The 57,202-nt window shown below is 60.6% G+C and carries 53 protein-coding genes, 1 tRNA gene and 1 pseudogene (1 of these 55 cut by a window edge); 17 read left to right on the forward strand and 38 right to left on the reverse strand.

The features are described from left to right. Positions 1–155: 155 nt before the first annotated feature. The 6 genes from CSE6_RS18330 to cysS form a co-directional block, all read right to left on the reverse strand. Positions 156–248 (reverse strand) — tRNA-Ser (locus CSE6_RS18330). 54 nt (positions 249–302) lie between these two features. Then, positions 303–1,568 carry an aspartate kinase gene (locus tag CSE6_RS18335; protein WP_003057587.1) on the reverse strand — a complete coding sequence of 422 codons (1,266 nt, stop codon included), beginning with the start codon at positions 1,566–1,568 and terminating at the stop codon, positions 303–305. Positions 1,569–1,661: 93 nt separating this feature from the next. Then, a complete protein-coding gene (tilS, locus tag CSE6_RS18340) occupies positions 1,662–2,672 on the reverse strand; it encodes a tRNA lysidine(34) synthetase TilS (RefSeq protein WP_083994765.1) in 1,011 nt (336 codons plus the stop codon). 140 nt (positions 2,673–2,812) lie between these two features. Continuing rightward, complete coding sequence (locus CSE6_RS18345) at positions 2,813–3,790, reverse strand: acetyl-CoA carboxylase carboxyltransferase subunit alpha (protein ID WP_003057594.1); 978 nt, start codon at positions 3,788–3,790, stop codon at positions 2,813–2,815. Positions 3,791–3,850: 60 nt separating this feature from the next. Further along, the gene (locus tag CSE6_RS18350) at positions 3,851–4,675 is read right to left on the reverse strand and encodes a DNA-3-methyladenine glycosylase (RefSeq protein WP_034360037.1); all 825 of its coding nucleotides are present in this window, start codon (positions 4,673–4,675) and stop codon (positions 3,851–3,853) included. A 50-nt stretch (positions 4,676–4,725) separates the two neighbouring features. Further along, entirely contained in the window at positions 4,726–6,111 is a 1,386-nt protein-coding gene (gene cysS / locus CSE6_RS18355; RefSeq protein ID WP_059441186.1) for a cysteine--tRNA ligase, read from the reverse strand. Positions 6,112–6,332: 221 nt separating this feature from the next. On the opposite strand from cysS, the gene CSE6_RS18360 reads away from it, so the two are divergent. The 4 genes from CSE6_RS18360 to CSE6_RS18375 all read left to right on the forward strand — a co-directional run bounded on the left by CSE6_RS18360 (position 6,333) and on the right by CSE6_RS18375 (position 9,143). Continuing rightward, positions 6,333–6,896: a tetratricopeptide repeat protein gene (locus CSE6_RS18360; RefSeq protein WP_003070694.1), complete on the forward strand. Its 564-nt coding sequence runs from the start codon at positions 6,333–6,335 to the stop codon at positions 6,894–6,896. Between the two features lie 132 nt (positions 6,897–7,028). Continuing rightward, entirely contained in the window at positions 7,029–7,613 is a 585-nt protein-coding gene (locus tag CSE6_RS18365; protein ID WP_034360075.1) for a peptidylprolyl isomerase, read from the forward strand. Between the two features lie 69 nt (positions 7,614–7,682). After that, on the forward strand, positions 7,683–8,210 hold the full coding sequence (locus tag CSE6_RS18370) for a peptidylprolyl isomerase (RefSeq protein ID WP_034360031.1): 528 nt from the start codon (positions 7,683–7,685) through the stop codon (positions 8,208–8,210). A 135-nt stretch (positions 8,211–8,345) separates the two neighbouring features. Beyond that, on the forward strand, positions 8,346–9,143 hold the full coding sequence (locus CSE6_RS18375; protein WP_059441187.1) for a UDP-2,3-diacylglucosamine diphosphatase: 798 nt from the start codon (positions 8,346–8,348) through the stop codon (positions 9,141–9,143). Positions 9,144–9,335: 192 nt separating this feature from the next. Here the strand turns inward: CSE6_RS18375 and CSE6_RS18380 are convergent, their stop codons facing one another. Next, complete coding sequence (locus CSE6_RS18380) at positions 9,336–10,982, reverse strand: acyl-CoA synthetase (RefSeq protein ID WP_059441188.1); 1,647 nt, start codon at positions 10,980–10,982, stop codon at positions 9,336–9,338. Positions 10,983–11,582: 600 nt separating this feature from the next. On the opposite strand from CSE6_RS18380, the gene dnaG reads away from it, so the two are divergent. The 6 genes from dnaG (at position 11,583) to CSE6_RS18410 (ending at position 19,552) form a co-directional block, all read left to right on the forward strand. After that, positions 11,583–13,577, forward strand: coding sequence for a DNA primase (gene dnaG / locus CSE6_RS18385; protein WP_034392107.1), 1,995 nt, complete (start codon positions 11,583–11,585; stop codon positions 13,575–13,577). 275 nt (positions 13,578–13,852) lie between these two features. Continuing rightward, the gene (gene rpoD / locus CSE6_RS18390; protein ID WP_003076272.1) at positions 13,853–16,300 is read left to right on the forward strand and encodes an RNA polymerase sigma factor RpoD; all 2,448 of its coding nucleotides are present in this window, start codon (positions 13,853–13,855) and stop codon (positions 16,298–16,300) included. A 147-nt stretch (positions 16,301–16,447) separates the two neighbouring features. Next, positions 16,448–17,440 (forward strand): tripartite tricarboxylate transporter substrate binding protein, encoded by a 993-nt coding sequence (locus CSE6_RS18395; protein WP_059441189.1) that lies wholly within the window; start codon positions 16,448–16,450, stop codon positions 17,438–17,440. Between the two features lie 21 nt (positions 17,441–17,461). Further along, positions 17,462–18,406, forward strand: a complete 945-nt coding sequence (locus CSE6_RS18400) for a ketopantoate reductase family protein (protein ID WP_059441190.1) — start codon at positions 17,462–17,464, stop codon at positions 18,404–18,406. 356 nt (positions 18,407–18,762) lie between these two features. Further along, positions 18,763–19,068, forward strand: a complete 306-nt coding sequence (locus CSE6_RS18405; RefSeq protein ID WP_003057624.1) for a helix-turn-helix domain-containing protein — start codon at positions 18,763–18,765, stop codon at positions 19,066–19,068. 130 nt (positions 19,069–19,198) lie between these two features. Then, complete coding sequence (locus CSE6_RS18410) at positions 19,199–19,552, forward strand: FKBP-type peptidyl-prolyl cis-trans isomerase (protein ID WP_003070674.1); 354 nt, start codon at positions 19,199–19,201, stop codon at positions 19,550–19,552. A gap of 78 nt (positions 19,553–19,630) precedes the next feature. On the opposite strand, the gene CSE6_RS18415 is transcribed toward CSE6_RS18410, so the two are convergent. The 4 genes from CSE6_RS18415 to ppsA form a co-directional block, all read right to left on the reverse strand. Next, the gene (locus CSE6_RS18415) at positions 19,631–20,137 is read right to left on the reverse strand and encodes a hypothetical protein (protein ID WP_059441191.1); all 507 of its coding nucleotides are present in this window, start codon (positions 20,135–20,137) and stop codon (positions 19,631–19,633) included. Positions 20,138–20,326: 189 nt separating this feature from the next. Continuing rightward, entirely contained in the window at positions 20,327–22,411 is a 2,085-nt protein-coding gene (locus tag CSE6_RS18420) for a VC_2705 family sodium/solute symporter (RefSeq protein ID WP_059441192.1), read from the reverse strand. Continuing rightward, positions 22,404–22,793 (reverse strand): DUF4212 domain-containing protein, encoded by a 390-nt coding sequence (locus tag CSE6_RS18425; protein ID WP_034378961.1) that lies wholly within the window; start codon positions 22,791–22,793, stop codon positions 22,404–22,406. The genes CSE6_RS18420 and CSE6_RS18425 overlap by 8 nt, the downstream gene beginning before the upstream one ends. A gap of 15 nt (positions 22,794–22,808) precedes the next feature. Then, positions 22,809–25,199 carry a phosphoenolpyruvate synthase gene (gene ppsA, locus CSE6_RS18430; RefSeq protein ID WP_034378888.1) on the reverse strand — a complete coding sequence of 797 codons (2,391 nt, stop codon included), beginning with the start codon at positions 25,197–25,199 and terminating at the stop codon, positions 22,809–22,811. Between the two features lie 250 nt (positions 25,200–25,449). On the opposite strand from ppsA, the gene CSE6_RS18435 reads away from it, so the two are divergent. Continuing rightward, the gene (locus CSE6_RS18435) at positions 25,450–26,271 is read left to right on the forward strand and encodes a pyruvate, water dikinase regulatory protein (RefSeq protein ID WP_003057637.1); all 822 of its coding nucleotides are present in this window, start codon (positions 25,450–25,452) and stop codon (positions 26,269–26,271) included. Positions 26,272–26,420: 149 nt separating this feature from the next. On the opposite strand, the gene CSE6_RS18440 is transcribed toward CSE6_RS18435, so the two are convergent. Beyond that, complete coding sequence (locus CSE6_RS18440) at positions 26,421–27,350, reverse strand: LysR family transcriptional regulator (RefSeq protein WP_034360015.1); 930 nt, start codon at positions 27,348–27,350, stop codon at positions 26,421–26,423. A 189-nt stretch (positions 27,351–27,539) separates the two neighbouring features. On the opposite strand from CSE6_RS18440, the gene CSE6_RS18445 reads away from it, so the two are divergent. Then, on the forward strand, positions 27,540–27,812 hold the full coding sequence (locus CSE6_RS18445; RefSeq protein WP_059441193.1) for a DUF2798 domain-containing protein: 273 nt from the start codon (positions 27,540–27,542) through the stop codon (positions 27,810–27,812). Positions 27,813–27,890: 78 nt separating this feature from the next. Here the strand turns inward: CSE6_RS18445 and CSE6_RS18450 are convergent, their stop codons facing one another. The 8 genes from CSE6_RS18450 to ahpC form a co-directional block, all read right to left on the reverse strand. Next, positions 27,891–28,715, reverse strand: coding sequence for a heme ABC transporter ATP-binding protein (locus CSE6_RS18450; protein ID WP_059441194.1), 825 nt, complete (start codon positions 28,713–28,715; stop codon positions 27,891–27,893). After that, entirely contained in the window at positions 28,712–29,821 is a 1,110-nt protein-coding gene (locus tag CSE6_RS18455; protein WP_174446997.1) for an iron ABC transporter permease, read from the reverse strand. The genes CSE6_RS18450 and CSE6_RS18455 overlap by 4 nt, the downstream gene beginning before the upstream one ends. A gap of 14 nt (positions 29,822–29,835) precedes the next feature. Then, the gene (locus CSE6_RS18460; protein ID WP_059441195.1) at positions 29,836–30,720 is read right to left on the reverse strand and encodes a hemin ABC transporter substrate-binding protein; all 885 of its coding nucleotides are present in this window, start codon (positions 30,718–30,720) and stop codon (positions 29,836–29,838) included. Then, a complete protein-coding gene (locus CSE6_RS18465; protein ID WP_045838278.1) occupies positions 30,717–31,829 on the reverse strand; it encodes a hemin-degrading factor in 1,113 nt (370 codons plus the stop codon). The genes CSE6_RS18460 and CSE6_RS18465 overlap by 4 nt, the downstream gene beginning before the upstream one ends. Further along, positions 31,826–32,215, reverse strand: a complete 390-nt coding sequence (locus tag CSE6_RS18470; RefSeq protein WP_059441196.1) for a hypothetical protein — start codon at positions 32,213–32,215, stop codon at positions 31,826–31,828. The genes CSE6_RS18465 and CSE6_RS18470 overlap by 4 nt, the downstream gene beginning before the upstream one ends. A 70-nt stretch (positions 32,216–32,285) precedes the next feature. Beyond that, positions 32,286–34,550: a TonB-dependent hemoglobin/transferrin/lactoferrin family receptor gene (locus tag CSE6_RS18475; protein WP_059441197.1), complete on the reverse strand. Its 2,265-nt coding sequence runs from the start codon at positions 34,548–34,550 to the stop codon at positions 32,286–32,288. 387 nt (positions 34,551–34,937) lie between these two features. Further along, positions 34,938–36,494 (reverse strand): alkyl hydroperoxide reductase subunit F, encoded by a 1,557-nt coding sequence (ahpF, locus tag CSE6_RS18480; protein ID WP_059441198.1) that lies wholly within the window; start codon positions 36,492–36,494, stop codon positions 34,938–34,940. Positions 36,495–36,669: 175 nt separating this feature from the next. After that, positions 36,670–37,245 (reverse strand): alkyl hydroperoxide reductase subunit C, encoded by a 576-nt coding sequence (gene ahpC, locus CSE6_RS18485; RefSeq protein ID WP_003057651.1) that lies wholly within the window; start codon positions 37,243–37,245, stop codon positions 36,670–36,672. Positions 37,246–37,638: 393 nt separating this feature from the next. Between ahpC and bfr the strand changes: the two genes are divergently transcribed. Beyond that, entirely contained in the window at positions 37,639–38,115 is a 477-nt protein-coding gene (bfr, locus tag CSE6_RS18490; RefSeq protein WP_003057652.1) for a bacterioferritin, read from the forward strand. A gap of 65 nt (positions 38,116–38,180) precedes the next feature. On the opposite strand, the gene CSE6_RS18495 is transcribed toward bfr, so the two are convergent. The 14 genes and pseudogenes from CSE6_RS18495 to CSE6_RS18560 all read right to left on the reverse strand — a co-directional run bounded on the left by CSE6_RS18495 (position 38,181) and on the right by CSE6_RS18560 (position 48,831). Then, a complete protein-coding gene (locus CSE6_RS18495; protein ID WP_003057653.1) occupies positions 38,181–39,137 on the reverse strand; it encodes an alpha-E domain-containing protein in 957 nt (318 codons plus the stop codon). After that, positions 39,131–39,277, reverse strand: coding sequence for an alpha-E domain-containing protein (locus CSE6_RS26825; protein ID WP_003070632.1), 147 nt, complete (start codon positions 39,275–39,277; stop codon positions 39,131–39,133). The genes CSE6_RS18495 and CSE6_RS26825 overlap by 7 nt, the downstream gene beginning before the upstream one ends. After that, positions 39,271–39,417 carry an alpha-E domain-containing protein gene (locus CSE6_RS26830; RefSeq protein ID WP_122974736.1) on the reverse strand — a complete coding sequence of 49 codons (147 nt, stop codon included), beginning with the start codon at positions 39,415–39,417 and terminating at the stop codon, positions 39,271–39,273. Before CSE6_RS26830 ends, CSE6_RS26825 begins: the two co-directional genes overlap by 7 nt. Continuing rightward, the gene (locus CSE6_RS18510) at positions 39,417–40,877 is read right to left on the reverse strand and encodes a circularly permuted type 2 ATP-grasp protein (protein ID WP_059441236.1); all 1,461 of its coding nucleotides are present in this window, start codon (positions 40,875–40,877) and stop codon (positions 39,417–39,419) included. The genes CSE6_RS26830 and CSE6_RS18510 overlap by 1 nt, the downstream gene beginning before the upstream one ends. 160 nt (positions 40,878–41,037) lie before the next feature. Next, positions 41,038–42,654 (reverse strand): annotated as a pseudogene (locus CSE6_RS18515) (DNA internalization-related competence protein ComEC/Rec2); the annotation flags it as partial. Then, complete coding sequence (locus tag CSE6_RS18520; protein ID WP_059441200.1) at positions 42,642–43,253, reverse strand: recombinase family protein; 612 nt, start codon at positions 43,251–43,253, stop codon at positions 42,642–42,644. The pseudogene CSE6_RS18515 and the gene CSE6_RS18520, both read right to left, overlap by 13 nt. A 130-nt stretch (positions 43,254–43,383) precedes the next feature. Continuing rightward, a complete protein-coding gene (locus CSE6_RS18525; protein ID WP_238585739.1) occupies positions 43,384–44,241 on the reverse strand; it encodes a hypothetical protein in 858 nt (285 codons plus the stop codon). 511 nt (positions 44,242–44,752) lie between these two features. Continuing rightward, on the reverse strand, positions 44,753–45,901 hold the full coding sequence (locus CSE6_RS18530; protein ID WP_059441202.1) for a zonular occludens toxin domain-containing protein: 1,149 nt from the start codon (positions 45,899–45,901) through the stop codon (positions 44,753–44,755). A 1-nt stretch (position 45,902) separates the two neighbouring features. Continuing rightward, entirely contained in the window at positions 45,903–46,199 is a 297-nt protein-coding gene (locus CSE6_RS18535) for a DUF2523 domain-containing protein (protein WP_059441203.1), read from the reverse strand. Between the two features lie 3 nt (positions 46,200–46,202). Further along, entirely contained in the window at positions 46,203–47,363 is a 1,161-nt protein-coding gene (locus CSE6_RS18540) for a hypothetical protein (protein WP_152668608.1), read from the reverse strand. Between the two features lie 385 nt (positions 47,364–47,748). Continuing rightward, positions 47,749–47,976, reverse strand: a complete 228-nt coding sequence (locus CSE6_RS18545) for a major capsid protein (protein ID WP_059441237.1) — start codon at positions 47,974–47,976, stop codon at positions 47,749–47,751. A 5-nt stretch (positions 47,977–47,981) separates the two neighbouring features. Next, a complete protein-coding gene (locus CSE6_RS18550; protein WP_059441205.1) occupies positions 47,982–48,185 on the reverse strand; it encodes a hypothetical protein in 204 nt (67 codons plus the stop codon). Next, positions 48,182–48,523, reverse strand: a complete 342-nt coding sequence (locus tag CSE6_RS18555) for a hypothetical protein (RefSeq protein ID WP_059441206.1) — start codon at positions 48,521–48,523, stop codon at positions 48,182–48,184. The genes CSE6_RS18550 and CSE6_RS18555 overlap by 4 nt, the downstream gene beginning before the upstream one ends. A gap of 2 nt (positions 48,524–48,525) precedes the next feature. Further along, positions 48,526–48,831 carry a hypothetical protein gene (locus CSE6_RS18560; RefSeq protein WP_059441207.1) on the reverse strand — a complete coding sequence of 102 codons (306 nt, stop codon included), beginning with the start codon at positions 48,829–48,831 and terminating at the stop codon, positions 48,526–48,528. 123 nt (positions 48,832–48,954) lie between these two features. Between CSE6_RS18560 and CSE6_RS18565 the strand changes: the two genes are divergently transcribed. Beyond that, a complete protein-coding gene (locus CSE6_RS18565; protein WP_059441208.1) occupies positions 48,955–49,251 on the forward strand; it encodes a hypothetical protein in 297 nt (98 codons plus the stop codon). Here the strand turns inward: CSE6_RS18565 and CSE6_RS18570 are convergent. Next, the gene (locus tag CSE6_RS18570; RefSeq protein ID WP_238585740.1) at positions 49,202–50,134 is read right to left on the reverse strand and encodes a ComEC/Rec2 family competence protein; all 933 of its coding nucleotides are present in this window, start codon (positions 50,132–50,134) and stop codon (positions 49,202–49,204) included. The genes CSE6_RS18565 and CSE6_RS18570 overlap by 50 nt on opposite strands. A gap of 208 nt (positions 50,135–50,342) precedes the next feature. On the opposite strand from CSE6_RS18570, the gene CSE6_RS18575 reads away from it, so the two are divergent. Continuing rightward, complete coding sequence (locus CSE6_RS18575) at positions 50,343–50,801, forward strand: RidA family protein (RefSeq protein ID WP_003064600.1); 459 nt, start codon at positions 50,343–50,345, stop codon at positions 50,799–50,801. Between the two features lie 163 nt (positions 50,802–50,964). After that, the gene (gene pdxY, locus CSE6_RS18580) at positions 50,965–51,861 is read left to right on the forward strand and encodes a pyridoxal kinase PdxY (protein ID WP_059441238.1); all 897 of its coding nucleotides are present in this window, start codon (positions 50,965–50,967) and stop codon (positions 51,859–51,861) included. Positions 51,862–52,149: 288 nt separating this feature from the next. Here pdxY and CSE6_RS18585 read toward each other — a convergent pair whose 3' ends face one another. Further along, the gene (locus CSE6_RS18585; RefSeq protein ID WP_059441209.1) at positions 52,150–53,631 is read right to left on the reverse strand and encodes an MFS transporter; all 1,482 of its coding nucleotides are present in this window, start codon (positions 53,629–53,631) and stop codon (positions 52,150–52,152) included. 227 nt (positions 53,632–53,858) lie between these two features. Next, on the reverse strand, positions 53,859–54,323 hold the full coding sequence (locus tag CSE6_RS18590; RefSeq protein WP_238585741.1) for a PACE efflux transporter: 465 nt from the start codon (positions 54,321–54,323) through the stop codon (positions 53,859–53,861). A gap of 83 nt (positions 54,324–54,406) precedes the next feature. On the opposite strand from CSE6_RS18590, the gene CSE6_RS18595 reads away from it, so the two are divergent. Then, a complete protein-coding gene (locus CSE6_RS18595; RefSeq protein WP_034359992.1) occupies positions 54,407–55,291 on the forward strand; it encodes a LysR family transcriptional regulator in 885 nt (294 codons plus the stop codon). 150 nt (positions 55,292–55,441) lie between these two features. Here the strand turns inward: CSE6_RS18595 and parC are convergent, their stop codons facing one another. Further along, positions 55,442–57,202, reverse strand: the 3' portion of a protein-coding gene (gene parC, locus CSE6_RS18600) for a DNA topoisomerase IV subunit A (protein ID WP_034359990.1). The gene runs 630 nt beyond the window's last position; the window shows 1,761 of its 2,391 coding nt (coding positions 631–2,391); its start codon lies off the right edge, out of view; its stop codon occupies positions 55,442–55,444.

Raw genomic sequence — 57,202 nt, forward strand, 5'->3', positions numbered from 1 at the left:
GGAAAATCCGATCTTGAATCTCGTTACTTGCTGCGATCAGCGAAGCTTTGCATTGTAGCCTGTTTTTACCAGACTCAAATCAAAGTTTGAAACTTTTTGTCAAGACCCAGAGGGTCTTGACAAAAAGAAAAAGCCTTGCGGCTTTTTCTTTGATTTGGCGGAAACGGAGGGATTCGAACCCTCGATGAGGCTCTACACCCCATACTCCCTTAGCAGGGGAGCACCTTCGGCCACTCGGTCACGTTTCCGGAATGACGCTATTGTAAACAGCTTTTTTGTTCGTTTTTGGAAAGTTGCGAAAATTATTCGCTTTTGTCCAAACCGAAGGCGGTGTGCAGGGAACGCACGGCCAGCTCCAGGTACTTCTCGTCGATCACGACCGAAGTCTTGATCTCGGAAGTCGAGATCATCTGGATGTTCACACCTTCCTTGCTCAGAGCACGGAACATGGTGGAGGCCACGCCCACATGGCTGCGCATGCCGATACCGACAATGCTGACCTTGGCGATATTGGGATTGCCCACCACTTCGGAAGCACCCAGCGCAGGAACAACGCTTTCACGCAGCAGCTCCATGGCACGCTGGTAGTCGCCCTGGCTCACGGTGAAGCTGAAGTCGGTCTTGCCGTCCTTGGAGATGTTCTGGATGATCACATCGACTTCGATGTTGGCATCAGCCACGGGACCCAGGATGGCAGCAGCCACGCCGGGGGTATCAGGCACGCCCAGCACGGAGATCTTGGCCTCGCCACGGTTGAAAGCGATGCCGGATACGACAGCCTTTTCCATTTTTTCGTCTTCCTCAAAAGTAATCAGCGTGCCGGACTTGGCTTCTTCTTCCAGATCGATATCCCAGGGCGTGAAGCTCGACAGCACGCGCATGGGCACCTTGTACTTGCCTGCAAACTCCACGGAACGGATTTGCAGCACCTTGGAGCCCAGGCTGGCCATTTCCAGCATTTCCTCAAAGCTCACCGTACCCAGGCGCTTGGCAGCAGGCACCACACGGGGATCGGTGGTGTAGACGCCATCCACATCGGTATAGATCAGGCATTCGGCCGCCTTCAGGGCGGCAGCCACGGCCACGGCCGAAGTATCGGAGCCGCCACGCCCCAGCGTGGTGATATTGCCTTCGGGATCGATACCCTGGAAGCCGGTCACGATCACGACACGACCTGCCTCGAGGTCGGCACGCACGCGCTTGTCGTCGATGGACTCGATGCGAGCCTTGGTGTAGCTGCTATCGGTGCGCACGGGCACTTGCCAGCCCGCATAGCTGACCGATTCCATGCCTTCGGCCTGCAGCGCAATGGCCAGCAGCGCCGAGGATGCCTGCTCGCCAGTGGCGGCCAGCATATCAAGCTCACGATAGTACGAACTCTTGGCGTGGCTGGGAGCCAGTTCGCTGGCCAGACCCAGCAAACGGTTGGTTTCGCCACTCATGGCGCTGGGCACAACCACCAACTGGTGACCTGCCCGAGCCCATTTGGCCACACGCTTGGCGACGTTGCGGATGCGCTCTGTCGAGCCCATCGAGGTGCCGCCGTATTTATGAACGATCAGTGCCATTGGATACTAAAGGGTGACGAAACAGCAGCCACGGCGCAGATCACAAAGGTTTTGGCGCGCCGGCGGTTTTCGTACAGGTAAAAAAACCAAAACCTAGGAATTGTACCAACCGAGACTTGCCCCCTGGCGCTCTACAAAACCTCGCCCCACCTTGATGTGGATGCGGTGCCCTCGCGTAGTGCAAACGCCGAGCTGTGCCATGAGCTGCGCAAGCTGTGCCGCCGTCGGCGTGGTGCCATGCTCGGTGCGCAACCAATAACGCAGGACATTGCCCATACGCAGCTCGCTCAAACTCTGCAGCGCCTTGATGGCGGGCGGCACCCCCACCAGTTGCAGATCTGCCGCCGCCTGCTGGTCCAGCAACTGCGACGCTTGGGCGCAATGGGCGCTGCTGCGTGCAAACGTGCTGCGAAACTGCGGAAAGACCTGCTCCAGTACCGGCAGCAACTGAGCCCGGATGCGATTGCGCGTGTAGCCTGGATCGGCATTCGTCGGATCCTCGACCCAGCTCAAATTCCTGAGCCGCAACCAGTCGCGCAGCGCCTGCCCCGGCACCTCCAGCAAGGGCCTGAACCATTCCAGCCCTGCTCTTTGCCAATGCCCAGGCATGGCCGCCAGACCGGCCACACCGGCACCGCGCGAGAGCGCCAACAGCAAGGTCTCGACCTGATCGTCGGCATGCTGGGCCAGCGCCATGGAGCGCACCGCATCCAGCGCAGCACCCTGCGCATCGAGCCAAGGCTGCCGAGCCTCCTGAATCAAGGCCGCATAACGCCCCTGCCGCGCCGCATCTTCGGGGCTTTGTCCCTGCACATTGCGCGCATTGATGGCGCAGACCTTGAGGGCAATGCCGTGCCGGGCGCACAGCTGCTCGCAGTGCCGCTGAAATTCATCAGCTGCAACCTGCAAACCATGGTGCACATGAATCGCCCGCACCTGCCCCGGCCAACGCGCATGGCAGGCCAGCAGCAGAGCTGACGAATCGGCTCCGCCACTGAAGGCCACAACCAGCGGCAGCGCTGGATTGAATGCAGCCACTGCGGCATCCACCCGGCCGGCCGAAGCCGCCAACAAGTCAGCATCTGACTGGGCTTGCATGAACAACAGACTCTCTCTTTCAAATTCAATAGCAGCCAACGCCTACCCAGCAAGGGATTAAGGCGTATTTCGCTCATAAACTCTCGACAAAAAACAAATGGCTCCCGAAGGAGCCATTGTGCGCAAGCGGCATCAAGCCCGCTGGATCAGCGGTTGTCGGCCTTGGTGTCGGCAAACTTGCCATAGCTCTGAATGCGGTCGTAGCGACGATCCTGCAGCTCCTTGGGCTTGAGATCGGTCAGCTGGCGATAGGCATCGCCCAGCGCACGCTTGAGGAAGGCACCCATTTGCTTGTGATCGCGGTGAGCACCGCCCACAGGCTCGTTGACGATCTTGTCCACCAGACCCAGCGCCTTGAGGCGGTGAGCAGTGATGCCCATGGCGTCTGCTGCTTCCTGGGCCTTTTCGCCGGTCTTCCACAGAATGGAAGCGCAGCCTTCGGGACTGATCACCGAGTACACGGAGTACTGCAGCATCAGCACCTGGTCTGCCACGGCAATGGCCAGCGCACCGCCCGAGCCACCTTCACCGATGATGGTGGTGATGATGGGGGTCTGCAGCTGAGCCATTTCGTAGATGTTGCGACCGATGGCTTCGGACTGGCCACGCTCCTCGGCATCGATGCCAGGGAAGGCGCCGGGCGTGTCCACGAAAGTGAACACAGGCAGCTTGAACTTCTCGGCCGTCTTCATCAGACGCAAGGCCTTGCGATAGCCCTCGGGACGCGTCATGCCGAAGTTGCGCAGCGTACGCTCCTTGGTATCGCGGCCCTTTTGATGACCGATCACCATGCAGGGCTGACCATTGAAGCGCGCCAGGCCGCCGATGATGGACTGGTCATCGGCAAAGTGGCGGTCGCCGTGCATTTCGACAAAGTCGGTAAAGCACTCGCGCACATAGTCGAGCGTATAGGGGCGCTCGGTATGGCGTGCGATCTTGGTGATCTGCCAGGGGGTCAGGTCGCTGTAGATGTCCTTGGTCAGCTGCAGGCTTTTCTTGCTGAGCTGATCGATCTCTTCCGAGATATCTACTGCGCTTTCAGTCTGCACATAGCGCAGTTCTTCGATTTTGGATTCGAGTTCGGCAATGGGCTGCTCAAAATCCAGAAAGTTCTTTTTCGCCAACGTATTTCTCCTTGTGCCAGCCTGTTGCAATCCTTGCAATCGGCCAGTGGACAGATGTCATCAAGCCACAGGCTGCGCCTCGAGCGAGCGCCAAATATACCAAGTTGCAACCGTACACCACGGTTTCCAAGCCTCGGCAACTTCACGGGCATCGCTGCGACTGACAGGATCGCCCGAAAAATGATTGAGAGAGATGCCCTGTATCAAACCGGCATCGTCCAGAGGCAGCACATTGGGCCGCCCCAGACAGTAAATCAGAAAATTCTCGGCCGTCCAGCGGCTGAGGCCGCGTATGGACATCAGCTCGGCAATGATGACTTCATCGCTCATCTGAGCCCATTCATCCATGTGCAGACGGTTCTCGGTGAAGTGCAGAGCCAGATCGACCAGATAGTCCACCTTGCGGGCCGACAACCCCACCGCACGCATATCGTCCACCTTGAGCCTGAGCACCTGCTCGGGCTGCATGGCAGCGGGCAGCCTGGCGAACTTGTTCCACAAGGTCTTGGCGGACTTCGCCGAAATCTGCTGCCCGATGATGGACCGGGCCAACGTGGCAAAGGCCTGCTCCTGCCCGCAAGGCAACAAAGCCTGGCTGCCGAGTTGCGGAATCAGGCGCTTGAGCACACGATCGCGGCGCATGAGTTGACGACAGGCCTCAGCCCAATAGGCGGGCACACCATCAGGCAAATCCAGATGGATCTTTGGAGCGGCCGCTTTGGACGCAACTGCCTGCTTTGCAGATGTACCCGCAGGCTGAGCAATGGCTGCGGCCCCCAAAGGCGCTACAGGCAAAGGCGCAGCCGGCCCCATGGGCACGGGCAGATCAGCCACCAGCGGCAGCTGTTCAAACTCCATGGTGTCCAGATGCTTGGCCGCACTCATGCACGACTCTCCGCACTGCTCACACAGTTGATGGAATATTGCATGCAGCCTCAGCCCTTGGCGGCCGCTTCCCAGGTCGTGCCCGCAGCCGAGTCCTTGAGGACGATGCCCTGATCGAGCAACTCCTTGCGGATGCGGTCGGCCTCGGCCCAGTTCTTGGCAGCCTTGGCCTCTGCGCGTGCGGCAATCTGCGCCTCGATCGCTGCCGCGTCCGCCCCTTCGGCACCGGCCTGCAGAAACTTTTGCGGCTCGGCCTGCAGCAGGCCCAGGCAGGCCCCCAAGGCCTTGAGCAAGCCAGCCACTTCGGGCGACTTGCTGCGATTGACCTCGGCGGCCAGCTCGAAGAGCACGGCCACGGCCTCGGGCGTGCCGAAGTCTTCGTCCATCGCCGCCTTGAAGCGGGCGGCATAGGGATTGCTCCAGTCGATCTGCACCTCGGCAGGCGTCACCAGGTCCAGCGCGGTATAGAGGCGCTTGAGCGCACCGCGCGCATCATCGAGATGCACATTGGAATAGTTCAGCGGGCTGCGGTAGTGACTGCGCACGACGAAGAAACGGATGGTCTCGGCGTCGTACTCCTTGAGCACGTCGCGGATGGTGAAGAAGTTGCCCAGCGACTTGGACATCTTCTCGTTGTCCACGTTGATGAAGCCGTTGTGCATCCAGGTCCGTGCGAACGGCTTGCCGGTCGCACCTTCGCTCTGGGCGATCTCATTCTCGTGGTGGGGGAACTGCAGATCCGCACCGCCGCCATGGATGTCGAAGCTCTCTCCCAGCAACTCGCAACCCATGGCCGAGCACTCGATATGCCAGCCGGGGCGACCTTCGCCAAAGGGGCTGGCCCACTTCACGTCGGCGGGCTCGTCCACCTTGGCCGACTTCCACAGCACAAAGTCCAGCGGGTCGTGCTTGCCGTCGGCCACGGCCACACGCTCGCCGGCGTTGAGCTCGTCCAGCGACTTGCCCGAGAGCTTGCCGTAGCCTGGAAACTTGCGCACGGCGTAGTTCACATCGCCGTTGCCGGCCTGATAGGCCAGGCCTTTGCCCTGCAAGCGGGCAATCATGCTCAGCATCTGCGGCACATACTCGGTGGCGCGCGGCTCCAGCGTGGGGCGCTCGATGCCCAGCGCATCCGCGTCCTGGTGCAGCGCATCGATCATGCGGTCGGTCAGGCTGCGTATGGTCTCGCCGTTTTCCACCGCGCGCTTGATGATCTTGTCATCGATGTCGGTGATGTTGCGCACATAGGTCACCTTGTAGCCGCTGGCGCGCAGCCAGCGCTGCACCACGTCGAAAGCCACCATGGAGCGTGCATGGCCCAGGTGGCAGAGGTCATAGACCGTCATGCCACAGACGTACATACGCACATGGCCCGGCTCAAGCGGCGAAAACGATTCCAGTGCACGCGACAGCGTGTTGTAGATACGCAAACTCATGAATCTTGAAATAGGGAGAGAGGGTGGCGAGCAGCAGCACTGGTCATGCCTGCGATGCATAAACCATGCCTGCCATTCCCTGAGGCTGAAAAATGCGCACTAGCATCCAGACACATCCCGGTCCGGCCAGACGCCTAAGCGCCGCACACCCCTCAGCTACAATTCCCCGCAGTATAAGCTCCCGCCGCAGCGCAGTTTTGCGGCGCCATGAAAGCACCTACATGCCTGTACGCAACTTGTTCAGTACCGCAGCGCGTGCGGCAGCCCTGGCTGCCTTGCTCGCTGCAGGTAGCGCCTACGCCGACGATTACACGGATGTTGCCCAGTTGCTCAAGAGCGGCAAGACACAGCAGGCGCTGCAAAAAGCAGACACCTATCTGGCCAAGAATTCACGCGACCCGCAGATGCGTTTTCTGCGCGGCATCGCGCTGAGCAATGACGGCAAGACCGAGGACGCGATTGCAGCGTTTCGCCAGCTGACCGAGGACTATCCCGAGCTGCCCGAGCCCTATAACAACCTGGCCGTGATCTATGCACGCCAGGGTGACCTGGATCGCGCCCGAGCAGCGCTCGAAGCCGCCGTGCGCAACAATCCGAACTATGCCGTGGCGCACGAGAACCTGGGCGATATCTATGCCCGCCTGGCCTATCAGTCCTATGCGCAGTCCCTGGCCAAGGGCGGCCGCCCAGCAGCCCTGAACCCCAAGCTCAAGCAGCTCAAGGACTTGCTGCAGCCTGCGGCCTCTCTCGCAACGCCTGCCCCGGCCCAGCCTGCACAGCGCTGAACCCGTTTTTTGCCATCGCCGCCCTTCTCCCTCTTGTGAAGCAGGCCGGCGCCCTCAGCTGCCTCAAGCCTGTTTTTCGCAGCCGCCATCCCTGCGGCCCTGCCCAAGGCCCACTTACCCAGGAATATGACCATGCTGAATTTCCGTCGAAACAGCCTCAAGGCCCTGTCCGCGATTGCGCTGACAGCCACTGTTTTTGCAACCCCCGGCCTGGCCCAGGCGCAATCCAAGGTGCAGCTCAAGACCAGCATGGGCGATATCGTGGTCGAGCTCAACGATGCCAAGGCCCCCAAGAGCGCCGCCAATTTTCTGCAGTATGTGCGTGACAAGCACTATGACGGCACGGTGTTCCACCGCGTCATCGACGGCTTCATGATCCAGGGTGGCGGCATGGACGCCAATCTGAACGAAAAGCCCACACGCGCCCCGATTCCGCTGGAAGCCAGCAACGGTCTCAAGAACGACCGCGGCACGATTGCCATGGCACGCACCGGCAACCCCAATTCCGCCACCTCGCAGTTCTTCATCAATGTGGTGAACAACGACATGCTCAATGCCCCCAAGCCCGACGGCCATGGCTATACCGTCTTCGGCAAGGTCGTCAAGGGCATGGATGTGGTGGACAAAATCCGCGCCGTGGCTACGGGCAACCGTGGCATGCACCAGAATGTGCCCACGACGCCGGTAACAATCCTCTCCGCCACCGAAATCAAGTAAACACCCCGGCGGCGCTGCACCTGCCGGGCCGCGCCCGCCTCTTTACTCCATCCTCTAGAAAGCACAGACATGAGCAATCCCCAAGTCGAACTGCACGTGACCATCAACGTGGCTGACACCGCAACCCAGGGCGTGATCACCCTGGAACTGGACGCCGTGAATGCGCCCAAGTCCACAGAGAACTTCCTGAACTACGTGAATCAGGGCTTCTACAACGGCACCATCTTCCACCGCGTGATCAAGAACTTCATGATCCAGGGCGGCGGTTTCGCAGCCGACATGAAGCAGAAGGAAACCGCTGCTCCCATCGAGAACGAAGCCAAGAACGGCCTGAAGAACGACAAGTACACGATTGCCATGGCTCGCACCAGCGATCCTCACAGCGCAACCGCCCAGTTCTTCATCAACACCGTGGACAACGGCTTCCTGAACCACACCGCTCCCACCGGCCAGGGCTGGGGCTATGCCGTGTTCGGCAAGGTGGTCAAGGGTGAAGAAGTCGTGGACGCCATCAAGAAGGTGCGCACCACTCGCAAGGGCTTCCACGACGACGTGCCTTTCGACGCCGTGGTGATCGACAAGGCCGTGGCACTGTAATCTCCCCCTGAGGCGCTAACGCGCCTTCCCCCTCTCTGCTTCGCGGAGGGGGACGACGGCCTCGCTGCGGGGCGGCCCTTGCTTGCCGTCTCTTTGTGAGGCCGTTATTGTTTTCAGGCTGCGCACTTTTCATTCATGGCTGAATCTTCTGATCCACGCACTGCCGCTCCTCAAGTCGCGCAGCTCCAGGCTGAGCCCCACTGGCGCACGCTTGATTTCATTTCCGATCTGCATCTGCAGCCGTCCGAGCCGCAGACGGTTGAAGCCTGGCGCAGCTATCTGGCACGCAGCACGGCCGACGCCATCTTTATCCTCGGCGATCTGTTTGAAGTCTGGGTGGGTGACGATGCACTCGATGAAACCGGCAGCTTCGAAGCCGAATGCGCTGCCGTGCTGCGCGAGGCGGCGCAGCAGCGCCCGCTGTTCTTCATGGTCGGCAACCGCGACTTTCTGGCCGGTGACGAATTTCTGCGCCGCAGCGGCATGACCGGCCTTTGCGACCCCACGGTGCTGCGGTGGGCAGGCACCAGCATCCTGCTCAGCCATGGCGATGCGCTGTGCCTTGACGATGTGGATTACCAGCAATTCCGCGCTGTTTCGCGCTCCGCCGCCTGGCAACAGCAACTGCTGGCCCAGCCCCTGGCCGTGCGCCGCGCGATCGGCAGATCGGCACGCAGCGAAAGCGAGCAACGCAAGCAAAGCGGCGCGCCCTACGCAGATGCCGACGCGCAGATGAGTGCCACCTGGATGCAGGCCGCGCAAGCGCCCTGGCTGATTCACGGCCACACTCATCAGCCCGCCGATCACGCACTGGGCAGGCAGCAGTGGCGCATCGTGCTCAGCGACTGGCATATCGATGCCGATACGCGTCGCGCCGAGGTGCTGCGTGTGACGCCCGAAGGCTGGCAGCGCATGCCGCCCGAGCTGGCCTGACGCGCCGCCCCAGTTGGCGCTATCCAATTCAGAGCTTCTTGCGCGTGCTATTCATAGATTTCAGATTGAAAGCCATCAAAGCTCTATGAATAGCAGGCGCTAGCAGCTATCAAATTTACTGAACTGACAGACACGGAAAAGCCCGCTGCCCACAGAGCTGGAGCACCGGGCTTTTTTGTTTACGGCCAGATCTCAAACCGAGATAGCTGAAGCCGAGCCTACTTGCTTGCGCAGCTCGAACTTCTGGATCTTGCCCGTGCTGGTCTTGGGCAGCTCGCCAAACACCACGGCGCGCGGCACCTTGTAGCCGGCCAGATGCTTTTTGCAGTGGGCAATGATGTCTTCGGCCGTGGTCTCGGCTCCGGCCTTGAGCTCGATGAAGGCGCAGGGCGTCTCGCCCCATTTGGGGTCGGGCTTGGCCACCACGGCCGCAGCCAGCACGGCGGGGTGGCGGTAGAGCACATCCTCCACTTCGATGGACGAGATGTTCTCGCCTCCCGAGATGATGATGTCCTTGCTGCGGTCCTTGATCTGGATATAGCCGTCGGGATGCTGAACGGCCAGGTCACCGCTATGGAACCAGCCGCCGCGGAAAGCCTCCTGCGTCGCCTGCGGGTTCTTGAGATAACCCTTCATGGCGATATTGCCCTGGAACATGATCTCGCCCATGGTCTGGCCGTCGCGCGGCACGGGCTGCATGGTTTCGGGGTCCAGCACTGCGGCAGAGCGTTGCAGGTGGTAGCGCACGCCCTGGCGCGAGTTCAGACGGGCGCGCTCGCCGATATCGAGCGCATTCCAGCTTTCATGCTTGGCGCAGACCGTGGCTGGGCCATAGGTTTCGGTCAGGCCATAGACATGGGTGATGTCAAAGCCCATGGCCTCCATGCCCTCGATCATCGATGCGGGTGGCGCGGCCCCTGCCACCATAGCCTTGACGCCTGCGGGCACGCCCTGCTTCATGGCAGCCGGCGCATTCACCAGCAGGCTGTGCACAATGGGCGCGCCGCAGTAATGGCTCACGCCATGGTTGCGAATGGCGTCAAAAATCGCCTGCGCATCCACCCGGCGCAGGCAGACATTGACCGCAGCGCGTGCGGCCACCGTCCAGGGGAAGCACCAGCCGTTGCAGTGGAACATGGGCAGCGTCCACAGATAGACGGCGTGCTTGGGCATGTCCCACTCCAGCACATTGCTGATGGCATTGTTGTGCGCGCCGCGATGGTGATAGACCACACCCTTGGGATTGCCCGTGGTTCCGCTGGTGTAGTTCAGTGCAATCGCATCCCATTCGTCGCCGGGCCATTGCCAGTCGAAACCCGCATCGCCCTGGGCCAAAAAGCTCTCGTAGTCGGTGGCACCGATTTGCTCGGCCGCCTCGCCATAGACGCTGTCCTCGACCTGGATCACATGGATGGGCGCGGTGCTCTGGCGCAGCTTGAGCGCCCTGGCCATCAGAGGCGCGAACTCGGGGTCCACGATCAAGGCCTTGGCTTCGCCGTGATCCAGCATGAATGCCAGGGTCTCGGCATCGAGCCGGGTATTGAGCGTGTTGAGCACGGCACCGGCCATGGGCACGCCAAAGTGCGCCTCCACCATGGGTGGCGTATTGGGCAGCATTACGGCCACGGTGTCGTTCTTGCCGATGCCGATTTTCTGCAGGCTGCTGGCCAGCTGACGGCAGCGCGCATAGGTTTGCGCCCAGCTCTGGCGCAAGTCGCCGTGAACAATGGCCAGGCGCTCGGGGTAGACCTCGGCCGTGCGGGCAATAAAGCTCAGCGGCGTCAGCGCGGCATGGTTGGCGGTATTTGGGGCGAGGTTCAGATCGAAAGAACTTGTCATGTTTGTCTCCTGAGCGTTTTGTACTCCAGCATCCGTCACGCCAGGCTTACAACCGAGCGCCATGCAGGCCTGTTGTGATCGTGATCAAGCAGTTGCGCCCGAAATGGCCGCACCGCGCCAGCAAACCGGTATGTGGCATGTGACATGCGCAGATAAACCAGAGCAATGCAAAAGGTCATTCAGCGAGACAGTACTTTCAACAGCTTCTGAAAATCGATAAATTCATTTGAAATCAACCACATGGGATTCCATTGAAAAATCCCCTCATTCCCCAGGCAGGGCCAACTCATGCAAGTCATCTACAAGACATCATTTATCTGACAGACCAATCACCAGGACTTCGAATCGCTTTTAGAATGCGCACATGTTTTGAGTACATGACTGCCTGCACTGGCAGTGCAAGACCGGCATCTCTGCCCGCACGGAGCCGGTCGCAAGCCTCAAGACTGAGTGGCGGAGGAGACGTTTTAGAGGAGAGCCTGGCAATGACCCAGGCATCAGGAGACCTGAGCCTGCACCCATGGGTGCAGGCTTTTTTTTGCCCGCCTGCTCCATTCCTGCCGCGCCCTCGGCCATTGCCGAAAAAGGCAGAATACGCGGGTGGCCATTCCCCAATCATTTATCCAAGAGTTGCTATCCCGCGTCGACGTCGTCGACATCGTGGGCCGCTATGTACAGCTCAAAAAGGGCGGCGCCAACTTCATGGGCTTATGCCCGTTCCATAGCGAGAAGTCGCCCTCTTTCACCGTCAGCCCCAGCAAGCAGTTCTTTCACTGCTTTGGCTGCGGCAAGAATGGCAATGCCATCGGCTTTCTGATGGAGCATGCCGGCATGGGCTTTGTCGAAGCCGTGCAGGAGCTTGCCAACCAATGCGGTCTGCAAGTGCCGCAGGACGACATCAGTCCCGCCGAGCGCCAGCGCCAGGCTCAGCAAAAGCAAAAGGCGGAAACACTGAGTGATCTGCTGGAAAAAGCCGGCGAGTCCTATCGCAAGCAGCTCAAGGCAGCTCCGAAAGCCATCGAGTATCTGAAAAAGCGCGGCGTCTCTGGCGAAGTTTCCAAGCGCTTTGGCCTGGGCTATGCCCCTGCAGGCTGGCATGGTCTGGCCAGCGTATTTGCCGAGTACGACAACCCGCAGCTCGAAGAATGCGGGCTGGTCATCGTCGGCGAGGACGACAGCCGCCGCTACGACCGCTTTCGCGACCGGCTGATGTTCCCGATTCGCAATGTCAAAGGCGAGTGCATAGGCTTTGGCGGGCGGGTGTTCGGCGATGAAAAGCCCAAGTACCTGAACTCGCCCGAAACCCCGGTCTTCCACAAGGGCCGCGAACTCTACGGCCTTTACGAGGCCCGCCAGGCCCTGCGCGACATGGGCTACGCCCTGGTCACCGAAGGCTATATGGACGTGGTGGCGCTGGCCCAGCTCGGCTTTGCCAATGCCGTGGCCACGCTTGGAACGGCCTGCACGCCCGAGCATGTGCAAAAGCTGTTTCGATTCACCGATGCCGTGGTCTTCAGCTTCGACGGCGACGGCGCGGGCCGGCGCGCCGCGCGCAAGGCTCTGGATGCAGCCCTGCCGCTGGCAACCGACACGCGCTCCATCAAATTCCTGTTCCTGCCTTCGGAGCACGACCCCGACAGCTTCATCCGCGAATTCGGCCCCGAGGCCTTCTCGCGCTATGTAGGCGATGCAACGCCACTGAGCCGCTTTCTCATCGAATCGGCCAGCGAAGGCTGCGATCTGGGACAGACAGAAGGCCGTGCCCACATGGCCAGCAACGCCCGGCCGCTGTGGTCGCTGCTGCCCGACGGCGCGCTCAAGCGCCAGTTGCTCTCCGAAATCGCAGCCCTGGCCCAGCTGGACTCGCGCGACCTCTCCGATATCTGGGCGCAGGAGGCGGCACGCACCGCCCCCATTGCCCGCCGCGCGCCTGCGCCCCCCGGCCCTCAGGCACCGGAATGGGATGCTCCTGCGGGCAACTGGGAAAGCGCTCCCGACTGGACTGACGCAGGTGCACCCAGCCCCTCCTACCCAAGCCAGAGCGGAGGCAGCGATGGTGGCAACTGGTCGGGCCGCAAGGAATTCGGCCGCCAGCGCAAGCCCTGGGGCAAGAAGGGCGAGGACTGGAACCCGCCACAACTGGGCCCGCGCCCCACGCCGGTCAGCCGCGAAGACCAGGCCGCACGCCTGCTGATGTGTCACATGGAGTTCATGGAAGAGATGACCCATGAGGATTTCGATGCCCTGGCTCGCTGCAACCAAAGCCATGCCCCCTTGTTCCGTTGGCTGGAGGCCCAGTTCACCGAATCCGGGCCGCGCTCCTGGGCAGTGCTGCGCGAGCAATTGCAAGGCTCACCCTGCGAGCCGCTGGCCCACAAGCTGATGAGCGGCGCCCATGCCAACCCTGAAGGCGAAGTGGACGAGTTGCGCAAGGAGTTACGCGGCACGCTCAATCTGATCCTGGTGGATCACCTCAAGCGCGAAGAAGCCAAGGCTCTCAAGGAAATTGCTACAGACCCCACAGCCGCAAGACGTTACATTGAGTTTCAACAGCGGCGAAAAAATTTATCTGTAATTATTAGCTCCACCTCTTGACATCTTTAAAAAAGGTATAATTTAGCGGATATAGGCAAGAGCGACAGCAACACCTCCGACCCGGGCACCGTGAAGAAATCACGTGATGGCAGCAACTGCATGGCCCATTTCTCGCAAGGATTGCATACCAAATGATCGCCCCAACATCTTGCCATGGAGTCTTTGTGCTCCACCGGACAGGCTAGACCTGTTCTTGCGCCAGCTTTCATGGCGTTTGTTTGCATTTTCCGTTTTCCTTTGTGTGTTTGTGTGTGTTCGTACCGTGAGAGGTGTTCATGCCCGTTTCAAAGTCCGTGAAGTCCAAGCAGGCCCCAGAAGCTTCAGCAAAGCCCAAGACCTCTAAAACTTCCACTTCCGCAGCAGAGCCCGCGAAAAAGGCCAGTGCCAGCAAGCCTGCTGTGAAGAAGAGTGCTGCATCTGCAGCCGAAGCAAAGAAAGACACCACCGTGGTTACCAAGTCACAAGCCGAACTCAAAGCCATGGCCGATGCGCTGCTGGCGCAGGCAACTCCCAAGCGCGGCCGCAAGAAGGCCGAAGAAGACGACGACACAGCTGCCGCTCCTGCCGCCAAGAAGACTGTCGCCAAAAAGGCCCCTGCTGCCAAGAAGGCAGCCGCCGTCAAGGCCCCTGCTGCCAGTGCCGATGCCGACAAGGCTCCCGCCAAGCGCGGTCGCAAGCCCAAGGCCAAGGAGGCCGACGAGGACATGGATGATGCAGACCTGTCGGATATCGACAGCGATCTGGAAGGCGAAGTCGAAGAGGAGGCATCAACCGAAGCGTCTGCTGCTCCTGCCGAAAAGGCCAAGCCTCTGCGCATGAAGATCAGCAAGGCGAAGGAACGCGCCTTGATGAAGGAATTCGGCCTGGACGAGACTGTTCTGACCGAAGAGGAAATGAACACCCGCCGTCAGCGTCTGAAGATGCTGATCAAGCTGGGCAAGACCCGCGGCTACCTGACCCACGCCGAAATCAACGACCACCTGCCCGACAAGCTGGTCGATGCCGAAACGCTGGAAGTCGTGATCTCCATGTTGAACGACATGGGCGTGGCCGTGTACGAGCAGACTCCCGATGCGGAAACCCTGCTGCTGAACAACACCGGCCAGTCGGCCACCACCGAAGAAGAAGCGGAAGAAGAGGCCGAAGCGGCTCTGTCCACCGTGGACTCAGAATTCGGTCGCACCACCGACCCCGTGCGCATGTACATGCGTGAAATGGGTACCGTCGAACTGCTGACACGCGAAGGCGAAATCGAAATCGCCAAGCGCATCGAAGGCGGTCTGATGGACATGATGGAAGCCATCTCGGCCTCCCCTGCGACCATCGCCGAAATCCTCAACATGGCCGAGGAAATCCGCGAAGGCAAGGTTGTCATCTCCACCGTGGTGGACGGCTTCGTCAATGCCAACGAGAACGACGACTATGTGGCCGAAGAAGACTTCGACGAATACGACGAAGAAGACGACGATGACGGCAAGGGCGGCTCCAAGGCTCTGACCAAGAAGCTCGAAGAGCTGAAGAACGAAGCCCTGGGTCGCTTTGACTCCATGCGTGAGCTCTTCGACAAGATGCACAAGGTGTATGACAAGGAAGGCTACGGCACCGAGGCATACATGAAGGTGCAGAAGGCCATCACCGAAGAGCTGATGACCATTCGCTTCACAGCCAAGACGATTGAAAAGCTCTGCGATCTGGTGCGCGCCCAGGTGGACGACGTGCGCAAGAAGGAACGCGAGCTGCGCAAGATCATCGTTGACAAGTGCGGCATGCCCCAGGAGCAGTTCATCAAGGACTTCCCGCCCAACCTGCTGAACCTGGACTGGGTCATCAAGCAAGTGGCGGCAGGCAAGAACTACAGCGCCGTGCTGGAGCGCAATATTCCGCCCGTGCAGGAGCTGCAGCAGAACCTGATCGACCTGCAGGCCCGCGTGGTCGTGCCTCTGGAAGAGCTCAAGCACATCAACAAGCGCATGAACAGCGGCGAGCGCGCCAGCCGCGATGCCAAGAAGGAAATGATCGAGGCCAACCTGCGTCTCGTGATCTCCATCGCCAAGAAGTACACCAACCGCGGTCTGCAATTCCTGGATCTAATCCAGGAAGGCAATATCGGCCTGATGAAGGCCGTGGACAAGTTCGAATATCGTCGCGGCTACAAGTTCTCGACCTATGCAACCTGGTGGATTCGTCAGGCCATCACGCGCTCCATCGCCGACCAGGCCCGCACGATCCGTATCCCCGTGCACATGATCGAGACCATCAACAAGATGAACCGCATCTCGCGCCAGCACTTGCAAGAGTTTGGTTTCGAGCCCGATGCGTCCATCCTGGCAGCCAAGATGGAGATCCCCGAGGACAAGATCCGCAAGATCATGAAGATCGCCAAGGAGCCGATCTCGATGGAAACCCCCATCGGCGACGACGACGATTCCCACCTGGGCGATTTCATCGAGGACGGCAACAACACGGCGCCTATCGACGCCGCCATGCAGGCCGGTCTGCGCGATGTGGTCAAGGACATTCTCGACGGCCTGACGCCTCGCGAAGCCAAGGTGCTGCGCATGCGCTTCGGTATTGAAATGTCCACTGACCATACGCTGGAAGAAGTCGGCAAGCAGTTTGACGTGACGCGCGAGCGCATCCGTCAGATCGAAGCCAAGGCGCTGCGCAAGCTCAAGCACCCCTCGCGCTCCGACAAGCTGCGCAGCTTCATCGACTCGCTGTAAAGTCAGTCCGAGGAACCGGCGCGCCGGTTCCCTGCTACTCAAAGCCCCGACCTGCCCCAGGTCGGGGCTTTTTCGCATGCAGCCCAGGTCAGCAAGCCTTCGCTTGCGGCCAAACTCACCAAAAGACACATAACAACGGAGACAGACATGAATACCCCCCACGCGAACAATGCCCTGACACGTCGCCACTGGCTAAGCTATTCCGCTGCCTTGCTGTCTACACCTTTTGCTGCCATCGCCAATCCGCCTCAGCGCCTTGGCACGCAGTTGCGTATCGTGATCCCCGCCAACCCCGGCGGCGGCTGGGACCAGACCGGCCGCGCCCTGGGCACCGCGCTGACCAGCAGCGGCACGGTGGACAAGGTCGTTTATGAAAACATCGGCGGCAAGGGCGGCACCATAGGCTTGGCCGAGTACACCAAACGCTATGGCAGCGACCCCAACTGCCTGCTGATCGGCGGCATGGTCATGGTCGGCGCCCTGGCGCTGAACAAGAATTCGGCCGCGCTGCAGCAGGTACAGCCCCTTGCGCGCCTGACCAGCGACTATCTGGTAGTGGCCGTGCCCACCGACTCGCCGCTTGCCAACCCCAAGGCACTGGCCAAGGCCATGCGCGAGAACCTGCCGGCACTGACCATTGCCGGAGGCTCTGCAGGCGGTGTGGACCATATGTACGCAGGCATGCTGGCCCGCCTGGCCAAGGCCAATGCGGAGCAACTGCAATACAAACCCTTTGCCGGCGGTAACGATGTGCTCCAGGCCCTGCTGCAAAAGCAGGTGCAGGTGGGAATCTCTGGTTACAGCGAGTTCAGAGAAGCCTTGCAGGCGGGCAAACTGCGCGCCCTCGGTGTTTCGTCACGCCGTGCCATGTTCGGCATTGCCTCCATGCGCGACCAGGGTCTGGATGCTGAAATGTCCAACTGGCGTGCCATCTTTACAGGCAAGAATCTGCCGGCAGAACGCGCCCAGCAACTGCTGGCCGCTATCGACCATGCAAGCAACCAGGACAGCTGGAAGCAAGCCCTGGTCAGCAATAATTGGAACTCTTCCTGGCAAACCGGCAAGGCACTGCATGAATTTCTGGAGGTCGAAACCTCCACTGCCCAGCTGATGACCTATCTGCTCAAGCTCAAGAGCTGAGCCTCTTTGCGAGATAGCCGCATGAACATGGTCAACCACACCGCCGCCTCCCCTCGTCTGTCCATTGCCGTCATGGGTGCGGGCTCGGTGGGCTGCTACTTTGGTGCTCTGCTGGCACGCGCCGGCCACCCGGTCACGCTGATCGGTAGAGCATCGCATATGCAGGCCATCAGCCAGCACGGGCTGCGACTGCAGACGGCGACAGAAGATCTGAACATCCCCATCACCACCAGCACCGAAGCCAGTGCCGTGGCAGGCGCCGATGTGGTGCTGTTCTGCGTGAAATCCACCGACACCGAAGCAGCGGCTACACAGATCAAACCCCACCTGGCAGCGCACACCCAGGTACTGAGCTTGCAAAACGGTGTGGACAACGACCGGCGCCTGCGCCTGGTACTGGGTCAGCAGCCGGTGGCTGCTGCCGTGGTTTATGTCGCCACCGCCATGGCCGGCCCAGGCCATGTGCGTCACTTCGGCCGGGGCGAGTTGCTTATCGCGCCCTGTCCGCAGGGTGACGAGATTGCACTCCAGTTCAGCGCAGCAAACATCCCCACCCAGACCTCGGACGGCGTGCTGACCGCACTCTGGCAAAAACTCATCATCAACTGCGTGTACAACGCACTCTCCGCCCTCACCCAGCAGCCCTATGGCTGGCTGATCGCGCAGCAGGGCGTACCCGCCGTCATGCAGGATATTGCCGCCGAATGCAAGGCCGTAGCTCTGGCCGACGGCGTGCTGCTGCCGGCCTCCGTGGACGAGGCTGTAGCAGCCATAGCGCGCACCATGCCCCGGCAGCTCTCTTCCACGGCCCAGGATCTGGCGCGGGGCAAGACCACGGAAATCGACCATCTCAACGGCTATGTGGTGCGACGCGGTCAGGCCCTGGGCATTGCCACGCCGATCAACCGTCTGCTGCAGGTGCTGGTGCAACTCAAGCAAATGCCGGCACAAAAGCAGGAACTATGATTTCCATAGCTGCTTGCTCTGACAAATCAATGGTCAGAGTCAATTTTTACACCCAGAAACACCTAAGCCAGTACTAACACTTCCGGCATGGCTCGCCACCCTGTCCCCAGGGCTGCTTCAGCCCTGCCCCTATTGCTACAAACCCTGAAGCAAGCGAGTCTTCTCCCTGATTCGTGGCTGACCCGCAACACTTGCGCGCTGTTTGTGGCCTTTATCACTTCAAGGCGTTGCAGTCGAAGATTTGAAGCTACTAAACTTGTAGCAAAATAAATTAACCGCTATAGTCCATTGGACATGGCACTGAAAGCGCCTAGTGCGCCCAGCTCGACAACATCATTGCGCAAGGAGAAGCGTCCATGAGCTCCAAGGAAAACGCCGCCATCAACCAGCTGTTCGAGAAGCTCGAATGCCGCTATGCGCTGCGCGTGCTGTGGGCTTTGCGGGATGGTCATCCCCAGACCTTCCGACTGCTGCAAGACAGTGTGGGCGGCATCACCCCCAACACCTTGAACACCCGTATCAAGGAGCTGCGCGAGTGCGGCCTGCTCGAGCATGGCAGCGACGGCTACACCGTCACCCTGACCGGGCAGGATCTGCTCAAGCGCCTGTCCGATGTACAAGCCTTTGCCAACCGCTGGGTTGCCGCGCGCGCCAAGAAGTAAACCTTGCCGCTGTTGCGGCCGGGGGACTGGCAGCAAGCGGGTGCACCACTATCATCCAAGGGCCCCAAGCGTGCTTGGCGGGCCCTTTTTTCCATCGCCTTTTTCTGCTTTGCGCTGAAAGGAAATCATCATGGCATTCAACACTACTGCCTCCGGCCTGCAATACGAAGACACCGTCGTGGGCGAAGGCGCCGAAGCCAAGGCCGGTCAGAACGTGACCGTGCACTACACCGGCTGGCTCTACAACAATGGCGTGCAAGGCGCCAAGTTCGACTCCAGCAAGGACCGCAACGATCCTTTCGTCTTTCCCCTGGGCGCCGGCATGGTCATCAAGGGCTGGGACGAAGGCGTGCAAGGCATGAAGGTGGGCGGCCAGCGCACGCTGCTGATCCCCGCTGCCCTGGGCTATGGTGCGCGCGGCGCCGGTGGCGTGATCCCGCCCAACGCCACACTGAAGTTTGACGTGGAACTGCTGGCTGTCTAAAAACAGGCTGGTTCATCAAAAAAGCGGCTCTCTCTGAGGCCGCTTTTTTCTTTGCGAGAGGCTCGGCACAGATGGTGCTTATGTCTCTTCCGCCTCAAACAGCGCCCTGTGCAACGACATATAGGCCTTGTCACCCGCAGCATCACGTATGCGCGGAGCCAGCGCTGCCAGTTGCTCATAACCCATGGCCGCCTCCACTGCCAGATTCAGCCTGAAGCCCTTGAGCCCCAGAGCCCCCGTGATGGACACCGCTATCGGATAGGCTCTCTGGTAACGCCTCTGGGCGCTGCCAGGGTCGACGTCAGCAGCTGCCAACGATGCCGAACTGCTCTTTGAGAGCGAAGATGCATGGGCCTGTGCTGCTGCATCGGTCGCGACGGACGACTCTCTTGTGGCCAGCCAGCCCTTGCCGACCAGCGCCAGAATATCGTCCTTGTTCACTCCCAGCGCCGAGGTCGCCTCCAGCACCTGCATGAGACTGCGACGACCGTCAAACAGCAAAAAGGCCGAGCGCAGCCGCTGGCTCAGATCGGCATGGCGCTCCTTGAAGGCCAGCTGGCCCTCGGGTGTTTTGACTAGATACATCGACCCCGCCCTCTGTGCATTGAATTGCTTTCCGCCCTGCAGGGTGGCAGCTATGGCTGCAGCTGAAAAGCGGGTTTTCCTGCAAGCCTGGTCCGCGCATGCTCCAGATCAGTTCGCGGCGGATATTCAGCAGAAAACTGCCTTGAACCTGATTCAAAAGATCGCTGAAGGCCATCCAATCAAGAGTTTTCAAGCTCTCGCCCGTCGCTGCTCCCACCAGCTGACGAGCAATGTGGAGGCCAAGCCCACCGGCACACCGAACACTCCGGCCGAGATGGGCTGAATACCCCACCAGAGTGCCTCGCCACGGAGGATCGACGGCAGCACCCCTTGCAGACCCGGAACGTGCGAGGCCATGTAGTAAAGCGTCACGGCCAGGCCCAGCAGCATGCCGGCCACCGCGCCACGACGCGTGGTGCCACGCCAGAAGATGCCCAGCACCATGGCCGGCACCAAAGCCGAGCCCGCCAAAGAAAAGGAGGCAGAGACCATGGGAAGAATGTCCGAAGAGCGACGCGCCGCGACAAACGCCGCCGACAGGGCCACCAGCAGCAATGCGAATTTGGAAAGAATCACGCGCTGTTCAGGGGAGATGCGGCGCTTGCGCGTATCCAGGCGCTGGCGCTCCTGGAAATAGAGATCCCGCACCAGGGCATTGCTGATGGTCAGCAGCAGGCCGTCGGCCGTGGACAGAGCCGCCGCCAGTCCGCCCGCAGCCACCAGCCCCGAGAGCACATAAGGCATGCCGCCTAGTTCTGGAGTGGCCAGCATGATGAGGTCAGCCCCCATGCGGATTTCGGCAAACTGCAAAATGCCATCGCCGTTGATGTCCTCCACCGACAGCAGCGAGGCGTCCACCCTTGACCACTGCGCTATCCAGTTCGGCAAGGCATCGAAATGCGTGCCAACGAGATTGCTCATGACCTCGTACTTCACAAGTACAGCCAAGGCTGGCGCCCCCAGATACAGCAACCCGATGAAGAACAGCGACCAGGCCACGGAGGTACGTGCGGCAGACACCGAGGGAACCGTGAAATAGCGCGTGAGCAAGTGCGGCAGCCCGGCCGTGCCGACCATCAGGCAGAACATCAGTGCCAGAAAATTGCGCCGACTTTCCTCATAGGCCTGCTGCTCGGCCGGCGAGCCATCCGGATCCCCCGCGAAAGGCTGGCTTTGCAGCGGCATGCCGCCCAGCGGCTTGGCCCGCTCATAGGCCTCGTGCAATTCATGGCTCCAGAGCTCGCGCGCCGCCGCCTCGTCCTTGGGCATGGCGGCCAGCTCCCGGCTGGCGGCCATGATGGCGCCGATATTGCCACTGCTGGTGCGCAGCTCGCGGATATGCTCGCTCAGTGCCTGGCGTTCGGCCGCCAGCACATTGGGCACATCGCGCAGCTTGGCCTGCAGCACCTGAGCGCGGGTGCGATAGGCCTCCAGCACCGACTGCTCGGCCTCTGAGGAAAGCAACTGCTGCTCCATGGCGCCGATCTTGCCCAGTTGCTGGCTATAGGCCAGCTGCGCCCAGGGGTTGCCCAGCTGTTTGTAGGCCAGCCAGGAGACAGGCAGCATGAAGGCCAGCAGGATCACCACATATTGCGCCACCTGGGTCCAGGTGATCGCCCGCATGCCGCCGAGGAACGAGCACAGCAGCACGCCGCCCAGCCCCAGCATGATGCCGATCTCGAACTGCACGCCGGTCAGCCGCGCGGCAATCAGGCCCACGCCATAGATCTGCGCTACCACATAGGTGAAGGAACAGGTGATGGCCGCCAGCGCAGCAATGATGCGCGGCCAACGTCCGCCATAGCGCGCCTGAAAGAAATCCGGCACGGTATAGAGATTCATGGCCCGCAGATAGGGGGCAATCAGCATACCGACCAGACAGAACCCGCCCGTCCATCCCAGGACATAGGCCAGTCCGCCGGGCTGCGTGCCGGTTCCCGAAAAGCCTTGCAGATAAAGCGCACCGGAGAGGCTGATGAAGGAGGCTGCGCTCATCCAGTCTGCAGCAGCCGCCATGCCGTTGTAGAAAGGCGGAATGCGCCGGCCGGCGACGAAATACTCCTCGGCATCGCTGGTGCGCGAATACACGCCGATGGCCGCGTACACCATCACCGTGGAGAACAGGAAGATGGGCCCGATCCAGTGGCGAGAGAGCCCGCGCTCCTCGGCCCAGAGCATGGTCAGCAGAAAGCCTGCCGTTCCCAGCACATAGAGAAACAGGATGCGATGCAGCCGCCAGTGATAGGCACGGCTCAGAACTGGCCGCTCAGGCATGAAGATCGGAAGTGGCAGAGGAGGCGTCGTGAGCCTCAGCCGCTTTGCGCGCCTCGTCACGCGCCTGCTGGCGTTCGAAATAATCCATGGCCACACAATAGACCACGATGATGAGCAGGAACATCAGGACCGCCCCTTGGGCCGCCATCCAGTAGGCCACGGGCCAGTCGGGCACCAGCGCCTGGATATCGCGCGCAAAGTAGCAGATGCCAAATGAAAATACCACCCAGACCGTCAGCAGCAAGGCCTTGAGTCTCAGGTGGTAGGTATCGTGCAGATCCGGCGGGAAGGTGACTTCCACCGGATTGCCCAAAGCATCGAATGCCTGTCGCGGAGCATCCGACACAGCATCGTCATGCACGGGCGCGTGATGCGTCTGCATGCCGATGCGCAAGGCTTATTCAGCCAGCTTCTGCCAGGTGGAGACCACGCTGTCAGGGTTCAGAGAGATCGACGAGATGCCTTCGTCGGCCAGCCACTTGGCAAAGTCGGGGTGGTCCGAAGGGCCTTGGCCGCAGATGCCTACATACTTGTTCTGGTCGCGGCAGGCCTTGATGGCACGAGCCAGCAGCTTCTTGACGGCAGGATCGCGCTCGTCGAAGTCGGCGGCCAGCAGCTCCAGGCCCGAGTCGCGGTCCAGGCCCAGGGTCAGCTGGGTCAGGTCGTTGGAGCCCACGGAGAAGCCGTCGAAGTACTCGAGGAACTCCTCGGCAAGGACTGCGTTGGAGGGCACTTCGCACATCATGATCAGCTGCAGGCCGTTCTCGCCGCGCTTGAGACCGTTCTCTGCCAGCAGCTCGGTCACGCGCTTGGCCTGGCCCAGCGTGCGCACGAAGGGGATCATGATCTTGACGTTGGTCAGACCCATGTCCTCACGCACGCGGCGCAGGGCTTCGCATTCCATCTTGAAGGCTTCACCGAACTCGGCCGAGATGTAGCGCGCTGCACCGCGGAAGCCCAGCATGGGGTTCTCTTCCTCGGGCTCGTAACGGCTGCCGCCGATCAGCTTGCGGTATTCGTTGGACTTGAAGTCGGACATGCGCACGATCACGGGCTTGGGCCAGAAAGCGGCGGCAATCGTTGCCACGCCTTCAGTCACCTTGTCCACGTAGAACGCGCGGGGAGATGCATGGCCGCGGGCCACGGACTCGACAGCCTTCTTCAGATCCGCGTCAACGGCGGGGTAGTCCAGGATGGCCTTGGGGTGCACGCCGATGTTGTTGTTGATGATGAATTCCAGGCGGGCCAGACCCACGCCTTCGTTGGGCAGCTGGGCAAAGTCGAAAGCCAGCTGGGGGTTGCCCACGTTCATCATGATCTTGGTGGAGATGCTGGGCATCTCGCCACGCTTGACCTCGGTCACTTCGGTTTCCAGCAAGCCATCATAGATCTTGCCGGTATCGCCTTCCGCGCAGGACACGGTGACCAGTGTTTCGGCCTTGAGCAGATCGGTCGCATTGCCGCAGCCCACGACGGCAGGGATGCCCAGCTCGCGAGCAATGATGGCTGCGTGGCAGGTACGGCCACCGCGGTTGGTGACGATGGCCGAAGCCTTCTTCATGACGGGCTCCCAGTTGGGGTCGGTCATGTCGGTCACCAGCACGTCGCCGGCCTGCACCTGGTCCATCTGCGAGATGTCGGACACCAGACGCACGGGGCCGGTGCCGATCTTCTGGCCGATGGCGCGGCCTTCGGCCAGCACGGTGCCCGTGCCCTTGAGCTTGTAGCGCAGCTCGGCCTGGCCCTTGGCCTGGCTCTTCACGGTTTCGGGGCGCGCCTGCAGGATGTAGAGCTGGCCGTCGGTGCCGTCCTTGCCCCATTCGATATCCATGGGGCGGCCGTAATGCTGCTCGATCACCAGAGCGTAATGCGCCAGCTGCTGCACTTCCTCGTCGGTCAGCGAATAGCGGTTGCGCAACTCGTGAGCCACATCGGTGGTCTTGACCAGCTTGCCGTCTGCAGCCTTTTCCTCGGGCGTGGCAAAAATCATCTGGATCAGCTTGGAGCCCAGATTGCGGCGGATCAGCGCCTTGTTGCCAGCCTTGAGCATGGGCTTATGCACATAGAACTCGTCGGGGTTCACGGCACCCTGCACCACGGTCTCGCCCAGGCCATAGCTGGAGGTGATGAAGACCACTTCCTCGAAACCGGATTCGGTGTCGATGGTGAACATCACGCCGGCAGCGCCCTTGTCGGAGCGCACCATGCGCTGCACGCCGGCGGACAGGGCCACCACATCGTGCTCGAAGCCCTTGTGCACGCGGTAGGAGATGGCGCGGTCGTTGTACAGCGACGCGAACACTTCCTTCATCTTGTGCAGCACGTCTTCGATGCCCACCACGTTCAGGAAGGTTTCCTGCTGGCCGGCAAACGATGCATCGGGCAGGTCTTCTGCCGTGGCGGAAGAACGCACGGCAAACGATGCCTCGGCATTGCCGCCTTGCAGGCGAACAAATTCCTCACGGATGGCCTGCTCCAGATCGGCAGGGAAAGGCTGGTTTTCCACCATGGCGCGGATTTCCGCGCCCACAGCGGCCAGAGCGCGGACATCGTCCACGTCCAGGGCAGCCAGCTTGGCCGAGATCTTGCCGGCCAGACCTTCAAATGCCAGGAACTCGCGGAATGCATGAGCCGTGGTGGCAAAGCCGGTAGGCACGCGTACGCCCTGGGGCAGTTGCGAGATCATTTCGCCGAGCGAGGCGTTCTTGCCGCCTACGGACTCGACATCAGACATTCTCAGTTTTTCAAACGGAACGACCAGAGCGGTCGCTTCGAACAGTTGAGACATGGGAAGCTCCAAAGTTAAAAACCGGTACGCAGGCGGCTCTGGGCTGAATGGCCAGGGCACGCGAACCCATGCTGCTTGAATGCAGTGCTTTGCTGTTCTGGATGTTGACCGTCAACGAGCATGGGCTTGAATTTGGGAATAATGGGCGCCATTGTAGGCTGAGCCGGCGAGCGTCGCGTGGCTCAAACCAGATTCAGAGTCCGGGACATGGCATTGCCTGCTCAGGTCCCACCTAATCACTGCGCGCACCATGCATACCCATACGATTTTTGTCATTTCTGACGGCACAGGCATCACGGCCGAGACCTTCGGCACGGCCATCATGGCCCAGTTCGAGAGCAAGCCGAGGCTGATTCGCATCCCCTTTGTGGACTCCATGGACAAGATTCATCAGGCCGTGCGCCAGATCAACCATGTGGCCGAGGTGGAGAAGAGAAAGCCCATCATCTTCACCACCCTGGTCAATCAGGAGATGCTGGAATTCCTTGAAGCCAACTGCAAGGGCAAGCTGTTCGACATGTTCGGCACCTTTGTGCGCCCGCTGGAGGTGGAGCTGGGCCAGAAGTCGCTGCACCGCGTGGGCCGCTTTGCCGACATCAGCGAGAGCAAGGAATATCTGGAGCGCATGGAGGCCATCAACTACACGCTGGCTCACGATGATGGCCAGACTCATGCCGACCTGAGCGGCGCCGACGTGATTCTGGTGGGCGTGAGCCGCTCGGGCAAGACTCCCACCAGCCTGTACCTGGCCATGCAGTTTGGCCTCAAGGTGGCCAACTACCCGCTGATTCCCGAAGACTTCGAGCGCAAGCAGTTGCCGCCCGCGCTGGAGCCCTATCGCAAAAAGCTGTTTGGCCTGACGATTCAGCCCGAGCGCCTGTCCAGCATCCGCAACGAACGCCGCCCCGACTCCAAGTACGCCAGCCTGCCCAACTGCCGCTACGAGGTGGCCGAGGCCGAGGCCATGATGCGCAGAAGCGGCATCGAGTGGCTGTCCAGCACCACCAAGTCGATCGAAGAGATTGCCACTACCATCTTGCAGGAAGTGCTGCCGCAGCATCTGGGACATTAAGCCTCCCCCTGAGCGGCTTCGCCGCTTCCCCCAAGGGGACGCAGCCCTCGCTGCGAGGCGGCTCTCGGCCGCCCTTACTTAGCCCGTGCCTTTAGCCCGCGCCGGCGTCAAGAACTACGGGTAATGCAGGCGCCACGCACTGTCCTCGCTCAACGCAGGACGGGCTGCTGCGGCAGCTCCTGCAGCAGATAGTCCACCAGGGCGCGGACCTTGGCCGGCACATATTTACGGTCTTTGAAGCAGGCGAAGAAGTCCAGCGGAGCATCCTCGAACTGCAACTGGCCCTTGCGCGCCGGCTTGAGTGCCAGAGGCACCAGCCGCCCCTTGCGCATCTCCTCATGGACGATGAAGCTGCCGGCCCAGGCGATGCCGCCACCGGCAGCGGCGAACTCCACCAGGGCATCGATATCGCTGCCTATGGCCGCAATCCTCTGCTGCGGATCGGTGCGCTGGCCATCGCGCAGAAAGGGCCAGCGCATGAGCCTGCCGTCGCGCTCGCGCCGATACAGCAGACAGGCATGCTCAAGCAGATCCTGTGCCGTCTGCGGGCAGCCATGCTGTTGCAGATACTGCGGCGATGCACACAGAATGCGCGGCACCGAGGCCAGCAGCCGCACCGACATGCCGGGCTCCAGCACATCGCGGTAGCGCACGCTGATGTCCACATCCTCCTTGAGCACATCCACATGCCGGTCCGTGATCAAGAGCTCCAGCTCCAGTCGCGGATGCAGCGCGCTAAACGCCGGCAGCAGCGGCGCCAGCACATGGCGGCCGAAGGCTGCCATGCAGGCAATGCGCAAGCGGCCTTGCAGCTCTCCATGAATCAACGAGAGATCGGACTGGGCTTTTTCGAGCTCGTCGAGCACCGGAGCGACGCGCGCCAGATAGCTCTCGCCGGCCTCGGTCAAGGCCATGGACCGGGTGGTGCGGGTGATCAGGCGCGTGCCCAGCTCGCGCTCCAGCCGCGCGATGTTCTGGCTGGCAGCGGCGGGCGAAATGCCCAGCTGGCGCGCAGCCGAGGCGATGGAGCCGCCCTCCAGCGCTTTGACAAAGGTTTCTATGGCTCGCAGATTCGGCATGACTGCGAATGTATCTCCAATTGAATTCGAAAGTTCTGCTTACGAGTACAACAAGCCCCGGACCTCTACCGCCGGCCGCTGCTGATGCTTACAGTGCAACCCTGTTTCCCATCCATGCATTCGGCCTCAAGCCTTTGACACAGCAACGCAAGCCGCCATGACGCCGAATGCATTTTCAGCATCGTTCCCATGAATTCATACTCCAGTTCCTTCTCCTCCAGACTTTCCGCACTGAAGCTGCACAGACGTTACACGCCGTTTGTTTTCGCGTTTTTCATGGCCGGCATCATGGCGTTCCTCATGTGCTGCACCATCGTGGCGGCCAATACCGGCTTTGACAGCGGCTATGTGCGGCGCGTGTTCAGCGCCTATGCGATGGCCATGCCGGTGGCGTTCTTCTGCGTGATGATGGTGCGGCCGCTGGTGCTCAAACTGGTTGCGCTGACGGTGCATACGCATTGACAGCCAGGTCATTAGCTATTAAATCTGAAGCAGCCTGCGCATGAATGGCTTCAAAATTCAATTCAATATGCTTAAATTTCAAGCAGGTAAAGCGGTATCAGCTACAAAAATATACTGCAGCGCGCCGTCGCTGCTGCGCACCGGGTCGCACTGCATGCCCCAGACCTGGCGCACCAGCGCAGGCTGCAGCACATCCAGCACCGCACCGTGATGCACTCCGGCATCACCGCCCAGTACCAGCACATCATCGGCATAGCGCAAGGCCAGGTTCAGATCGTGAATCACCGCCACCACCCCTGTGCCCTGCTGTCCGGCCCACTGGCGCAGCAGGCGCATGGCATGGTGCTGATGGGCCAGGTCGAGAGCAGCGGTGGGCTCGTCCAGCAGAAGCCAGCGCGCCGCGCCGTCGGCGGGCGGCTGCCAGATCTGTGCCAGCGCCCTGGCCAGATGGGTGCGCGCCCGCTCGCCGCCCGACAGCGTGTTGATGCTGCGCTGCGCCAGATGATCGACCCCGGTCAGCGCCATGGCCTGCGCCGGAATCTGCGCCTCCCCGTTGCTGGGCTGATGACGATGCGGATAACGCCCCAGCTCCACCACCTCCTGGGCCGTGAAGTCAAAGGCCACGCTGCAATCCTGGGGCATGACGGAGCGACGCCGCGCCAGGCCCTCCACAGCGTGCGCGGACAGCGCCTGCCCGTCGAGCAGGACCTGCCCCGACTGCGGCGCGCGCTCGCCCACCAGCATGGACATCAGCGTGGACTTGCCGGCGCCGTTGGGGCCGAGGATGGCGGTAAAGCGCCCGGCCGGAATCCGCACATCCACCGTCGCCAGGCGCGGCCCCTTGAGCATGCCAACGCCCAGATTGCGGCATTCGAGGCTGGACAGCCTGTGGTGCGCACTCATACCTTGCTCCTGAACTGGCGCAGCATGGCCAGGAAAAGCGGCACACCGATAAACGCGGTGAGCACGCCCAACGGCAGCTCTGCCGGCTTGACGATGGTGCGCGCCACGGCATCGGCGCTGACCACCAGAGCCGCCCCCAGCAGAGCCGACCCCGGCAGCACCACGCGATGATCCGGACCGGCAATCAGCCGCACCCAGTGCGGCGCGACCAGGCCGATGAAGCCGATGATGCCGGTGGTCGCGGTCACGGCGCCCACGGCCAGCGCAGCCACCATCACGGCGCGGCGCTTGGTTTTCTCCACGGCCACACCCAGCAGATTGGCCTGGGCTTCGCCCAGTGCAATCGCATTCAGCGGCCTGGCCAGCGCCAGCGCCGCCGCTGCGCTGACGGCGACGGCCGCCGACACCAGGGCCACCGCACTCCAGCGCGAGGCGCCCAGGCTGCCCAGCAGCCACATCTGCAGATTGCGCAGCTGCTCGTCCGTCGATACAAAGCTCAGAAAGCCCAGTCCGGCGCCGGCCAGCGCATTGATGGCAATGCCGGCCAGCAGCATCAGGCCGATGCGGGTCGTGCCCTGGACCTGACCCAGCACATAGACCACGGCGGTCACGGCCAGACCGCCGCCAAAAGCCATGGCCACCAGAGCCCAGCTGCCCAGATGACGCGGCAGCCAGGGCAGATACAGGCCGCCCAGCACGATGGTGATGCCGGCAGCCAGGGCCGCGCCGCTGCTCACGCCGATGAGGCCGGGGTCGGCCAGCGGATTGCGAAACAGCCCCTGCATCAATGCGCCGGCCAGCCCCAGTCCTGCACCCGCAGCCACGCCCATGAGCAGGCGCGGCAGGCGGATATTGAGAAAGACCAGATGCTCGGGGCCGCTGTCCACGGCACCGCCAAAAAAACTGCGAAGCCCGTCCCAGGCAATCCCGGGCAGTTGCCCCGGTGCAATGGCATAGGCCCCGCTGGCCGCACCCCACACCATGGCCAGCAATACCAGCGCCGCACCCAGCAGCAGGGCTGCGCTGCGGCTGAGCCGGCCGGCCGGCGTGCGCCAGCGCGATGCGACGGGCAGCTCAGCTGCTGGCTTTGATGCCACGCTCCCCATGCTTGCGCTCATGCTCAGGCCACCCACTGCAGTGCGCGCATATGCAGCGCCTGCACAGCGCTGGGCAGGCGCGGGCCGAAGCCCAGCAAATGGCTGGCTTCCAGCGTCACCAGCGCCTTCTTGGCATAGGCGGGAGTCAGTGCCAGCTCGGGCCGCTTCCAGAAGGCGGCCTCGCCGCCCAGTGCTTCAATGCCCTGCGTGGTGTTGATGATGACCTCGGGCGCAGCGCTGGCCATGGCTTCGGCAGTCAAGGGCTTGTAGCCGTCGAACTGGTCGATGACATTGACACAGCCCGCGTACTGGATCAGTGCATTGGCTGCCGTGCCCTTGCCTGCCACCTGCGGACTGCCGCTGTGCGAGAGCACAAACAGCACGCGCGGCTTGCGCTGGGCCTTGGCCACCTGCGCTTGGACGCTGCTCCACTGCGCATCGAGCTGGGCCAGCAGTTTGTCGGCCTCGCTGGAACGACCTGTCTCGCGCCCCACAACCTTGACCTTTTCCTGGACCTCGGCCCAGTTGTGCCTGGCCGCAACCAGCGATACACGCACGCCAGCCTGACGGATCTGATCGAGCACCACGGGAGGCCCGGCCTCGCTGGTTGCGATCACCGCATCGGGCTTGAGCGAGAGCAGGCCTTCGGCCGAGAGCTGGCGCACATAGCCGACCTTGGCGGTTTTTTGCGCCGCTTCGGGAAACAGGCTGGTGGTGTCCGTGCCCACCAGCAGGCTCTGGGCATTGAGCAGATAGACCACCTCGGTCAGTGCGCCGCTGAGCGACACCAGCCGCTTCGCTCCTGGCGCGGCAGCGGCAGTCTGTGCCAGGGCCGGCAGGGCCGTGCCCGCCACGGCAGCGCCCAGCCAGTGCAGACCCTGACGTCGGGAAATGTCTGGCGTGCTCATACGGCCTCCGCCACTTCAGTCTTGCGCGGCAGGCCGGCCACCAGATCGCGCCAGCCTTGCAGCTCGGGCTGGCCTGGCTTGCGCTCACCGAAGAACATGGCCATGTTGTTGCCTTCGGCATCAAAGGCCTCGACCGAGGTCACCACGCCATCGCTGGTGGGTTTCTGCACCACCCAGACATTGGCTATCAGGTCGGTGCGCAGATGGAGGTTGAAGCCCTTGTCCAGCACATTGATCCAGCGCACGCCGTCCTTGCCGTCCATGGGCTGGATATTGCTCACGGGGCCGGTGTGGATCTGGATGCAGCCGCTGCTGCCCACAAACACCATGATGGAGACACCGTCCACCGCCGCATCGCCCAGCAACTGCGCGACCGCGTCGGTGCTCAGGCGCTCGCAGTACTGAGGCACCAGACGGAAGGCCTGCTGGCGCTCGACTCCGAACCTGCGCAGCATCTCGAAGAACTCATGCGTGTCCTTCATATCGGTCCAGGCCTGAGTCAGCGCGGGCACGTCGATCTCGGCATCGGCCTTGACGGCCGGCTTGGCCGCAGGCTCGCGGAACACATAGCCTGCAGAGGGCTCGGCAAAGCGCTCCACCAGTGCATTCCAGGCTGCCATGTCCGTGGCCTCCCGCGCAAACACCTTGTGCATGGCACGGCCAGCGGCGTCATAGAACTGCAGGCTGCGCATGGCAGGACGGTTGCCGTTGGCGGACTCCTCGGTCACGGCAAAGCCGACATGCCAGTGCATGAAGAACAGGCGCAAATCGATCTCCCGGCTCAGCGCCAGACCGACCGGTCCCTGGGCCGAGAGGTTCTGGTAGATGCCGTCTTTTTCATGCACGGTGGATTCGTTGCGCGTGAGCGCCATCACGGTGCCGCAGGCTTCCAGGGCTTTAAGAATGTCCAGCCATTCGGCGCGCAGCGGCAAAGCCTTGAGCGTGCGTTCATGTTCGCCGCCATGGGCCGCGATGACCGCGCCTTCGCTCAGCTGCAGCGCCTCGGCCGCATCCTTGGCGCGCAGGCCTTGCTCGCGCTTTTGCGCGAATTGCTCACGGATCTGCACCGCAGTCATGGTCTGGATTTCAGGGGATGTGATGGCGTTCATTGCAGGGTCTCCGGGCTGTGATGCCAGTGTGGTTGTGGGTTGGAAAATTCGTCGTCAAAGCGGGGAGCGGAAGCCTGGGCTTCGGGCTCTTGTTCAGGCTGGGCCAGCACCCGGGCCACCGTGGCCCAGCGCTGCTCCAGCTTTTGCAGAAAGTGGCGCATGTCCTCAGAGCGCTCACAGCCGTCCAGGCCTTCGGCCATGCGCGCCAGTTGCGTCGAGACCCTCTGAGCCATGGGCGCGCGGTGCGCCGCACAGCAGCCCTGGCTGAAACCGGTCATCAGCGCCAGCACCGTGGCCAGCTGGGCTTCGCCCTCGGTGAGCAGATATTCCTCATCGCGACTGCCAAAAGCACTCTGGGCATTGGCGGCGTTCTCGAAAACAGACATGGCACACTCCCGCAGTTTTGAGTCAAAAAGACCTACAGCGCTTATCAGTCAAGCGCTTTCAGCTACAAAATCAGAAGTCCTGAACCAGGGACACGCGCACATTGCGGCCCGGCTGGGTATAGGCATCGGCAATCTGCGTCGTGCGGCTCAAGCCACGAACATCCGCCCAGCGCGAATACTTTTTGTCGGTCAGGTTGTAGATGCCCACATTCAGGCGCGTACCCGGACGGATACGCCATTGCGCACTCAAATCCAGCACCGTCGCGGATGGGCTGAGCAAGGGGCGGCCAGTGGAAAGATCAGGCGCATCCTTGTCTTTTTTGCCTGCCCAGTGCGAGGCGCTGAGCTGCACGCCCACATTCGAGCGGTCATAGCGCACGCCCAGCACCAGTTGCTGAGGCGAGATGGTGTCCACCGGCTTGTTGGTGCTCTTGTCCGTACCCTTGGTGTAGCCATAGGCGGCATTGGTACGCCAGTTGCCGCCCGCAAACCGGCCCCAGTCATAGTCGGCCTTGAGCTCGAAGCCGCTGATATGCACGCGGTTCAGATTGACGGACTGGAACGTGGCCGGGTTGTTGCGATCACCGTATTCGCCCGCAACCTGCACCTGATCCTGAATGAAGTCCTTGTAGCGGCCCGTGAAGACTGCAGCATCGAGGCGCAGCGCACTCATGCGGCCGCGCAGGCCCAGCTCGAAGGTATTGCTTTTTTCCGCCTTGAGATCGGGGTTGGGAATGCTCTTGTAGAACATGAACGGGTTCTCGAAGAAGGCATTGATCTGCCCTGCATTCGGCGCTCTGAAACCGGCGGCATAGTTGCCGTAGACCGACCAGGCATCGTTCATCTGGAACATGGCACCCAGCTTGGGGGAGACGGCGGAGTCCGAATTGCTGACCGCCGTGCCGCCAAAGCCCTGCTGCTTGGGCTTGATGCTGTAGTGCTCGGCCCGCAATCCGGGCGTCAGGCTGAAAGCACCATAGTGCAGCTCGGCCTGGGCAAACAGCGCGGTCGAGGTTTCCGTGGTGTCGGGGAAGCGCTTGAGCGGAAAGCTCTCGCCTGCCGGCGGCGTGATGCCATTCTGCTCGTTGACCACCTTGCCGCGCAGATAGTCGATGCCATAGCTGAACTTGCCGCTGAGGCCATTTTCCCAGCGCAGCGTCTTGCCGGCCTGGGCATGCAGTTGCAGCGCATCCTCGTCATAGCTCACATCGCGCTCGCGATAGGCCAGAGGCGGGGTGCGGGTTTCGGTCACGAACTCGCGCGAGCTCGAGCTTTGATAGCTGGCCATCAGCTTGAGCTCGTCGGCCAGTGCCGTATCCAGCTGCTGCCACTGCCCCTGCCAGGTAGCGCGCCAGCGCTTCATGGTGGTCTCGGCACGCGAATCGGTGACGGTGGCGCTGCGAGCGCTCAACAGGTCGTAGTCGGCACGCTTGTCCACGTTTTCCAGCGTGAAGACATGTTTTTGCACGGCCGAAGGCGTGTAGACCAGGCGCCCCAGCAGCGAATGGCTCTTGTCCTTTTCGGGATTGGGCGTGGTGCGCAGAGCACCCACGGTGTTATTGCTGCCCATATTCTCCAGCGCGCTGGAGCGGCCCACACCGGCCGAAAGCAGCCAACTCCATTCATCGCTGGCCTTGCCCGCGAGGGTTGCGCCCAGGCGCTTGCCGTTGTCCGAGCCGTCATAGCTGGCCGAGACGCGGCCGCCAATGGTCTTGCCGTCCTTGAGCAGATCGTCGGGCTGCACGGTGATGAAATTGACCAGGCCGCCCATGCCGTCCGAGCCATAGAGCGCAGGCACGGCACCGCGCAGAATTTCCACGCGTTGCACCAGACCCAGATCCAGATAGTCGCGGCCAAAGGCATTGGCGCTGAAGGTATAGCTGCGCGGCAGGCGCACGCCATCGACCAGCATCAGCACGCGGTTACCTTCGAGGCCACGGATATTGAAGCCGCTGTTCTGGTCGCGCCCGGTAGGAGAGCCGGCCAACGTGAAACGCGCAGGACTGCGCGGCACGGTCACATTGGGCAGCTTGGCTGCAAGCTCGCGGATATCGCCGATCTGCTCCTCTTCCATCTGCCTGGCGTCGATGACGTCCACCGTCATGGGCAGGCTGTCGGCATCCTGCTCGTCGCGCGAGGCACTGATGACCACATCGCGCAAAACAGGAGTGTTGCGGTCGGCGCGGGCCGCTGCGACCTGCATGGACTCGGAGGATTGCTGCTGGGCCTGGGCCGAAATGGCGGCGCAGGCCAGTGCGCAGGCCAGCGCCAGCGGACGGAGATTGGAGCGTGGCGCCGGCATGGCGCGGGCGTGCAAAGCGGTGGCGGAAGCCATACCAGAAACCCTCTTTATTCATAGAAATGGAAAAGAGCTGGCTTCTGATAGGTACGTCAATGGCCACAGGTCGAAACGTCAGAGGCTTCGCGGCCTGTAGCTGGCACGGCATTGGCTGGCTGAATGGAAGAAGTATATGCGAATAATTCTCAACCGCAAATAAACTCGTTACAAAACCGGGAATTGAGTCTTGCGCAAGGCTACGACTTGCAGTGCCGCCTGTTTTCACGGGCTGCTTATGTCCTCAACCCGCCCCGAGGAACGCTGCCGCCCTGACGACCCCGGCGGCCATGCCCTCTCTTCGCGGCCGTTCAAAAGCAAAAGGACTGCCTAGGCAGTCCTTTTTTAATAGCTACCATCGCTTACCTTGCAAGCGATGAAGGCCGTTTAGTTGCGGATCAGATGATCGAAGGCCGACAGTGCCACCGTGGCACCGGCGCCGGCGGCGATCACGATCTGCTTGTAAGGCACCGTGGTGCAGTCACCGGCGGCGAACACGCCGGACAGACTGGTCTGCCCCTTGGCATCCACAATGATTTCACCGAACTTGCTCAGCTCCAGTGTGCCCTTGAGCCATTCGGTGTTCGGCACCAGGCCGATCTGCACAAACACACCTTCGAGCTCCACATGGTGCTCGGCACCGCTCGTACGGTCCTTGTAGCTCAGGCCGTTGACCTTGCCGTTGGCACCCGTGATCTCCGTAGTCTGGGCGTTGGTGATGACGGTCACATTGGGCAGGCTGTGCAGCTTCTTGACCAGCACGGCATCGGCCTTGAGCTGATCGGCAAATTCCACCACCGTCACATGGGCCACCAGACCCGCCAGGTCAATCGCAGCTTCGATGCCGGAGTTGCCACCGCCGATCACCGAGACACGCTTGCCCTTGAACAGCGGACCGTCGCAGTGCGGGCAGTAGGCCACGCCCTTGTTCTTGTACTCGGCCTCGCCAGGCACGTTCACATTGCGCCAGCGCGCACCGGTGGACAGGATCACGGTCTTGGCCTTGAGCGAGCCGCCATTGGCCAGCTGCACTTCCACCAGACCGCCAGGGTGCGCAGCAGGAATAAGCTTCTCGGCGCGCTGCAGGTTCATGATGTCCACGTCATAGGCGCGAGTGTGAGCTTCCAATGCAGCGGCGAACTTGGGTCCGTCGGTTTCCAGCACGGAGATGTAGTTCTCGATCGCCAGCGTGTCGTTGACCTGGCCACCAAAGCGCTCGGCCGCCACGCCGGTGCGAATGCCCTTGCGAGCCGCATACACAGCGGCTGCCGCGCCGGCAGGGCCACCGCCGATGATCAGCACGTCGAAGGCTTCCTTGGCCGACAGCTTGGCTGCGTCACGCAAGGCTGCACCGGTGTCCAGCTTGGCCACGATTTCTTCGATGGTCATGCGACCGGAGCCGAACACGCTGCCGTTCATGAACACCATGGGCACGGCCATGATTTCGCGCTCGGTCACTTCCTTCTGGAAGGCACCGCCTTCGATCACCGTGGTCTTGACCTTGGGGTTGAGAATGGCCATCAGCGACAGCGCCTGAACCACGTCGGGGCAGTTGTGGCAGCTCAGGCTCATATAGACCTCGAAGTTGAAGTCGCCGTCCAGAGCCTTGATCTGGTCGATCACATCCTGCTCCACCTTGGGAGGATGGCCGCCCGTCCACAGCAGGGCCAGCACCAGCGAGGTGAATTCATGGCCCAGGGGCAGGCCGGCAAAACGCAGCTGGGTGGCCGTGCCCTGGCGCTGCAGCGTGAACGAGGGCTTGCGGGCATCGCTCCCGTCGGTGCGCAGCGAAATCTTGTCGCTGCGCAGGGACTGGATGGTCTTCAGCAGATCGTGCATCTGTGCACTGGTCTCGCTGTCATCCAGAGAAGCCACCAGCTCAAACGGCTGCTGCACGCGTTCCAGGTAGGCGGCGAGTTGGGCTTTGAGTTGATCGTCAAGCATGGTGGATTCCTTTGAATTTAGAGTTGTTGATGCAATGCAGCAAAGTGCTTTTGAGGCCTTTGCCCGCCCATGAGAGCAAAAACTGGGCGAAAAAAAGCCGGACGGACAGGCGGCACTCGCCTGAACGTCGTCCGGCTTTCAGAGCGCTTGCACGCTCAGCCGATAGGTATCAGGCTTAGATCTTGCCGACCAGATCCAGCGAAGGAGTGATCGTGCTGGCGCCTTCCTTCCACTTGGCGGGGCACACTTGGCCGGGGTTGGCGGCGGTGAACTGGGCAGCCTTGAGCTTGCGCAGGGTTTCGGACACGTCACGAGCGATTTCGTTGGAATGCACTTCCATGGTCTTGATCACGCCTTCGGGGTTGATCACGAAGGTACCGCGCAGAGCCAGGCCTTCTTCGGGGATGTGCACGCCGAAAGCGTTGGTCAGCTGGTGTGTGGGGTCGCCAACCAGGGGGAACTTGGCCTTGCCCACTGCGTCGGAAGTTTCGTGCCACACCTTGTGCGAGAAGTGGGTGTCGGTGGTCACGATGTAGACCTCGGCACCGGCCTTCTGGAACTCGGCGTAGTTGTTGGCTGCGTCTTCGATTTCGGTGGGGCAGTTGAAGGTGAAGGCGGCGGGCATGAAGATCACCACAGACCACTTGCCCTTCAGGCTCTCTTCAGTCACGGTAATGAATTCACCCTTGCCGTTGCGGTTCACATAGGCTTCGGTCTTGAAAGGTTGAACTTGAGTGTTGATCAGAGACATTTGCTGTTTCCTTGTGGTTAGTGTTTGAAGACAGGATGAAGTTTAGAGCGGTCCGCTTAATAAAACCAATCGATTGATTTCATCAAATTAATTTACAAAACCTATCAAACCAGATTCCCGGCTTCTGAAGTCAAGCCGCACCGCTGTGCAGCTCAGCTTTCTATTGTGGGCCGAAACCAGGTAGTTCAAGCCAATAGTCCTTCAATCACGCTCATAGCTTTTGTTGTCATCACTGAGTCAAACCTCGCGAGGAAGGTCAGTCAGGCAGTACGTAAGCTAAACGAGAACGCGCATCAGATGCAGCCAATTCGCGCGGGCATGGGCTTTGTTTGATTTGCCTCATAAAGCATGGACAATCGACGCGAACAACAACTGCCCGAGAAGGAGTCCCCCATGAAAGGTGATGCACAAGTCATTTCCTGGCTGCAAGCCCAGCTCAAGAACGAACTGACCGCCATCAACCAGTACTTTGTGCATTACCGCATGTACAAGCACTGGGGCTTCGACAAGCTGGCCAAGAAGGAATATGAGGAATCCATCGGCGAGATGAAGCATGCCGACGCGCTGATGGACCGCATCTTCATGCTCGACGGCCTGCCCAATCTGCAGGACCTGGGCAAGCTGCAGATCGGCGAGGACGTGCCGGAAGCCCTGGCCTGCGACCTGCGCCTGGAGCAAGCGGCGCAGCAGACCATCAAGGACGGTATCGCGCACTGCGAATCCGTGCGCGACTATGTTTCGCGCGATCTGCTGCAGAAGATTCTGGACGACACCGAAGAGCACATCGATTTCCTCGAAACCCAGCTCGACCTGATCGACAAGGTCGGCACGCAGAACTATCTGCAGTCTCTGATGGGCGAGATCGAATAATTTCGGCTTCACGCTGAAAGACAAAAGCGGCCTCAGGGCCGCTTTTTGCTTTGGAGACCCCGGCCTCAGGTCGGCATCAGGAAGTCCCGGCTGATGCCGGAGCCCAGATCGTTGACGCGATCGAGAAACTGCGTCAGATAGGCGTGCAGGCCGGTGGTCAGTATCTCGTCGATGCGACCGTATTGCAGGTCGGCCAGCAGGCGCCCGGCCTTGCGCGTGGTTTCCTGCGAATGGTCGTTGGCCACGCGCTCCAGGTTCTTGACCACCTCATGCATGCTGGCCAGCAACGAGCGCGGCATGTCGGCGCGCAGCATCAGCAGCTCGGCTACGCGTTCGGGCGTGATCACATCGCGGTAGACCTTGCGGTAGACCTCGAAGGCCGAGACGCTGCGCAGCAAGGCGCTCCAGTGATAGAAGTCGAAGTTCATCAGGGCGCGACCGCGCGGCATGCCGTGGTAGTCGCGCTCTATGGAATGGAACTTCACATCCAGCAAACGTGCCGTGTTGTCGGCCCGTTCGACAAAAGTGCCCAGGCGCACAAAGTGCAGCGCCTCGTCCTTGAGCATGGTGCCCAGCGACACACCGCGCCACAGGTGTGAGCGGTACTTGACCCATTCGAAGAACTGCGCCGGATCCTTTTTCCAGGCATCCTTGCCGAAGTGGCGCTGCAGCGCCAGCCAGGTCTGATTCTGCGTTTCCCAGGACTCCGTGGTCAGCGCACCGCGCACGGCACGCGCGTTCTCGCGTGCAGCCTTCAGACAGGCAAAGATGGATGACGGATTGGCCTCGTCCGACACCATGAACTGCAGCACCGACTCACGATCCACCACCGGAAACTGAGCCTTGAAGGCCGGGATCAGCTCACTGATTGACAGCACGCTCTGCCAGCCACGGTGCGCATCATGGATGGCCTGCGGCAGCATGGCGGTTTCATAGGCCACGCTGAGCATGCGCGCGGTGTTCTCCGCCCGCTCGGTGTAGCGGGACATCCAATACAAATGATCGGCGGTACGACTCAGCATAGGCCCTCCTTGGGCAGAGAACCCCGCACGCGCTGAACGCGCGCGCCGTATTCTGGTGAAAAAATGCTTGCAGCATTTTTTTCCGCCCGCTCGGTGTAGCGAGACATCCAATACAAATGATCGGCAGTACGACTCAGCATAGGCCCTCCTTGGGCAGAGAACCCCGCACGCGCTGAACGCGCGCGCCGTATTCTGTTGAAAAAATGCTTGCAGCATTTTTTTCCGCCCGCTCGGTGTAGCGGGACATCCAGCACAAATGATCTGCGGTACGTGACAGCATCAGCGAGCTCCCCCTTGATCTTCCAGCACCCAGGTATCCTTGGTTCCGCCGCCCTGAGACGAATTCACCACCAGCGATCCCTGCTTGAGCGCCACACGCGTGAGTCCACCGGCCACCATATTGACCTCGGTGCCCGTGAGCACAAAGGGCCGCAGGTCGATATGGCGCGGCGCTATGCCTTTTTCCGCCATGGTCGGGCAGGTGGACAGGGAGAGCGTGGGTTGAGCGATATAACCCGAAGGATTGCCGACCAGCACGCGGCGGAAAGCCTCTATCTCGGCCTTGGTCGCGGCCGGCCCGATCAGCATGCCGTAACCGCCGGCACCGTGCACCTCCTTGACCACCAGCTCATGCAGGTGGTCGAGCACGTATTTGAGGTCGTCCTCCTTTCGGCACAACCAGGTCGGCACGTTCTGCAGGATGGGCTCCTCGCCCAGATAGAAGCGGATCATCTCCGGCACATAGGGATATACCGATTTGTCGTCGGCCAGGCCCGTGCCCACGGCATTGCAGATATTGACGTTGCCTGCACGGTAGGCCCGCATCAGGCCCTTGCAGCCCAGCGTCGATGTGGGCCTGAAGACTTCGGGGTCGAGGAAATCATCGTCCACACGGCGGTAGATCACGTCCACACGCTGCAGCCCCTGGGTGGTGCGCATATAGACCACGTCTTTCTCGACCACCAGATCCTGGCCTTCGACCAACTCCACCCCCATTTGCTGGGCCAGGAAGGCATGCTCGAAATAGGCACTGTTGTACATGCCCGGCGTCAGCACCACCACCGTGGGCTCCAGCACGCCCGACGGTGCGCTGGCACGCAGCGTGTCGAGCAGCATGTCGGGATAGTGGGCCACGGGTGCCACGGCATGCTTGCCGAAAAGTTCGGGGAACAGGCGCATGGTCATGCGACGGTTCTCCAGCATGTAGGAAACACCCGATGGCACGCGCAGATTGTCTTCGAGCACGTAATAGACGCCGTTGCCCTGCTCATCGGGCGCGCGCACGATGTCTATGCCGGCGATATTGGCGTAGACATCGTTGGGCACCTGAATGCCCTCCATCTCGGGCCGGTACTGGCTGTTGCCGCGCACCAGCTCCGTCGGGATCAGGCCGGCACGCACCATGTCCTGGCCATGGTAGGCATCGCGGATGAAGCAGTTGAGCGCCTTCACGCGCTGGGCCAGACCGGCCTGCATGCTGGCCCACTCATGGGCCGGAATGATGCGGGGGATCAAATCGAACGGAATCAGGCGTTCCGTACCTGCGCCGCTCTCGTCCTTGTCGCCATAGACGGCAAAGGTGATACCCACGCGGCGAAAAACGATTTCCGCCTCGGCACTGCGCGCTCGCAGATATTCCTGCGATTGCTTGCCCAGCCACTGCGCATAGTCCCGATAGTGGTCTCGCACCGCACCACCTTCGGCGGGCAAGCTCAGATACATCTCATCGAATGTGCGCATCTTGTCCTCTCTATTTTTGCCGCTGCTCACACAGGCAAGCCACGGATTTCAGTTTAGCGACGCCGCACCGGACAAGCTGCCAGGCAACGAGCGTGCAACCATGCATGTATGCACCCGCCCGAAGGCGGTACAGCATCAATGCAAGCCCCATGCCAGTTTCTCAGGGCTGCTCCTTGGAAACGGCATGGACATCCCAATAATGCGCCCGAATCAAGCGCTCGCATTCCAATTTTTCAGGTTGAGCAGAGTTCCAGTAGGCCGCGCCGCAGCGATCCTGAACCACCAACTGGCTGCCCACCGCCTGATAGCGCTGCACCACAGCTGCCACCGGATGTCCAAAACGATTCCGATAACCCGCCTGCACCACTGCCCAGCGCGGCCGCAGAGTGCTGACCCAGGAGTCGGTCGATGAAGTCTTGCTGCCATGGTGAGGCACCAGCAGCCAGTCCACTGGCTCGTCCAGACTGGTTTGCAACAGTTGCTGCTCCTGCGCTGCCTCGATATCTCCGGCCAACAGGGCCACGCGCCCGCTGGCCGAACGCAGACGCAACACGCAACTGCCAAAGTTCGGCTTGGCCTTGCGACCATTGAGCCAGGCCTCTCCTGCAGGCGGGTGCAGCACTTCAAACGTCACACCATCCCATTGCCAGTGCTGCCCCTGTGTACAGCGCTGAACCGGAGCCAGGCCCGCCAGTTGCGGGGCTTGAATCACCGAGTCCGAGCCCCAGACTTTCGCGCGAGGCTGAGCCTCCTTGACGGCCAGAGCCCCGCCGGTGTGATCCTTGTCGCTGTGACTGAGCATCATGGCATCAATCTGCATGCCATTCGCGGCCATCAGCGGCAGGAGCACACGCTCGCCGGCATCGCTCTGGCGGCTGTACTGCGGCCCTGCGTCATAGAGCAGACGATGGCTGGCTGTGCTGATGATGACGGCATTGCCCTGGCCGATATCCGCCGCCAGCAGTTCAAACTCGCCCGCACGCGGCCATGATCGAGGCCAAAACAGGGCTGGCAAAACAAATATGGCCGCCACCAGCCGCAACCTGAGTGGCAAAGGCGCAATCACCAGCAGTCCGGCGGCTATCGCCAGCACACTGGCCCACCAGGCAGGTTGCGGCAAGGCCCATACGGCCCCGGGCAGCGCAGCCAGCCACTGCAGCAGGCTCATCAAGGGCAGCATGGCGACGGCGGCAGCGCTTGCCGCCATGGGCAGCACGGCAGCCAGCAAGGCCAGCGGCGTGACCACCAATGTCACCCAGGGAATGGCCAGCAGATTGGCCAGCAGGCCCACTACGGACACCTGACCAAACAGCAGCAGACCCAGTGGTGCCAAGGCCAGGGAGATCAGCCACTGCTCGCGCCACAATTCCTTCAAGCGTGCGAGAAGTCGTCTTTTTGCGCTTGCAGCTTCAGCGCTAACGGCCCCTGAATTGGAAGCAAGCAATACGCCGACGGCGACAAAACTGAGCCAGAACCCAGCCTGCCACAACGCCCAGGGGTCGGCCACAACAATCACCGCCAGTGCCAGCAGCCATACACAGGCCCAGGGCCAGCGCACGCCCAGCCATTGAAGCAGCGCCACTACAGCCAGCATACAGATCGTGCGCTGCGCAGGCAGGCCCCAACCGCTGAACAAGGCATAGGCCGCCGCCAGTAACACGCCCATGACCAGGGCCGCGCGCGGGGCAGGCATCCAACGACAAGCGCGCGCATTCAGCCTCCATACACGGCCCACGATCAAGACTGCCAGCCAGGCAAACATGGTCACATGTGAGCCGAATCCTCATCAAGATACTGACCAAGTACAGGCATCTTTTTTCTCGCGCTCTTACCCGTGATAAGACGCTTCGCAGTGGAAGCGTGAACACCAAACAACTTAGCTATGGCGGGGTAGGTATATTCCCCCGTGGCGTGTAAGGCGCGCATTTTCTCTACCGTTTCCGGAGGAGTCGCATGCTTCCTGCGCCCTAATGGAACTCCCCTACGATAAGCAGCCAGCTGACCAGCAACAGTCCGCTCCCTAATTATCGAACGCTCGAGCTGCGCGACCGCACCAAGCACTTGCACCATAAAGATGCCAACAGGCACCGAAGTGTCTAACGGCTCCGTAAGCGATCGAATATTTGCACCAACAGACTGCACACGCTCCAATATGGCGAGCAGATCCTTTAGAGACCGTGCGATCCGATCCATCTTATAAACAACAAGGCAATCCCCTTTTTGCAGAGACGCGAGCAACCTCTGGAGCTCAGGACGAGACCCAACCGAGCTAGTCTTTTCTTGATAAATAGCCTCTACACCCGCCTTGTTTAACGCGTCAATCTGGAGATATGTTTCTTGCTCCCTTGTAGAGACGCGAGCGTAACCAATCAGCATCTAAATCCCTCTTTGTTTCGACAGACAGAGTCTCCGAGATGCCGAAAATTCCCAAGCTCCAATTAAACAGATTGCTCTAGTTTTTATAGCGGTTCTGCCAGGCGCAAATCTCTTCAAAATCACTTGCAGGCTAATGGAGCATTTCAGCCGGCATGGGCTCAGTCACCAGCCAATACCGAGCTTCTCCGAAGCGTTCCAGGGTCAGGCGATGCGACACGATGATTTCATCCTCTGCACACTGAAAAGTCATCTCAATCATGTCTTGAAGGGACGCACCCCAGATGCGGACTTTTTCCGCTTTCGGCATGGAGGCAATACCGTTCTTTGAGTCACTACGGCTGTAGCGATCAGAGCCCTTTGGAGCGTCCGCATAGTCCTTGGTGATGTACTTGGACACGTAAGCCGCGATTTTCGCGATAGAGCGCTGTTTGACGCGTCCTTGAGGGGTCTTGCGACCACCGACAAAGCACAGACCGTTGTCACTGCCGACGATAGAGCGCCACACCTTTGTCCCCAGCTCCCAGCCCTTGACCTTGACGTCTTTGTGAACAGCGTGCTTTGGCAGCTTGTGACAAGCGATGTGGACATGCATTGCCCCACGGTCCTGACGCTCAAAACTGGCGCAGTAGACGAACCGTCCGCCGAGCGCGCTCTTCATCCGGCGCACCCATTCCTTGAAGTGCTTTTTGCACAGATTGCGGTCTGTTTGATTCGCCCTGTAGGTCAGCGTTAGAAGCTCATTCAAGCCATTGGCTTTGATGAACCAGCGGCATTTAGCTTTCGCGTTCTGAGCATTCTTTTTCATCTGCTTGTCACGCTTAGCCGCAGCCTCCTCCTCAAGCTCTTTTTCGCGCCAGGCGCGTTCTTCACCATCCCACTGCGAGAGGTAGGCCTCAGCATCAAACGGAGGGGGCGCGAGCTTGTCGGTTTCCGACCAGGTCACGGCATTGCGGAAAGAGATTTCCCGATGGCCGTTGACGTTCTTCACATACACGTCCCAAGCGTCCTCATGGACTTCGCCTTGAATGACTATGCGTTCCCCCGTAGGGGCAGTTATGATTCGCTCCATTGCAGCTACTCCGATTAGTTGCAGTCACGAGTCCCGAACGGTTCCAGCCGTTGCGGGGCTCTTTTTTTTCTACGATTCAGTCACGCGCCAAGTGGCAATCACTCGCTCTGTTCCAAAGTTAACTATGAATAAATTAGGCCGGGCGCTGCGCGCCCGTCCGCCCGTCCGCTTCGCCAGCCGTGCGGCCGAGCGTGCAGCTTCTGGCCTCTTATTCATCGCCACGCTTGTGCAGCAGCGAGGTACACGAGCCAGGAGCGCCGAAGGCGCAGTTTGCTTTTCATGACACGAAGGAAACGCCCAGCTCGAGCAGGCAGAGCGCCCCGCGAGCGTGTCGCCTGCCTTGCCTGAGCTGCGACGGGCAGCGCGCCACTTGCTACCGGCCTTGCCTGAACGACTGGTGAACATCAGGGGCAAGCCCCCGATACCCCCATCACTGGAATATCGAGCGCACTTGAGCATTGCGAGCCGCCAAGCCTTGCGAGTAGGAGTCCTGAGGTAGCGGAGCTGAGCGCTCTCTAGGCTCAGGCATGGGCACGGTCTGAGGCACAACAGTCTGCACTGGTGCGAGCTGAGCCGTAACTGCCGGTTTCTCTTGCCGCTGCAGTGGCATATCGGCGTTAGGCCTTTTGAAGTCAACGAAGAAACCACGCTTGACGATCAGCATGCATGTGGCTTCATCCATTGTGATCAGCGTAGCCTGCTGGGTATAGCACCGGCACTCATCGCGCATCGTCACGCATGCAGCCGGATAGGGCACCTCAACGGGCTGCGCGACCTGGTCATATGCCGGAGCTGTATGAGGGAATCCAGGGATGCGTGCAGTATGACTTTGCACGTATTCGTAAGGCGTCACCACACGCGTTTGACCGGCATTTGTAGCGCCTGATGAACCCGACTTTGCTGCAGCCGTTTCCGCAGCTTGTGGTGCACCCTTGGTGACGTTCTTATAGACGCCCGTGATGGCCAGATAGCCCATGACAGGCACGAGCACGACCGTGGCCAGGACCGTCCACACCGCACGCGGAATTTTCTTCTTACCGGTATGCAGACTGGCGCTCTTGTACCAGCTATAGACCTCCTTGGGGAAGCCCACCATGGTGACCGTGCCGGACTTGCCGCTACCGCTTTTTTCACAGTTCGGATTGACGGCTTCCCATTCGATACAGCTCACCAAGTCAGCACCGAACGTGCGCTTCAAGTGACGATGCCAGCCAGGAGAGCCCACCAATCGGCGCACGAAGTTATCGAGATTCTGAGGGTGTTGCGTGACCAGGTAGAAATCCATGCCGCGCCTGCGATGCTCAGCGAGCATCCGGACTTCTTCAGGAACCGCCGCGCCACTGCCACGCACGGGCAAATCGTTATGGCATTCGTCGATCAAGAAGATCGTGCCGTCCGGCTCTTTTTGCCAATCCTTGAAGTCGATTTTTTTCCAGCTCGAAAGCTCGCCACCGGGCACCGGCTCAAACCGCCCGTTATGGCACACAGGCCGGTTTTCTTTAAGGCTACGCTCTCGCACCCACTTGAGCGTGTTGAGGGTCTTTCCGGCGCCGTTCGCGCCTGTAATCACGTGCAGCATGTCACACCCTTCTCAGACGCTTGACGACCCCGCCAAGGCCCGACAAACCCATGCGAACAGCAACCGCTGACGCAATGATGCTGATACAAACACCGACCTTCATATAGCCGAGCATCGCAACCAAATCAGGTGGCAGACCCATCAGAGCCGCAATCGCATCAGCCTTGAGCTTGCCCAAAACCGTGTCGACACCCGTATAACTAACAACAGTCAGCCCCAAAGCAATGAGCACCCGGCCAACCAATGACCCGGCAACATTCAACAAACCACCAAGCAGGGACGCGACGATCACAGGCATTTTTTAGTCCTCCTTCGAGAAACCCGAAACGATGCGGAAGGCCGCCAGCGAACACACCGAGATGAGCACCCAGCCGAGATAGCCAAGCGACGGGCAGATATTGCTGAACGGCAAAGAGACGCTAGTCCTCCAAACCTGGACATTCAGGTCTCCGATGCAACGACCACCGCCCAGAACGTCCTCAGAGCTGAGCTTCCCAGAGACGTCCACCTCAGTGTTTCCGGGTAGGTCTTTCGTGACGTCACGGTTTTGGCCCTTAGCTACCTCAGAGTCATACAGCTGAGACTCAGGGGTCTTGTCATCGAACATCTGGCAATTGCGCTTGTGCTGATCCTTAGCAATCGCGCATTGCAGCGCATCGCCCTCACACGTGAAGCCAGCAGAGCAGCTACCGCCAAACTTGCCTTCTTTTTCTTCCTCACCCTTGCACTGCTGAGCGTTCGCATTCGCCTTGCAGTAGTCCTCTTTGCTCTCGGTTTTTGTCGTGGTGGACGAGCTGGAGGTGTTGTTATTGGTGGTGGTCGTGGTGGTCTTTTCTGTGGTGCAGGTGTTTCCCTTGCAGGTGGTCTTTTCCGTGACCTTGTCGGTACTGCCATCCTCGTTTTTCTTGATGGTGTCTTTGCTGGTCTCAATGACGTTACCGCCCTTGTCCTTCACGCAGACTTCACCACCCAGATAGGACACGGTACCCATGAAGCCACCCTCACATTTAGGCGTATCCAGACACAAACTGTGAGTGCCCTTGGAGTCGGTATAGGAGCCTTTTTGCTCGCACTTCTCTTCGACGGTCGAGCCAGGGTCTTGAGGCGCTTCGAGAGTGCATGCTTTACCACCAACGCCGCCCTTGTACATGGAGAAAGAGCCAGTACTTTGAATGGATCCGTCAGCCATGGTGGTCAAGCCGGTACGGTCGAAATTGACCAGGCAGCCGCTTGTCGCGCTTTCATGAGGCCAGCACATCTCACCCGATGGCACAACGCCGCTCATGGTCTTGGTGTCCCGAATGGTTCCCAGACCCTGACCGATACCAAAGCCCGCCATCGCGAAATCAGTAGCGCACTTGCGATCCTTATCACCGGCAGGTGGCTCACACTGAGCACCGGAGCCAGAGCCCCTGGTAATCGATCTAGCAACGTAGCTAGTTTCTGAGTAACCGTTATCCATCACGAATGTCCGTGAGCCGCCGCACTTCTCGTCACTTTCAGCAAAGAACGTGTAGGTATCACTAACAACAGCGCCTGCTTTCGGCAACGTACCTGAGGCAGCGCTACAAGCCTCCCCAGGCGTAAGTTTCCAACCTGTATCACCTAACGGGCCAGTCACACGATAGAGAGGGCAGGTGGTAGCAGCATATGCAGATTGCACGCAGCACACCAAGAAGACGAGAGCGCGAAGAGCCGAAATCAAGCGGTGAAGATTAGCCATGCGGCCCCCAGCATTGCGACGATGACAAACAGGCCCATGTAACCCCCCTCAGCTTTTGCAAAGCACCACCGTTGACGCTTTGCGAAAGCCCCGCAGCCGGCCGGTCTGCGGAGTTAGCCCCCGATCAGGACAGCGCGGAACGCACCCAGCGGAAGGCCTTCACCCCCACATAGATCAGCAGCACAGCAGCACCGATCAGGCCGATGGGCGCAGCTTGCGCACCGATGTCAGTCACGACACCAGCCACATCCACAGCAGCGGCATTAGCAGCCGATGCGGCAGCCAAGGCACCAGCAGCAACAACAGCGCTGGAGCCGTAACGACGGGCGATGGAACGGGTTTGATGGAACATGGTTTTCACTCCTCAGATTGATGATTTCCGTCGGTATCTCTGAGCGTTTGAATGAGCACACGAAAGGCCCACCCAGCAGCCCAGACCAGCAGGACGGCACCGCTGATTGCTGCGCCTTCTTCCGCGGTCAGATTGAGCACGGGAAGGACAAATTCATGCTGCACGGTGATCGTGCAGGCTTGAGTGCATTGGATGACCTGGTCGGTCACGAGGCACGCCCCCAATCAGCGCGACCACCGCAGGTAACGCAGACGCCACCTACCCACTCATGAGTCGAGTAGTTTTCAGTGCAGTAATGGCCCGGAGGGTCACTAGGGTCAGGAGCACCAGGAGCAGGCATTACCGCCACAGCCGGAGCAGTTGCGCGAGCACGAGCAGCCTTGATGCGCTTATGACGGTCAAACAAGTAGCCGATACCTGAGACCATCCCAAGCCCGGAGGCTTGTATCAGGTCCCAGATAACAGCACCCACCAAACCACCCAGCAGCGCGACGAGGATCATCACGCGGATGAAGTGCTCAAACTGTTCAGGGGTGAGCGTGACCATGGTCAGGCCTTGTCTGCGGCCGCAGCACGCTCTTGCTTGTTGGGCAGACGGGTCAGGTTCGTGAGCCGAGACTCGATTTTTCGGGTCTGGTAATGAGCAGCCAGAGAGAAAGTTGCCGTATAGGTACCGGGCACGATGTTGCCAATCATGTCCTTGGGAACGTCCAAGACGCCCACCTGCGACACCGCACCATCAGCATCCAGCAAGATGCATTCAGCCTCTTGCATCGTCCAAGCTTTGCCGTTCTTGCCCGTGCCAGAACGGGGATCATTGACCTTGAGAATTTGAACTACGGATGAATGCTGCATGTGGCCTCCTATGGCGTGTATCCCCTGCAGATGGGGCAAACTATGGACACCACCAAAAAGTAGTGTTACTAATTTCTAGTGGTGACAAAAGATAACACGATTTACTAATTTTTTGGAGTAACTATGCAATTGAATAAAGCTATCGAGTTGGCCGCAGAGAAAGAAGGCAGCCAACGAGCCCTAGCTAAAACACTGGGCATTGGTGAGAACTACTTGAGCGACATGAAACAAGGCCTGAAGCCCTGCACTGTCGAGAACCGCATACGCATCGCACTCATTGCTGGCATAGACCCCACGCGAGCAGTTATCGAAGGACTTGCAGCAACTCTGAGCGACAGCGACAAACACCAAGCAGAAGCAAAAGCAATGCTCAATGCGATGCTGGACGCATTCCCCGAAGAGGGGGAGCGCAACTCGTGATATGCAGGCCCGATATGCTCATCAGATGCGCCACACCTGTCTGACGGAACAGGGTCCAGTCCTTGCGGTCAATCGCCTGCTGATCGCCCACGGCCAGCGCAGCCACCACACCCAGAGCGGTCTGAGCATGCTCTGCACCGCCACCTGGCAACCAGCGCTGCAAGCGCAATGCCTCGCCCTGAATGCGATCGCGCAAGCCCTGTCGCCAGCGCTGCAGCGGATATTGGCTTGTCACGGCCAGCAGTTCGGGCGCGGGCTGCTTGCGCACATAGCCTGTGGCCTGCACTCCTTGCTCCCAGGCCAGCAGCTCATAGTCAAAGCCGTGCGGATTGCGCGAGCCATGCGGGCGCTTGACGCGCACCGTGAAGCGCCAACGCTGTCCGGGACTCAGCGCCACGCCTTTGGCCCAGTCAGGCACGAGAGGCTGGTTGGCATTCGGCACCTGCCCGAACGGGCCATACCAGGACAGCTCCAGCAGCCTTGGCACGCCGGCATCCGAACTATCGACCACAAAACGCCAGCGCTGGCCGTTGGCCTGGTTCTGCAGCATGGAGGCAATCCGGCCTTCCACCTGCAAGTCCACCGCCTCCAGCGCCTGTGGCAGGGTCTGCGTCAGATAAACATGTGCACGCCAACCCGTCAGCCCCGCTACACAGCAGGCAGCACCCAACAGCATCAGCCACCAGCTCTGCCAGGACCTGCCACGCCATCTGCTTGCAAACAGCAGTGTCAGCAAACCCCAAGCCAGCAAGATCTGGTAGAGCGACAGATGCCACAGCCTGGCCTGGGTCACCTGCCATGCAGCGCCCAGCACACAACCCCAGAGCGGCGCCAGCCACGACAGGCGGCGACGCTGAGAGCTTGGAGTCTGATGGAGCGGCATGCTGCCATGCTAGGAGGGAGCGACCAGGCCCAGCATTGCGACTATCCCTGCCCTGTCTCGGACATCAAAACAGCATCAAACATTTGCTCTCATTGTGCGAGCAGCTATCAATTCAAAAGCTATGGCCACTGTGCCAAGGCGATCCATGCCCGGGCCCGCTGCTGTGTCAAACTTGTCGATCCTTAGCCTCGCACTTTTTGGAGCCGTCATGAGCGTCTATGAAAAACTCAAAGCCCTGAACATCACCTTGCCCGAAGTGGCCATGCCTGCAGCCGCCTACCTGCCCTATATGCAGACCGGCAATCTGGTGTTCCTCAGCGGCCATATCGCCAAGCAGAACGGCCAGCCCTGGGTCGGCAAGCTGGGCGAGAACATGACGACCGAAGAAGGCAAGCAGGCAGCCCGCGCCGTGGCCGTGGATCTGATGGGCACGCTGCAGCATGCCTGCGGCGGCGATCTGAATCGCGTCAAGCGCATCGTCAAAGTCATGAGCCTGGTCAATTCCAGCACCAGCTATACCGAGCAGCATCTGGTCACCAATGGCTGCAGCGAACTGCTGGGCGAAGTCTTCGGCGAAGCCGGCAAGCACGCCCGCAGCGCCTTCGGCGTGGCCCAGATCCCCCTGGGCTGCTGCGTGGAAATCGAGCTGATGGCAGAGCTGGGCTAAGACTTCCGCTCACTCACATAAAGTGAGCTAATACCGCTTGCCATTCATAGATTTCAGATACAAAACCATCTGAATTGATTGACTGACAAGCGCAAGCAGCTCACTTTATCTTTGCAGCGCGATGCTTGCCGCAAGCATCTCGATCACTCACGAAAGAGCCCTCATGCCCAGCACGCAGGCACCCCCGCTGGTTCTCAGCATTCAATCCCATGTCGCCTACGGCCATGTGGGCAACGACGCCGCCATGCTGCCGCTGCAACTGCTGGGCATAGAACCCGTGGCCGTGCATACGGTGCAGTTCTCCAACCACACGGGCTACGGCGAATTCAAGGGCCAGGTCTTCACTCCGGCCCATGTACAGGATGTGCTGGACGGCCTGCGCGCCCGCGGCGTGCTGGCGCGCTGCACGGCCGTGCTCTCGGGCTATCTGGGCGATGCCGGTGTGGGCGAAGCCATTCTGGCCGCCGTGCAGGAGGTGCGCGCCGCCCAGCCCAAGGCACACTATCTGTGCGACCCGGTCATGGGCGATGTGGGGCGCGGCGTGTTCGTGCGCCCCGGCATCCCGGACTTTCTGCGCAAGCGCGCGCTGTCCCAGGCCAGCGTCATCACGCCCAACCATTATGAGTTCGAGCTGCTGTGCGGCGGCCAGCCGCTGAGCACCGTGGAAGCGGCCACCCAGGCGGCCCGAGCCATGCTGACGCAACTGCATCACAGCCCATCGGCCCTGATCGTCATCACCAGCCTGCGCACCGACGATCTGCCTGCCGACCAACTGGCCACGCTGGCCGTGACTGCCGACAAGTCCTGGCTGGTACAGACGCCCTATATCGACCTGCACCCTCTGCCCAACGGCATGGGCGATGTGTTCTCGGCCGTTCTGCTGGGCCATCTGATTCAAGGGCGCGCCGTGCCCGATGCCGTGTCCAGGGCCGTGCGCACCTTGTATGCCCTGGTCTCTCGCACCGAATCGGGACAGCGCGACCTGCCCCTGGTCGCCTGCCGCGACCAGATAATAGCCCCAGCGCAAACCTTCACGGCATTGCCTGTGCCAGCGCAGTGAATGGGCGCAAGAGCTTTGCCAAAGCTCTTTGCATCAACAGGCCTTCGGGGACTGGAGCGAGCTAAGCCTCAACCCAGGTCGAAATCGAATTTCCTGCTGTGAGCATTAATCCCTGGCGGCCGAAACGGAGTCAGCGAGGCGGGCTGCTTTGGCATAGATTTTGACTGTCGCCGTTCGGCGCCCCAAAGCCGCCGCACGCGTACTTTATGAAACGACAGCTTTGGACCAAAGCTGCGGCGCGCTGTTGCAAAAGCAGAGCAACCTCAAAATCCTGCCTATTGCCTGGAGTCAGCCGCCCGTCTGCTGCTTGGGTAAATGACGAGCCAGCACCAAAACGACTAGCGCGAGAGAAAAAAGCAACGCGATGACAACACCGCTAACCGCGGCAAAAGACGCTTCAAACGCTTGCATTGCGCTTTGTAAAACGGCTGGAGATTGGATGCCTTGCTGGGTATTTCGGTACGCCTCGTCCAGGCCGCTGCCAGCCATGGCCTCTATACCGCCGTGTCGTACATGCGCGACGTAGACCGCGGTCATCAGGGAGCCAAAAATAGTCACCCCCAACCCTCCTCCAAACTCATAGGCCACGCCTTCTACAGACCCCGCCATGCCTGCGCGGTCTTCTGACACATTCGTCATTACCAGCGCGCTGGAGGCGGTCAGGCTGAAGCCTATTCCCACACCGCACAAGGCCAGGACCCCCACTTGCCACAATGCGCCTGCCTCGTTCAAGCCAAGATATCCCCAGATGCCTGAGGCACACATGACCAGGCCGGCAGCAATGACACGCGGACCGCCAATGCGTCCAATCAATATCCCCGCCAATGGTCCTGCGAAGAAAGACCCCAAGGAGATAGGCAGAACAGATGCTCCTGCCTCAAGAGGACTTTTTCCCAGAACCAACTGCAGCCTCTGACTGAGCACCAACTCAAAGCCGATCAGCATCATTGACGCCACGAGCGCGATAAGAATACCCATGGCTATGGGGGTGACTGAAAGCAAGCTGAAATCAATCAATGGTTGAGGCAGCCGGAGTTGACGTCGCACAAAGACTGTCAATGTCACAGCTCCCGCAAGCAAAGCCCCCCAGGCCAGGAGCACATGACTATCGAGCCTGGCCAATTCCTTGATGCCATAAGCCAGTGCAATGATGCCAAGCGTGCTTTGCCAGCAGCTATGCAAGTCGATGGTGACGCTCGCATTCCCCGCGCTCTTGGGAACCAGCCACCAGGCCAGCACTGCAGCCACAGCAATGACTGGGACGTTGATCAGAAAAACCGAACCCCACCAAAAATGCTCCAGCAAGACTCCACCCAAAACCGGGCCCACCGCAGCGCCACCAGAGGCCACAGACGCCCAGACACCAATGGCAAAAGCCAGTTCTTTGGGGTCGTGGAAGGTGGTACGAACAATGGCAATCGTGGCCGGCATCATGGCTGCACCGCCAATGGCAAGCAATGCACGAGCAGCGATCAATACAGCGGCGCTGGGAGCAAATGCTGCAATCACGGAGGCCAGTCCAAACAGAGCCATGCCACTGATAAAGACCGCCCGGTGGCCCAGGCGATCGCCCAAGGCACCCATGGCAGGCATCAATCCGGCCATCACCAAAGAGTAGGCATTGAGAATCCACAGCTTTTCCGAAGCCGTGGTGTGCAGGGCCTGCGCCAGACTCGGCAACGCCGTGTAGAGCACCGTCATATCGATGACGATGAGCAGCAACGCCGTTGAAACCACGCCAAGCGTGAGCCAGCGGCTCTGGAATTTCATAGAAAACCTTCGAACATTGACTTCGGTGCCTTGCAGATGCAGGCCTTGTGACATTCGATGAATAGCGCGACTGGCTACCCCTCAAGCCAAGCGACATGATGGGCGTTCCAATTCAGTCTTCAGTCCGACACTGGATTGCGCGGGGAATCCGTAACTGCAACTCAAACCTGCACCACGTCATGAAGCCAGCCCCTCCATGAGACTTGGCGCCCAAGCCGGGCTGTGAACTATGAAGCCTCGCCCAAGTTGGAAGCAACCTGAGGGCGGCTATTTGCCCTGACCGGGAAAAAGCGGTCATAGGCGACGTTGAACACAAAGTTGTAAACAAGATAGAACACGACGATAGCCAGATCGAGCACCAGCGTATCGAGTAGCGTCATATTCAGATACCAGGCTATCAACGGCAGCAGAATCAGCAGCAGTCCCGCCTCAAACAAGACAGTGTGCAGCAGGCGTGCTTTGAAGCTCTTGCGAATGTAGCCGTACATCTCCCGCATGCAGCGATCAAATCCGATGTTGAACGTGAAATTCCAAACCGTCGCGATCGTGGCAGAGCCGATACCCACCACACCCATGTGCGTCATGGGCTTGTTGAACAAGGCTGCCGAGGCCGGGATGATGATCATCAACCCGATAGCCTCGAACATCAAAGCGTGCCGCACCCGATCAGAAAGACTGCGCGTTTTCATCATTTTTCTCCAATCACATTGATTGGTGTGCAATGTATCTTGATATCAAATAATGAAAAGTTATCTTCCATCTTAAAATCAGATAGATGAGCATATCCATGGATCAACTGGAAGCATTCGTCTCGGCGGCAGAAAAAGGATCGTTTTCTGCCGCCGGACGAGCTTTGCGCAAGGCGCAATCGGCCGTCAGCACCCAGGTTTCCAACCTGGAGACGGATCTTGGGGTGATGCTGTTCGACCGTGCCGGGCGCAACCCCTCGTTGACGGCCGCGGGCGAGCGCCTGCTGGCTGAGGCCAGGCTGATCCTCGATCGCCGCGAACACCTCATTGGGGTTGCGGCGAGCTTCGAGGCGCATGTTGAAAAGCGCCTTGTCGTAGCCATCGACGAGCTCTACCCGGAGCATGTGCAGGGAGAGCTATTCGCCGAGTTCGCGAGCCTCTTTCCCCATGTCGAGCTGGAGTTGCTGTTCCCCATGATGGAGGATGTCAGCAACATGATTCTTGATGGAAAAGCGGATATCGGAGTGATGTGGCGCCAGGAATCGCTGCCCGCAGAACTTGGCTTTCACACTATTGGCTGGGTACCGCTCAAACTGGTTTGCGGAAGCAACCATCCGCTTGCGCACACCGTTGTCGACTGGGAGGAACTCAAGCGTCACCGCCAAATCATGGTGACCCTGAGGTCCGAGGGAACCGAAAAGCACCGCCTTCGCGTCGCTGCCGAGGTCTGGTGGGTCGAAAGCCATTGGGTCATCCTGCAAATCCTCAAGCAAGGAATTGGCTGGGCACTGATCCCTGATCACATCATCGCGCGCTCGCCTATCGCCAAGGACCTCGTCATGCCCGCGCTACGATTCGACGAAGGGGCGCACCCAGTGGCCTTGGAGCTGGTTTGGCACAAACAGCGGCCCAGCGGGCCTGCGGCCACATGGCTGCGCGAGAGATTTGCGGCAACGAAGATCTATACGTGACAATTTCTGAGAAAGAGCGAAGCGATACCGTTGACGGCTTCGACACAAACGTCCGCCACGGATCGTTCTCTGCCACTCCTTCTTCAAACCCGATCAAAAAAAACCGCTCCAGCAAAACTGACGCGGTTTTTTCATGGGCGTACTGATCACCTATTCCACACGCGTCACCGCCTGGGGCTTGAAGCCCAGGTCGGCAGCCTTGCCCTTGCGGCCGCGGTTGCCACGGGCGTTGTTGAGGCTGCGGATCTCCAGCGTCTCTGTCCGCGCCTTGCCGCCGCGCCCCACGCCATCCAGGCGGATGCTGCGCGTATAGGCGGCCGCGCCGGCCAGCTGATCCTTGTCTTCCAGGCTGATCAGCATCAGGCCGCGCCCGCCCTTGGGCATGGCCTTGAGCTCTGCGATCTCGAAGGTCAGAATGCGACCGCCCACCGAGGCGCAGATCACATGGCTGGCGGGGTTGAGCAAACCGGCGCCCTGCTCGCCGCCTTCCACATATTCGGCACGCGCATTCATGGGCACGCCATGCACCACCGAAGGTGCGCACAGGGTCTCGCCCTCGCCCAGCGTGACAAAGGCCTTGCCGGCCTTCTGGCGCGAGACCATATCGCCCACACTCGCCGTGAAGCCATAGGCGCCCGAGCCCGACAGCAGCAGCTGCGTGCTTTCGCTGCCGGCAAAGTAGTACAGCAGTTGGGTACCCGCTTCGAGTTCGATCATCGTCGTCACGGGCTGGCCGTCGCCGCGTCCGCCCGGCAGGGCCGACACCGGAACCGAGTAGACCCGGCCGTTGCTGCCAAAGGCCAGCAACTGATCGACCGTGCGGCACTCGAACGTGCCGTAGAGGCTGTCGCCTGCCTTGAAGCTCAGCGTGCCCGCATCCACGCCATGGCCTTGACGCGTGCGCACCCAGCCCTTTTCGGAAATGATCACGGTCGTAGGTTCATCCACCACCTTGACCTCGGCCACCACCTTTTTCTCCTCGTGGATCAGCGTGCGACGGGCATCGCCGAAGGTCTTGGCATCGGCCTCGATTTCCTTGCAGATCAGGCGGCGCATGGTCGCCTCGCTGCCCAGGATGTCTTCCAGCTTGCCCTGCTCGCTGCGCAGCTCCTTGAGCTCCTGCTCGATCTTGATGGCCTCCAGGCGCGCCAATTGACGCAGACGGATTTCAAGAATGTCCTCGGCCTGACGCTCGGAAAGATTGAAGGCGTCGATCAGGGCCTGCTTGGGTTCATCGCTGGCGCGGATGATGGCAATAACCTTGTCGATATTGAGCAGCACGGCCTGACGGCCTTCGAGGATGTGGATGCGATCCAGCACCTTCTCCAGACGATGCTGGCTGCGTCGCGTCACGGTCTGGAAACGGAAGGCAATCCATTCCTCCAGCATCTGGCGCAGCGACTTCTGCACCGGGCGGCCATCGAGGCCGATGCTGGTCAGATTGATCGAGCTCGAAGACTCCAGGCTGGTGTGGGCCAGCAGCGCCGTGATCAGCTCCGACTGGGGAATCTTGCCGGTCTTGGGTTCGAACACGATGCGCACCGGCGCATCCTTGCTCGACTCGTCACGCACGCAGTCCAGCACGGCCAGCATGCTGGCCTTGAGCTGGGTCTGCTCCTGGCTCAGCGCCTTCTTGCCGGTCTTGACCTTGGGGTTGGTGATGTCCTCGATCTCTTCGAGCACCTTCTGGGCCGACACGCCGGGCGGCAGCTCGGTCACCACCAGCTGCCACTGGCCGCGTGCCAGCTCTTCGATCTTCCAGCGCGCACGCACCTTGAGACTGCCACGGCCCGTGCGATAGGCATCGGCAATATCGCTGCTCGATGAAATGATCTGGCCGCCGCCCGGATAGTCGGGGCCGGGAATCAGCGCCAGCAGCTCTTCCTCGGGCAGCTGCGGCTTCTTGATCAA

The sequence above is a fragment of the Comamonas sp. E6 genome, from assembly GCF_001010305.1.
GTDB classification, from domain to species: domain Bacteria; phylum Pseudomonadota; class Gammaproteobacteria; order Burkholderiales; family Burkholderiaceae_C; genus Comamonas; species Comamonas thiooxydans.

Bases quoted from the DNA above. Each gene is read 5' to 3' on its own strand.
- CSE6_RS18335 (WP_003057587.1), bottom strand. From the start codon at position 1,568: ATGGCACTGATCGTTCATAAATACGGCGGCACCTCGATGGGCTCGACA.
- CSE6_RS18465 (WP_045838278.1), bottom strand. From the start codon at position 31,829: ATGAACGCCATCACATCCCCTGAAATCCAGACCATGACTGCGGTGCAG.
- CSE6_RS18400 (WP_059441190.1), top strand. From the start codon at position 17,462: ATGAACATGGTCAACCACACCGCCGCCTCCCCTCGTCTGTCCATTGCC.
- CSE6_RS18570 (WP_238585740.1), bottom strand. From the start codon at position 50,134: ATGCCGCTCCATCAGACTCCAAGCTCTCAGCGTCGCCGCCTGTCGTGG.
- ahpC (WP_003057651.1), bottom strand. From the start codon at position 37,245: ATGTCTCTGATCAACACTCAAGTTCAACCTTTCAAGACCGAAGCCTAT.
- CSE6_RS18455 (WP_174446997.1), bottom strand. From the start codon at position 29,821: ATGGGGAGCGTGGCATCAAAGCCAGCAGCTGAGCTGCCCGTCGCATCG.
- CSE6_RS18380 (WP_059441188.1), bottom strand. From the start codon at position 10,982: ATGACAAGTTCTTTCGATCTGAACCTCGCCCCAAATACCGCCAACCAT.
- CSE6_RS18365 (WP_034360075.1), top strand. From the start codon at position 7,029: ATGCTGAATTTCCGTCGAAACAGCCTCAAGGCCCTGTCCGCGATTGCG.
- CSE6_RS18370 (WP_034360031.1), top strand. From the start codon at position 7,683: ATGAGCAATCCCCAAGTCGAACTGCACGTGACCATCAACGTGGCTGAC.
- CSE6_RS18420 (WP_059441192.1), bottom strand. From the start codon at position 22,411: ATGCCTGAGCGGCCAGTTCTGAGCCGTGCCTATCACTGGCGGCTGCAT.
- CSE6_RS18445 (WP_059441193.1), top strand. From the start codon at position 27,540: ATGAATTCATACTCCAGTTCCTTCTCCTCCAGACTTTCCGCACTGAAG.
- CSE6_RS18560 (WP_059441207.1), bottom strand. From the start codon at position 48,831: ATGCAGCATTCATCCGTAGTTCAAATTCTCAAGGTCAATGATCCCCGT.
- CSE6_RS18495 (WP_003057653.1), bottom strand. From the start codon at position 39,137: ATGCTGAGTCGTACCGCCGATCATTTGTATTGGATGTCCCGCTACACC.
- CSE6_RS18460 (WP_059441195.1), bottom strand. From the start codon at position 30,720: ATGAGCACGCCAGACATTTCCCGACGTCAGGGTCTGCACTGGCTGGGC.
- CSE6_RS18565 (WP_059441208.1), top strand. From the start codon at position 48,955: ATGCAATTGAATAAAGCTATCGAGTTGGCCGCAGAGAAAGAAGGCAGC.
- pdxY (WP_059441238.1), top strand. From the start codon at position 50,965: ATGCCCAGCACGCAGGCACCCCCGCTGGTTCTCAGCATTCAATCCCAT.
- CSE6_RS18545 (WP_059441237.1), bottom strand. From the start codon at position 47,976: ATGTTCCATCAAACCCGTTCCATCGCCCGTCGTTACGGCTCCAGCGCT.
- CSE6_RS18540 (WP_152668608.1), bottom strand. From the start codon at position 47,363: ATGGATAACGGTTACTCAGAAACTAGCTACGTTGCTAGATCGATTACC.
- CSE6_RS18410 (WP_003070674.1), top strand. From the start codon at position 19,199: ATGGCATTCAACACTACTGCCTCCGGCCTGCAATACGAAGACACCGTC.
- cysS (WP_059441186.1), bottom strand. From the start codon at position 6,111: ATGAGTTTGCGTATCTACAACACGCTGTCGCGTGCACTGGAATCGTTT.
- CSE6_RS18450 (WP_059441194.1), bottom strand. From the start codon at position 28,715: ATGAGTGCGCACCACAGGCTGTCCAGCCTCGAATGCCGCAATCTGGGC.
- CSE6_RS18425 (WP_034378961.1), bottom strand. From the start codon at position 22,793: ATGCAGACGCATCACGCGCCCGTGCATGACGATGCTGTGTCGGATGCT.
- CSE6_RS18375 (WP_059441187.1), top strand. From the start codon at position 8,346: ATGGCTGAATCTTCTGATCCACGCACTGCCGCTCCTCAAGTCGCGCAG.
- CSE6_RS18530 (WP_059441202.1), bottom strand. From the start codon at position 45,901: ATGCTGCACGTGATTACAGGCGCGAACGGCGCCGGAAAGACCCTCAAC.
- CSE6_RS18595 (WP_034359992.1), top strand. From the start codon at position 54,407: ATGAGCATATCCATGGATCAACTGGAAGCATTCGTCTCGGCGGCAGAA.
- CSE6_RS18520 (WP_059441200.1), bottom strand. From the start codon at position 43,253: ATGCTGATTGGTTACGCTCGCGTCTCTACAAGGGAGCAAGAAACATAT.
- CSE6_RS18470 (WP_059441196.1), bottom strand. From the start codon at position 32,215: ATGTCTGTTTTCGAGAACGCCGCCAATGCCCAGAGTGCTTTTGGCAGT.
- CSE6_RS18360 (WP_003070694.1), top strand. From the start codon at position 6,333: ATGCCTGTACGCAACTTGTTCAGTACCGCAGCGCGTGCGGCAGCCCTG.
- rpoD (WP_003076272.1), top strand. From the start codon at position 13,853: ATGCCCGTTTCAAAGTCCGTGAAGTCCAAGCAGGCCCCAGAAGCTTCA.
- CSE6_RS18395 (WP_059441189.1), top strand. From the start codon at position 16,448: ATGAATACCCCCCACGCGAACAATGCCCTGACACGTCGCCACTGGCTA.
- CSE6_RS18575 (WP_003064600.1), top strand. From the start codon at position 50,343: ATGAGCGTCTATGAAAAACTCAAAGCCCTGAACATCACCTTGCCCGAA.
- CSE6_RS18590 (WP_238585741.1), bottom strand. From the start codon at position 54,323: ATGATGAAAACGCGCAGTCTTTCTGATCGGGTGCGGCACGCTTTGATG.
- CSE6_RS18415 (WP_059441191.1), bottom strand. From the start codon at position 20,137: ATGTATCTAGTCAAAACACCCGAGGGCCAGCTGGCCTTCAAGGAGCGC.
- CSE6_RS18585 (WP_059441209.1), bottom strand. From the start codon at position 53,631: ATGAAATTCCAGAGCCGCTGGCTCACGCTTGGCGTGGTTTCAACGGCG.
- CSE6_RS18405 (WP_003057624.1), top strand. From the start codon at position 18,763: ATGAGCTCCAAGGAAAACGCCGCCATCAACCAGCTGTTCGAGAAGCTC.
- ppsA (WP_034378888.1), bottom strand. From the start codon at position 25,199: ATGTCTCAACTGTTCGAAGCGACCGCTCTGGTCGTTCCGTTTGAAAAA.
- bfr (WP_003057652.1), top strand. From the start codon at position 37,639: ATGAAAGGTGATGCACAAGTCATTTCCTGGCTGCAAGCCCAGCTCAAG.
- CSE6_RS26830 (WP_122974736.1), bottom strand. From the start codon at position 39,417: ATGCTGTCACGTACCGCAGATCATTTGTGCTGGATGTCCCGCTACACC.
- CSE6_RS26825 (WP_003070632.1), bottom strand. From the start codon at position 39,277: ATGCTGAGTCGTACTGCCGATCATTTGTATTGGATGTCTCGCTACACC.
- CSE6_RS18510 (WP_059441236.1), bottom strand. From the start codon at position 40,877: ATGCGCACATTCGATGAGATGTATCTGAGCTTGCCCGCCGAAGGTGGT.
- ahpF (WP_059441198.1), bottom strand. From the start codon at position 36,494: ATGCTTGACGATCAACTCAAAGCCCAACTCGCCGCCTACCTGGAACGC.
- CSE6_RS18475 (WP_059441197.1), bottom strand. From the start codon at position 34,550: ATGGCTTCCGCCACCGCTTTGCACGCCCGCGCCATGCCGGCGCCACGC.
- CSE6_RS18535 (WP_059441203.1), bottom strand. From the start codon at position 46,199: ATGCCTGTGATCGTCGCGTCCCTGCTTGGTGGTTTGTTGAATGTTGCC.
- CSE6_RS18350 (WP_034360037.1), bottom strand. From the start codon at position 4,675: ATGAGTGCGGCCAAGCATCTGGACACCATGGAGTTTGAACAGCTGCCG.
- CSE6_RS18555 (WP_059441206.1), bottom strand. From the start codon at position 48,523: ATGGTCACGCTCACCCCTGAACAGTTTGAGCACTTCATCCGCGTGATG.
- CSE6_RS18440 (WP_034360015.1), bottom strand. From the start codon at position 27,350: ATGCCGAATCTGCGAGCCATAGAAACCTTTGTCAAAGCGCTGGAGGGC.
- CSE6_RS18435 (WP_003057637.1), top strand. From the start codon at position 25,450: ATGCATACCCATACGATTTTTGTCATTTCTGACGGCACAGGCATCACG.